Origin of the sequence: Myxococcus sp. AM009, from assembly GCF_013372605.1 — a bacterium.
GTDB lineage: Bacteria > Myxococcota > Myxococcia > Myxococcales > Myxococcaceae > Myxococcus > Myxococcus vastator.
Window position 1 is genome coordinate 1 of sequence record NZ_JABXEP010000017.1, and the last position, 57,671, is coordinate 57,671.

Annotated in this window: 30 protein-coding genes (1 of these 30 running past the window's edge); 13 read left to right on the forward strand and 17 right to left on the reverse strand. The window is 68.9% G+C overall.

The features are described 5' to 3' along the window. Positions 1-759: 759 nt before the first annotated feature. On the forward strand, positions 760-3,882 hold the full coding sequence (locus HV824_RS06670; RefSeq protein WP_176422905.1) for a metallophosphoesterase: 3,123 nt from the start codon (positions 760-762) through the stop codon (positions 3,880-3,882). Positions 3,883-3,970: 88 nt separating this feature from the next. On the opposite strand, the gene crtI is transcribed toward HV824_RS06670, so the two are convergent. Continuing rightward, on the reverse strand, positions 3,971-5,548 hold the full coding sequence (crtI, locus tag HV824_RS06675; RefSeq protein ID WP_306465560.1) for a phytoene desaturase family protein: 1,578 nt from the start codon (positions 5,546-5,548) through the stop codon (positions 3,971-3,973). 100 nt (positions 5,549-5,648) lie between these two features. On the opposite strand from crtI, the gene HV824_RS06680 reads away from it, so the two are divergent. Further along, the gene (locus HV824_RS06680; RefSeq protein WP_176422907.1) at positions 5,649-10,946 is read left to right on the forward strand and encodes an ATP-binding sensor histidine kinase; all 5,298 of its coding nucleotides are present in this window, start codon (positions 5,649-5,651) and stop codon (positions 10,944-10,946) included. 67 nt (positions 10,947-11,013) lie between these two features. Here HV824_RS06680 and clpX read toward each other — a convergent pair whose 3' ends face one another. The 3 genes from clpX to HV824_RS06695 all read right to left on the reverse strand — a co-directional run bounded on the left by clpX (position 11,014) and on the right by HV824_RS06695 (position 14,127). Then, a complete protein-coding gene (clpX, locus tag HV824_RS06685) occupies positions 11,014-12,291 on the reverse strand; it encodes an ATP-dependent Clp protease ATP-binding subunit ClpX (protein WP_176416202.1) in 1,278 nt (425 codons plus the stop codon). A 222-nt stretch (positions 12,292-12,513) separates the two neighbouring features. Further along, on the reverse strand, positions 12,514-13,170 hold the full coding sequence (locus HV824_RS06690; RefSeq protein WP_176416201.1) for a hypothetical protein: 657 nt from the start codon (positions 13,168-13,170) through the stop codon (positions 12,514-12,516). 27 nt (positions 13,171-13,197) lie between these two features. Beyond that, positions 13,198-14,127, reverse strand: a complete 930-nt coding sequence (locus HV824_RS06695; protein WP_176416200.1) for an AgmX/PglI C-terminal domain-containing protein — start codon at positions 14,125-14,127, stop codon at positions 13,198-13,200. Positions 14,128-14,171: 44 nt separating this feature from the next. Between HV824_RS06695 and HV824_RS06700 the strand changes: the two genes are divergently transcribed. Beyond that, a complete protein-coding gene (locus HV824_RS06700; protein ID WP_176422908.1) occupies positions 14,172-15,017 on the forward strand; it encodes a tRNA pseudouridine(38-40) synthase TruA in 846 nt (281 codons plus the stop codon). Between the two features lie 27 nt (positions 15,018-15,044). On the opposite strand, the gene HV824_RS06705 is transcribed toward HV824_RS06700, so the two are convergent. From HV824_RS06705 to HV824_RS06715, 3 genes are all read right to left on the reverse strand, one after another. After that, a complete protein-coding gene (locus HV824_RS06705) occupies positions 15,045-15,209 on the reverse strand; it encodes a ribbon-helix-helix domain-containing protein (RefSeq protein ID WP_176416198.1) in 165 nt (54 codons plus the stop codon). A gap of 59 nt (positions 15,210-15,268) precedes the next feature. Beyond that, positions 15,269-15,823 carry a hypothetical protein gene (locus HV824_RS06710; RefSeq protein WP_176416197.1) on the reverse strand — a complete coding sequence of 185 codons (555 nt, stop codon included), beginning with the start codon at positions 15,821-15,823 and terminating at the stop codon, positions 15,269-15,271. A 113-nt stretch (positions 15,824-15,936) separates the two neighbouring features. After that, on the reverse strand, positions 15,937-16,428 hold the full coding sequence (locus tag HV824_RS06715) for a DUF1772 domain-containing protein (RefSeq protein ID WP_176422909.1): 492 nt from the start codon (positions 16,426-16,428) through the stop codon (positions 15,937-15,939). Between the two features lie 78 nt (positions 16,429-16,506). Between HV824_RS06715 and HV824_RS06720 the strand changes: the two genes are divergently transcribed. Together HV824_RS06720 and HV824_RS06725 are read left to right on the forward strand one after the other, a co-directional pair. Then, positions 16,507-17,295, forward strand: coding sequence for an AraC family transcriptional regulator (locus HV824_RS06720; protein ID WP_176422910.1), 789 nt, complete (start codon positions 16,507-16,509; stop codon positions 17,293-17,295). 146 nt (positions 17,296-17,441) lie between these two features. Further along, on the forward strand, positions 17,442-19,232 hold the full coding sequence (locus HV824_RS06725; protein ID WP_368738026.1) for a hypothetical protein: 1,791 nt from the start codon (positions 17,442-17,444) through the stop codon (positions 19,230-19,232). A gap of 42 nt (positions 19,233-19,274) precedes the next feature. On the opposite strand, the gene larE is transcribed toward HV824_RS06725, so the two are convergent. From larE to HV824_RS06760, 7 genes are all read right to left on the reverse strand, one after another. Further along, on the reverse strand, positions 19,275-20,171 hold the full coding sequence (gene larE / locus HV824_RS06730; protein ID WP_176416193.1) for an ATP-dependent sacrificial sulfur transferase LarE: 897 nt from the start codon (positions 20,169-20,171) through the stop codon (positions 19,275-19,277). 100 nt (positions 20,172-20,271) lie between these two features. Beyond that, a complete protein-coding gene (gene cysC, locus HV824_RS06735) occupies positions 20,272-21,039 on the reverse strand; it encodes an adenylyl-sulfate kinase (protein ID WP_176422912.1) in 768 nt (255 codons plus the stop codon). A 192-nt stretch (positions 21,040-21,231) separates the two neighbouring features. After that, a complete protein-coding gene (locus HV824_RS06740) occupies positions 21,232-21,645 on the reverse strand; it encodes a M67 family metallopeptidase (protein ID WP_176416191.1) in 414 nt (137 codons plus the stop codon). Continuing rightward, complete coding sequence (locus HV824_RS06745) at positions 21,642-22,283, reverse strand: ThiF family adenylyltransferase (protein ID WP_176416190.1); 642 nt, start codon at positions 22,281-22,283, stop codon at positions 21,642-21,644. Before HV824_RS06745 ends, HV824_RS06740 begins: the two co-directional genes overlap by 4 nt. A gap of 5 nt (positions 22,284-22,288) precedes the next feature. Further along, positions 22,289-22,561, reverse strand: coding sequence for a ubiquitin-like small modifier protein 1 (locus HV824_RS06750; RefSeq protein ID WP_176416189.1), 273 nt, complete (start codon positions 22,559-22,561; stop codon positions 22,289-22,291). Between the two features lie 7 nt (positions 22,562-22,568). Next, a complete protein-coding gene (locus tag HV824_RS06755) occupies positions 22,569-22,808 on the reverse strand; it encodes a sulfurtransferase TusA family protein (protein ID WP_176416188.1) in 240 nt (79 codons plus the stop codon). Beyond that, complete coding sequence (locus tag HV824_RS06760; protein WP_176416187.1) at positions 22,796-23,563, reverse strand: HesA/MoeB/ThiF family protein; 768 nt, start codon at positions 23,561-23,563, stop codon at positions 22,796-22,798. The genes HV824_RS06755 and HV824_RS06760 overlap by 13 nt, the downstream gene beginning before the upstream one ends. 122 nt (positions 23,564-23,685) lie before the next feature. On the opposite strand from HV824_RS06760, the gene HV824_RS06765 reads away from it, so the two are divergent. The 3 genes from HV824_RS06765 to HV824_RS06775 all read left to right on the forward strand — a co-directional run bounded on the left by HV824_RS06765 (position 23,686) and on the right by HV824_RS06775 (position 26,202). Next, positions 23,686-24,072 carry a hypothetical protein gene (locus tag HV824_RS06765; protein ID WP_176422913.1) on the forward strand — a complete coding sequence of 129 codons (387 nt, stop codon included), beginning with the start codon at positions 23,686-23,688 and terminating at the stop codon, positions 24,070-24,072. Between the two features lie 109 nt (positions 24,073-24,181). Continuing rightward, positions 24,182-25,465 carry a sensor histidine kinase gene (locus HV824_RS06770; RefSeq protein WP_176416185.1) on the forward strand — a complete coding sequence of 428 codons (1,284 nt, stop codon included), beginning with the start codon at positions 24,182-24,184 and terminating at the stop codon, positions 25,463-25,465. After that, a complete protein-coding gene (locus HV824_RS06775; RefSeq protein ID WP_176416184.1) occupies positions 25,462-26,202 on the forward strand; it encodes a response regulator transcription factor in 741 nt (246 codons plus the stop codon). The genes HV824_RS06770 and HV824_RS06775 overlap by 4 nt, the downstream gene beginning before the upstream one ends. A 16-nt stretch (positions 26,203-26,218) precedes the next feature. Here HV824_RS06775 and HV824_RS06780 read toward each other — a convergent pair whose 3' ends face one another. Continuing rightward, positions 26,219-27,490, reverse strand: a complete 1,272-nt coding sequence (locus tag HV824_RS06780) for a cellulase family glycosylhydrolase (RefSeq protein ID WP_176416183.1) — start codon at positions 27,488-27,490, stop codon at positions 26,219-26,221. Positions 27,491-27,556: 66 nt separating this feature from the next. On the opposite strand from HV824_RS06780, the gene HV824_RS06785 reads away from it, so the two are divergent. Both HV824_RS06785 and HV824_RS06790 read left to right on the forward strand, forming a co-directional pair. Further along, positions 27,557-28,438, forward strand: coding sequence for an ABC transporter ATP-binding protein (locus tag HV824_RS06785; protein ID WP_176416182.1), 882 nt, complete (start codon positions 27,557-27,559; stop codon positions 28,436-28,438). A gap of 9 nt (positions 28,439-28,447) precedes the next feature. Then, entirely contained in the window at positions 28,448-32,050 is a 3,603-nt protein-coding gene (locus tag HV824_RS06790; RefSeq protein WP_176416181.1) for a M1 family aminopeptidase, read from the forward strand. Between the two features lie 4 nt (positions 32,051-32,054). Here the strand turns inward: HV824_RS06790 and HV824_RS06795 are convergent, their stop codons facing one another. Beyond that, positions 32,055-32,591, reverse strand: coding sequence for a DUF2378 family protein (locus HV824_RS06795; protein ID WP_176422914.1), 537 nt, complete (start codon positions 32,589-32,591; stop codon positions 32,055-32,057). Positions 32,592-32,672: 81 nt separating this feature from the next. Then, positions 32,673-33,551, reverse strand: coding sequence for a helix-turn-helix domain-containing protein (locus tag HV824_RS38040; RefSeq protein ID WP_368738027.1), 879 nt, complete (start codon positions 33,549-33,551; stop codon positions 32,673-32,675). Positions 33,552-33,814: 263 nt separating this feature from the next. Between HV824_RS38040 and HV824_RS06805 the strand changes: the two genes are divergently transcribed. The 3 genes in view from HV824_RS06805 to HV824_RS06815 are tightly spaced (each overlapping or abutting the next) and all read left to right on the forward strand, a layout consistent with a single transcriptional unit that may run on beyond the window. Further along, positions 33,815-40,273 carry a type I polyketide synthase gene (locus HV824_RS06805; protein WP_176422915.1) on the forward strand — a complete coding sequence of 2,153 codons (6,459 nt, stop codon included), beginning with the start codon at positions 33,815-33,817 and terminating at the stop codon, positions 40,271-40,273. Continuing rightward, positions 40,270-49,416 carry a non-ribosomal peptide synthetase gene (locus tag HV824_RS06810; protein ID WP_176422916.1) on the forward strand — a complete coding sequence of 3,049 codons (9,147 nt, stop codon included), beginning with the start codon at positions 40,270-40,272 and terminating at the stop codon, positions 49,414-49,416. Before HV824_RS06805 ends, HV824_RS06810 begins: the two co-directional genes overlap by 4 nt. Next, positions 49,413-57,671, forward strand: partial view of a non-ribosomal peptide synthetase gene (locus HV824_RS06815; RefSeq protein ID WP_176422917.1) — the 5' portion only. Its footprint extends 5,172 nt past the window's final position; 8,259 of the gene's 13,431 nt are visible here — the first part of the coding sequence; it begins with the start codon at positions 49,413-49,415; the stop codon falls past the right edge of the window. The genes HV824_RS06810 and HV824_RS06815 overlap by 4 nt, the downstream gene beginning before the upstream one ends.

Here is a 57,671-nt window from a genome sequence, read left to right on the forward strand (position 1 = left end):
TTCATGAGCCTCATCCACACCGTCGAGCTATGCGAGGGCAACCCCTTCGACTACCTGGTGGCGCTGCTCCGCCACCCGGAGGCGGTGGCGCAAGCCCCGGGCGAGTGGATGCCCTGGAACTACCAGCAGGCGCTGGCCGCAGCGGATGCACCGCCGTCCGGGAACTGACTCACCCAGCCCCTGTCGCGAATGCCGGGCCGTCCATGCCCAGAATTCCGCGCGTCCGGGTGACCCTCAACGCAGGCACCAGCGCTCCACGCCTGCCCCCAGTCTACTGGCCCCCTGCGGCACGCTCACGCACGCTCGCCGAAGGGACACGGTTCTCCGGTCGAGTCAGGGCTGCCCGAAGAGCACCGCCGGGGGCGGCCAAGGCATTGACGCGACTGGGGAACCGGAGTTCCGAGGCCATCAACCAGACGGTTCACCCGAGCATCAACCAACGTGCGCGGCAACACCACGCCCGGGAAATCGGCTTCCAGGCGTTCCAGGCGCAGAAATCGGCCAAGTAGTTTCTGAGCAAGCCCTAAAGTTGCCACGGAGCACCACAGCCACATTAACAAAGACCGCTCTCGCGAAGCCTCCGGAGTCAGCCACGACCCGCTCGAACCACCTACCACAACAACATCAGCACAACGCCGCAAGGGGCTTGTTTCCGCACCATCACATGAAGTTACAGTTCGCAAGCACCGAACAGCACGGCTCCCAGAATTCACCCATCCAAACATCCCATCACCGCCGACAGCCCCAAAGATACAAACTATGAAAATCGGAATCCTGCACCTAAGCGATATTCATTTTCGTTCCGGCCGAACCAACCCAATCGAACAAAGAGCGCGAAAAATCGCAAACAGCACATCCATTGCCTACGAAACAATTTCATTTCTTGTCATTGCCGTGACCGGCGACATAGCCTACGCAGGAAAGCAGAGCGAATACGAGATGGCCGAATCATTTCTCAACCAACTTCGCGCCGAACTCAAGAGCAGATTCAAATCAATCGAAATTGAAATCACACTCACGCCAGGAAACCACGACTGCAATTTCGACACCCCATCAACAGCGATCCGCGACATCTTAATCAAAGACACTCTTGGAAAAGAGACCATCCTTCCTCAGCAAGAGGTCATTGATTCTCAATTGAGCGTTCAAGAGGATTTTCGAAAATTCCACAACAAAATCACAACGAAAAAGCTCTCCACCACAATATCCGACCTCGCATTCACAACAACCTTCACCGTCGCCGAAACAAAGATAATGCTCCGTAGTTGCAACTCGACCTGGCTTTCGCAAAAGAAAGAAAAACAAGGAGACCTGCTATTCCCGCCCCACATACTCAACATCCCCAGACAACGCCCCGCTCTAATTTGCACATTAATTCACCACCCCTTTAGTTGGTTCCGGGCCGACAACTCCAGGGAGATTCGCCAAAAGCTCGAAGGCACTTCTGACCTCATCTTAACGGGCCACGAACACGAGACAGGGCAGTACGCCGTCACCCGCGACACTGGGGGCTCATCTGATTACATCGAAGGCGGCGTCCTTCAAGATCACGAACTCAAATCCAGCTCATTCAATTACATCATCATCGATCTCACATCGCGCACGCGCAAGGTATTCCATTTCGAAATCGATGACGAAAACTATCGCGCACGCAATACCGCCGACACATGGACACAACTCGCAAGTGGGCTGCCCCCCCCTGCCCCTGGCTTCTCTGCAACAAAAGATTTCGCCGACTTCCTGCGGGACCCGGGCGCAAACTTCACACATCCATACAAGGAAAAAATAACACTCAACGACATCTTCATTTCCCCTAACATGCGTGAATACAAACCAGTAAACTCAAAGCAAGACATAGTACTACACACGCGAACGCTGACCGAGATCGCAGAAACAGCCCTGAGCGGATCAAACATCTTGATCTTCGGCTCCGAAAAGGCTGGACGGACAGCCCTGGCTAAAACAGTCTATCAGCAACTCTATGCCAAGGGAGCCATCCCCGTCTACTACAGTGGCACGCAAATATCGCCACAGACAACCAAGAACACAAGAACCCTCATCGAAAACGCATTGTCGGAGCAGTACACCTTTGCCAGTTTTGAATCATTCGCCTCGCAGGACAAACAAAAAAGAATCGCCATCGTCGATGACTTCCACCAAATCAACCTCAACAAGAAAGGCCGTCGCGATCTTATTGAAGCACTTAAAAATACCCATGGATCAGTCATAGTAACAGGAAATGATTCGATTCGACTAGAAGATGCGACTCATGCCGACGACTCCCCTAGTTTCCTAGTCGACTTTAGACACTACGAAATTCTTGAGTTCGGATTTCTCCTCCGCTCGCGGCTCATTGAGAAATGGTTTCAACTGAGCAGAGAAAGCGAAGTGTCAGAGGAGACCATTGCCAATCAAGTCCGGCGCGCCGAATCCATAATATCCACGGTGCTTGGACAAAGCCTCATTCCAGCATACCCCCTCTTCCTTCTTGTGCTCCTACAGCAGATCGAGGCAGAAACGCCACTAGCAACAACATCGGCCTCGTATGGCTATTTTTACGAAGTCTTAATTACACGCTCTCTTTCCGAGACAAACAGAAGCATCGATCTTGATACAAAATACACATACTTAGCAGATCTCGCATTCCACATGCACTCCACAAACGAACGGCTACTCACCTACGGAGAAGCCCAGCGACTACACAGTGACTACTGTAATCGCTATCGCCTGAACATTCCATTTGAGGGTATGGTCAGTGCGCTAATCGACTCAGGCGTCCTTCATCAAAGAGGAAGCGAAATAGAGTTCAAGTACAAATACGCTTACTACTACTTCATTGCACGCCATCTCCGAAACAATCCAGCCAAAATCAGAGTGGAATTGACTTCGCTAGTAGATCGCATCCATAAGGAAGAGGAAGCAAACGTCCTGATATTTCTCAGTTACCTGTCGCGCGACCCACAGATCATTGATGCAGTGCTCACACATTCGCGTTCAATTTTTCAGAGTGCCCAACCGTTCAAATTTGGTGGCAACTCAGGCTTCCTGCGCAATCTAAATGCAGTTTCCATTTCTCTTGCACTTCCAGATCGTTCCGAACGCGCCAACCGCGAGGAGTTCTATAGCGAAATCGACAAGATGCAAGACCAACTACAGCCTGCAGACCCCAGCATAGCGGCAGAAGACACCACCCGAACAGAGACAACATCAGAAGACAAGGAGGGGTTGGATATTTTAATCGGACTCAACGTCGCATTCAAAACAATGCAGATACTTGGCCAAATTCTCAAAACATCCCCGGGCTCTCTGCAAGGGGAAATAAAGCATGAAATCGCAAAAGAATGCTATCTTTTAGGACTAAGGACATTAAAATCAATCTTCGACATATTGGAAACCAACATAGAGTCGACGATCTCCGAGTTCGCCGATTTCATTCAGTCGCAAGGCGAAAAAGAAACACCCTCAAACGAGCGTCGACCGTCCGCCTCTAGGGACGAAAAAAGCATCGAAAAGGCCAAGAGACTTGTCTATATGGTTTGTGAAACTTTCGCCCTTTCCATACTAAGGCGAATCTCTCGGTCTGTTGGACTCGATAAACTGGAGCGGACGTTCGATGACGTTCTCCAGGAATCAAATGAGCTCTCAATTGCACTAATCGATCTCTGTGTCCGCCTCGACCACTTCGACCACATACCTGAAAGGAAGATTGAGACTCTCCTCCGGGACACAAAGAGCGACATCTTCTCGAGAAATATGATTCGAGTCTCCGTCTACAATAGAATGTATATGTATCCACTTGACATGAGAATTAAACAAAGACTCTGTCAAAAGCTCGACATCGACTTCAGGGCGCTGTCTGTAAAGAAATCCCCTCTCAGATAGTACTTGGCATAAAGTCCACTCATCAGAACAAGCTCCTGCTGAGATATAACCAATGCATCACCGCGTTCCGTGTCTCGTGAAAAATCCGCTATTCCAGGGGAATCACGGTGTCGACGATCTTGGCGGAGCACAGCACCGCGGGGAGTCCCGCTCCCGGGTGCGTGCCCGCTCCAACCATGTAGAGGCGGTCCACGTCCTCACTCCGGGCCTGTGCCCGGAGGAACGTGGTCTGCATCAACGTGGGCGCGAAGCTGAACGCGGCCCCACGGAATGACCGCAGCTCGTCACGGAAGTACTCCGGCGTTGCCATTCGCGACGTCGCCAACGCCTCCCCCAGCCCCGGCAACACGGTCCGCGACAGGCGCTCCTCCAGCTCACGTCGGAATGCCTCCGCCCTTTGCTTCCACTCCGAGCCCGCCCCCAGGTGTGGCACCGGCGCCAGCACGTAGAAGGCATCATGCCCCGCCGGAGCCAGCGCCGCGTCCGTCGCCGTGGGCCTGTGCAGATACAGCAACGGGTCCGCCGACGGCGTCCCAGGCCCCTCCAGCCCTGAAAACATCCCCCGGAAGTCCTTGCCGAACAGCAGCGTGTGGTGCGCGACCTCCGGGTACTGACGCCGCGTCCCGAAGTACCAGAGGAACACGCTCATCGAGTACCGCGCCCGGTTGATGCGCTCATCCGTCCAATGCTTCCGGACATGCCCCGGCAGCAGGTACCGGTACGTCCACGCCGCGTCCGCGTTCGACACCACCACGTCCGCCGCCAGCCCCGAGCCGTCCCCGAGCCTCACCCCCGTCGCCTTCCGTCCTTCCAACGCAATCTCCGTCACCTCACTGCCGTAACGAACCTCGCCGCCCAGGGACTCCAGCAGGGCCACCAATCCACGGACCAGCGCCCCCGTGCCGCCCACCGGGAAGAACGCCCCCCAGCGCCGCTCCACGAATTGAATCGACGTGTACACCGCGCTCGCGGTCGCGAACGGACTGCCGCCAATCAGCAGCGGATGGAAGCTCAACGCCTGCTGGAGCCGCGCGTCCCGGATGTGCTTCGACACCAGCCCGAACATCGACCGGAACGCCTCGTCTCGCACCAGCGCGGGGGTGAACGGCGCCAGGCTCAGCACGTCCGGCACCGGCGTGCTCATCAGCGTGCCAATGCCCGCCTCGTACATCCGCTCCACGCGGGCGCACAGCGCCAGGAAGCCCGCCTCATCCCGCGGAGACAGCCGCCGCACGGACTCGCGCATCGCGTCGCGGTCCGTGTGGTAGTCGAACGTGGAGCCGTCCGGGAACCGCATCCGGTACAGCGGCGCCACGGGCCGCAGCTCCACGTGGTCCGCCATGCGTTGCCCCGCCAGCGCCCACAGCTCCTCCAGCAGGTGCGGACACGTAATCACCGTGGGGCCCGCATCGAACGTGAAGCCGTCCTGCTGGAAGGCGTTCGCTCGCCCGCCCGGTCCATCTCTCCGCTCCAGCACCGTGACGCGCCACCCACGGGCCGCCAGCCGGATGGCCGCGGCCAATCCACCGAAACCACTCCCAATGACGAGCGCGCGTCGTCCGCCGCTTCGTGCAGCCAGGCCAGCCATCCCAGAGGGTCTCAGCACGGTGACGCGATCCATCGCACACCCGCGAGGCCCGCTCCACTCCGGCCTGCGGCCAGACATCCGCGCCGACGGCACCCGCGCTCGGTTGCGAGCCCCCAGTGCCAGGGCTACCCTCCCTCGCCTCAACGGGGAGTGCGCTCCTGCGCGCACGGGTGAAGCAATGACGGATGTACCCGGCTACCGCATCAGCAGCAGAGACGTCACCACCGCGGGCGCCTTCCAGCTCTTGCGCGCGACACGCGAGGAAGACGGCGCCTCGGTCATCCTCAAGGTCCCCGACGCGGCGCGGAGCCCCTCCGCCACCACGCGGCTTCGCCACGAGTGGGAGCTGACGAACGCCCTGAACCTCGACGGCGTCCTCCAACCCCTGGCCTGGGCCGAGGCGCGAGACGGCGCCCCCGTGCTCGTCCTGGAGGGCTTTGGTGACGCGACGCTGGCCCAACGCCTGTCCCATGGCCGCGTGGAGCCACGCGCCGCATGCCGCATCGCGCTGTCGTTGGCGCGCGCCCTGGGCGCCATCCACGAGCAGGGCATCCTCCACCGGGACCTGAACCCCAGCAGCATCCTCGTGGGCTCGGATGGCGAGTCCGTGAAGCTCACCAGCTTCACCCTCGCCACGCGCAGGCCTCGCGCCGAGGTCGCGCCGCTCGCCCCCGAGCGCCTCGAAGGCACCCTCGAGTACCTCTCCCCCGAGGGCACCGGACGCACCCACCGCAGCGTCGACTCGCGGGCGGACTTCTATTCCATGGGCGTGGTGCTCTACGAGCTGCTCACCGGGCGCCGCCCCTTCGCGGACACGGACGCGCTGGGCCTCATCCACGCCCACGTCGCCCTGCCCCCGCCGCCGCCCGTCAGCGTCGAACCCGAGCTCCCCCAGCCCCTGTCCGACATCGCGCTCAAGCTGCTCGCCAAGTCCCCCGAGGACCGCTACCAGAGCGCCTACGGGCTCGTGGCGGACCTCCAGCGCTGCCTGAGCGCCCTGGAGGGCCCGGGCCCCGTCCCCGCCTTCATGCTGGGCGCCAAGGACGTCCCCGAGCGCTTCGCCGTCCCCGAGAAGCTCTACGGCCGCGAGCCCCAGCAGGCCGCCCTGCGCGACGCCTTCGAGCGCGCCGCCTCGGGCCGCTCCGCCTTCGTCCTCGTCTCCGGCGCGGCGGGCATGGGCAAGTCGGCCCTCACCGGGATGCTCAAGCGCCCCGTCGCGGAGCGCCAGGGCCACTTCGCCCGCGGCAAGTACGACCAGCTCATCCGCGACACGCCCTACAGCGGCATCTTCGAATCCTTCCGCGAAGTGGCCCGCGGACTCCTGGGCGGACAGGAGCAGGAGCTGGCGACCTGGCAACACCGCCTCCTCGAAGCCGTGGGCGGCATGGGCCGGCTCGTGGTGGACGCGGTGCCTCGCATGGCGCTGGTGCTCGGGGACCAGCCCCCCGTGCCCGAATTGGGGCCCGCGGAGTCGGAGCTGCGTTTCCAGCTCGTCCTGCGCAAGCTGGTGGCCGCGCTCTCCACCCGGGAGCATCCCCTGGTCCTCGTCCTGGACGACCTCCAGTGGGCGGACAGCGCCAGCCTCCAACTGCTGCGGCTGCTCCTGACGGACCGGGACATCGAGCACCTGCTCGTGGTCGCGGGCTGCCGCTCGGAGGCGCTGGGCCCCGACCACCCCCTGGAGTCCCTTGCCCGCGCGCTGCAGGACCACGGCACGCCGGTCCATCGCATCGACCTGGCGCCGTTGTCGCCCGAGGACATGACGAAGCTGGTCGCGGACGTGTTCCCTCCCGCCGAGGGCCAACCCGACGCGCAGCTCGACGACCTGGTGCTGTCGCTGACCGAAGGCAATCCGTTCCACGCGGTGCAGCTCCTGCGCACCTTCTACGAGCGCGGGCTGGTGCGCTTCGACGCGGACGGCGGTGGCTTCCGGTGGGATGCCAGCGCGCTGCGTGGACAGGACTTCAGTGACGGCGTGGTGGCCCTGCTCACCTCCCGCATCCGCGAGCTGAGCTCCGCCGCGCAGGCGCTGCTGCCCATGGCCGCGGCGCTGGGTCATACGTTCGACCTGCGCAGCCTGGCCATCGTCCTGGAGCGGACGGATGAGGCGGCCGAGAAGGGGCTCGTCGAAGTGCTCCAGGCGGGGCTGGTGACGCCCATCGACGACGCCGACCTCGACAGCGGGGGCACGTATCAGTTCACCCATGACCGCGTGCAGCAGGCCGCGCTGGAGCTGATTCCGGAGGACGTGCACCCGGAGATCCACGCCCGCATCGGCCGGCTGCTCCTGCGGCACACGCCCCCGGAGCGGCTCGACGAAGGGCTCCCCGAGCTCGTCAGCCACTTCCACCTGGCGCTGCCCGTGCTCCACGACGCGCAGGAGCGCCACCGCGTGGCGGAGCTGGACCTGCGCGCCGGCCGCAGCGCCAAGTCCCGAGGCGCCTGGTCCGCGGCCCTGCGCCTGCTGAGCACGGGCCTGTCCCTGCTGGGCGAGGACGGCTGGCGCAAGGACCGGCGGCTCACCTTCGACCTGCACGTCGACGCGGCCGAAGCGGCGTACCTCGCCGCGGACTTCGACCTGATGGAGCGGCTGGCGGCGGCGGCGCTGGCCCACGCGGTGGATGGCGCGGAGGAGGTCCGGGTGCAGGAGGTCCGCCTCCAATGCCTCGCGCACCGGGGCGAGCACTCGCGCGGCGTGGACCTGGGCCTGGAGGTGTTGCGCAAGCTGGGCCAGCCCCTGCCCGCGAACCCGAAGCAGCCGCACGTCCTGGCCGCGGTGGCGAAGACGAAGCTGCGCCTGGGCCTGCGCAAGCCCGAGGACCTGGCGGCCCTCCCCGAGTGCACCGACCCGCTCCTGCTCGCCACGCTGCGCCTGCTGGTGAAGCTGTCCTCGCTGGCCTTCATGGCCCGCCCGCTGCTCTTCCCGCTGGTGGTGCTCCGCGTGCTCCAGCTCACCATCCGCCACGGCGCCACCGGCGTGGCCGCGTTCGGCTACGTGGGCTATGGGCTGATGCTGAGCGTGCACCTGGGCAACCCCGAGGAGGGCTTCCGCTACGGCCGGCTGGCGCTGAAGACGCTGGACCGCTTCCAGGCGGAGAGCCTGCGGGCCATGGTGACCTTCGTCTTCAACCTCTTCATCCGGCACTGGAAGGAGCCGCTGTCCGCCTGCGTCGACGACTTCCTCGCCGCCGCGCAGAAGGGCCAGGAGACGGGCGACATCGAGTACTTCGGCTATGCGTCCAGCGCGGGCTGCGCCACCGCCCTCATCGCCCGGGACGGCCTGGCCGACGGTGGCCCGCGCATGGACCGGTTCCGGGACACGCTGGCCACGCACCGGCACAAGAACGTGCTCTTCACCGAGTACATGCGCCACACGCTTGACTCGCTCACGGGCGCGTTCACCGGCAACGTGGAGGCCCGCGAGGAGGAGCTGGTCGCGCCGTACCGGCAGCTCGACTACGGCAACGGAATCGCCACCTGTGACGTGCTGCGCACCCTGCGCCGGTGGCTCTGGGGCGACGCGCGCGGCGCGCTGGAGAGCGCCGCGGCGGTGGACACGCAAGTGGAGCTCATCGCCGGGCAGATCTACCTGCCCTGGTACAAGTTCTTCCAGGGCCTGGCGCTCATGGCCGTCCACCCCACGCTGGGGCCGCTGGACCGGCTTCGCTCGTCGCGGGCCATCGACGCCATCCGCAAGTCCATGCGCGGCTGGGCCCGCATCGCCCCGATGAACTATGGCGCCCGGGCGGAGCTGCTGGACGCGGAGCGGGCCCGCCTGGACGGCCAGGGGGACTCGGCCGCGGATGCGTATGACCGGGCCATCCGGCTGGCGCGGCAATACGGCCTGTCGCTCGACGAGGGCGTGGCCTGCGAGGCCGCAGCACGGTTCCACCTGACGCAGGCCCGCGAGCGCGTGGCCCGCACCTACCTGGAGGAAGCCCGCGCCGCCTACCTGCGCTGGGGCGCCCGCGCCGTCGCGGCACGGCTGGAGCGGGAGCACCCCCGGCTCCTGCCGTCCGCCCCGACGCCCACGCCCACGGATGCCCTCACGGAGACGTCACTGGCCGCGCTGGACCTGGCGTCCGTCATCAAGACGGCGCGCGCGCTGTCCGGCGAAATCGTCCTGGGCAAGCTGCTGCGCAAGCTGATGACGCTGGTCATCGAGAACGCGGGCGCGCGCCGGGGCCTGCTGCTGCTGAAGCGGACCGAGGGCCTGGTCATCGCGGCGGAGGGCTCCGTGGACGGCGATGGCGTGGTGCTCGAGGCGCCCATCCCCATGGAGGCCTCCGCGTCGCTGCCGACCTCCATCATCCACTACGTGGTGCGCACCGGAGAGACGGTGCTCCTCCACGACGCCTCGGCCGAAGAGCCCTTCTCCGAGGACCCCTACGTCCGCAGCGCCCAGCCCAAGTCCCTGCTGTGCAGCCCGCTGTTGAAGCAGGGCGCGCTCACGGGCGTGCTCTACCTGGAGAACGACGCCACGCGAGGCGCCTTCACCCCGGAGCGGCTGGAGGTCCTGCGCCTGCTGTCGTTCCAGGCGGCCATCTCCCTGGAGAACGCCGACCTCTACGCCAGCCTGGAGGAGTACAGCCGGACGCTGGAGCGCCGCGTGGAGGAGCGCACGGCCGAAATCCAGCACAAGAACGCCGAGCTGGCGGAGACGCTCACCCGGCTGCAGGAGATGCAGCGCCAGTTGGTGGCGCAGGAGAAGCTCGCGTCCCTGGGCGCGCTCACCGCGGGCATCGCCCATGAGCTCCAGAATCCGCTCAACTTCGTGAACAACTTCTCGAACCTGTCCTCACGGCTGGCCGGCGAGCTGGAGGAGTCGCTGAAGGGCATGGCGGACCGGCTCGACAGCGAGGCCCGCGAGGACGTGCTGGAGACGCTCCAGGACTTGAAGCAGAACGCCCAGCGCATCCACAGCCACGGCAAGCGCGCCTCGGACATCATCAAGACGATGCTCCGGCACTCGCGCAAGTCAGAGGGCACCCGCTCCAAGTCGGACCTCAACCTGCTGGTGCGCGACAGCGTGAACCTGGCCGTGCAGGGCCTGCGCAGCCGTCCGGGCGGGGCCAGCGTGAAGATGGAGACCACGTTGGACCCCACCGTGGGCATCGTGGAGCTGGTGGCCAGCGACATCAGCCGTCTGCTCACCAACATCCTCGACAACGCGTTCTACGCCGCGGCGCAACATCAGCAGCAGGCGGGCGCGGGCTTCACGCCCCAGGTGCACCTGAGCACCCACCGCGTCGGAGCCAAGGTGGAGCTGCGCATCCGCGACAACGGGCCGGGCATCCCCGAGGACCTCCGCGAGAAGCTCTTCCACCCCTTCTTCACCACCAAGCCCGCGGGCGTGGGGACGGGGCTGGGGCTGTCGCTGTGCCACGACATCGTCCAGGAGCACCAGGGCGACATCCGCGTGGAGAGCGCGCCCGGCGCCGGGGCCGAGTTCATCATCACCCTGCCCGCGCCCTGACAAAGCGAAGGCCCCACCTTCCGTGAGGGAAGCAGGGCCTCGGGACACCAGGAGAAGGCAGACGCCGCTAGGCCGTCTTCTTCTCCTTCTCCATGACGAGCTGGGGCGCCTCGTGCTTGGTGATGACCTGCTCGGTGATCTTGCACTCCTTGACGCCCTCGCGGAACGGCACGTCGTACATGATCTCCAGCATGGCATCCTCCAGGATGGCGCGAAGGCCGCGCGCTCCGGAGTGACGGCGCATCGCCTCGCGGGCGATGGCGCGCAGCGCCTCCTTCGTGAAGGTCAGCTTCACCTTCTCCATCTCGAAGAGCTTCTGGTACTGCTTCACCAGGGCGTTCTTCGGCTGGGCGAGGATGATGACCAGGTCCTCTTCCTTCAGGTCGTTCAGCGTGGCGATCATCGGCAGGCGGCCGATGAACTCCGGAATCATGCCGAAGCGCATCAGGTCTTCCGGCTCGGTCAGCGCCAGCAGCTCACCCACGCTGCGCTCCTCGCGGTGGGTGATCTTCGCGCCGAAGCCGAGGCCCTTCTCGCCCACGCGGCGCTTGATGACGCCGTCGATGCCGTGGAAGGCGCCGCCGCAGATGAACAGGATGTTCGTCGTGTCGACCTGGACGTACTCCTGCTGGTTGTACTTCTTCCCGCCGCGCGGCGTGACGTTGGCCCGGGTGCCTTCGATGATCTTCAGCAGGGCCTGCTGCACGCCCTCGCCGCCCACGTCGCGGGTGGCGCTGGGCATGTCACCCTTGCGGGCGATCTTGTCGATTTCGTCGATGTAGACGATGCCGCGCGAGGCCTTCTCCACGTCGTAGTCGGCGTTGTGGAGGAGGTTCTGGATGATGTTCTCCACGTCCTCGCCCACGTAGCCGGCCTCGGTGAGGCTGGTGGCGTCGGCGATGGTGAAGGGCACGTTGAGGAAGCGCGCCAGCGACTGGGCCAGCAGCGTCTTGCCACTCCCCGTGGGACCGATGAGCAGGATGTTGCTCTTGCTCAGCTCCACTTCCTCGCCGGTGGGGCCCTTGACGCCCGGACGCGGCCGAGAGGTCGGCTTCTTTTGATAGATGCGCTTGTAGTGGTTGTACACCGCCACCGCGAGGACCTTCTTCGCCTGGTCCTGTCCGATGACGTAGTCGTCGAGGAACGCCTTGATCTCCGCCGGCGTCGGCAAGCTGACCTGGGGCTTGCCCTCCTCGCGCTCGTTCTCGTCCGCGATGATGTCGTTACACAGCTTGATGCATTCGTCGCAGATGTAGACCGTCGGGCCCGCGATGAGCTTGCGGACCTCGCGCTGCGACTTGCCGCAGAACGAACAAGACAGGTTGACGTGGTGCTCCTTCTTCACTGCCGCCTCCGAGTTCGCCGGCTCCGGACACCCGGAGCCTCCTTCGCCGTCCACCGCTCCCCTACCCGCACGGCCTGCCCACGTCTCGAACAGCCGTCAGGCCCACCTTCACGCGGCCCTGAACCACTATAGGGCCCTCCCCTTCGGGCAGGAAGCCCGGCGGTACAGGCCCGTTGCCGAGCGTACAGCCCCGGCCACGGGTCAGCGTTCAGTAACAGCGGCTCAGGCGTCCGTCACGCCCGAGGCGATGTCCTCGAGGTCTTCGGCCAGGGCGGCTGCCCGCTCGGCGACGGCGTTCGGAATCCGACGGCTCCCCGACAGCTCGCTCGCGAGCTTGCGGGCCATTTGCGCCAGTTTCCGCACCTGGGCGCTCTCCGGAGGCGGCTCCGGCGGGGGACGGGGGAAGCGCTCGGCGAACTCCTTCTTCAGCTCGGCCGGGTTCTTCTCCGGGCTCCAGATGCTGTCGCGCAGGGACTTGTATTCAGTGGGCGACAACTGGCCCCGCTCTTCCGCGTCCGCGAGGACTTCGATGACCTCGAACGCGGGTGCGCGCTGGGGGAACTCCTGTGCGGTCAGCTCCTCCTCGGGCTCGTGCTTGGTCAGGAAGCTGAACGAGCGGGTGAGCTTCAAGGCGGTCTGCTTCTTGATGTGCAGTTCCTTGAGGCAATAGGACTCGAAGGAGGGGTAGCCCCACTCCTCGAATTTGGCCTCGTCCCGGACCTGGACCAGGAGCTTTCCCAGCTCGGCCCAGGTGGACTTGAAGCGCTTGGCGGCCGTCAGCACGGTGTGACGGAAGGTTCCCGGCGGGACGCTCAGCGCCTTCTTCGCAATTTCGGTCTCAGCAACGGATGCGGCGGACATGCCCACGGTATCGGGCATGCCCGGGGTGGCGGCAAGAAAGTGACCCTACCCCCGCTTGCCGATGGTGAACGACAGGCCCACCGTGGCCTGCTCGCCTTCGTAGGCGCGGAACGGCCACTTCTTCATCTCCGCCAGCATGCACTCGTAGAGTGGGCCCTTCTTGAACTGGTGGTTGTCCACCCACAGCTTGCTCACCCGGCCATCGTTCCCGATGACGAACTCCATGGGGACCTTGGCGTAGAGGCCCGGGGTGCGCGCCGCCTCTTCCTTGAAGCAGCGGAAGAGCGTGGACTTGTTGCTGGCCACCACCCGGTTGATGGCGGACTGGTCGAACTGCTGCGTCATCTCCATGCCCTCCGGGTCCGTGCTCACGCTGCCCCCGGGGCGAGGCTTCCGGTCCACCGGCGCCCGGGTGGTGGAGGCCATGGCCACCTTGCCAGGGCTGCTGCTGCCGGTGGCGGGTTTCACACCGGGCTCGCCCGTGCCCGGACGGCGGGCGACATGGCCGGGGTATTCGAAGAGCTCCTCCTCATCCACGCGGGCCTGGGCCACGCGGATGGTGATTTCGCCCATCTCGAAGTCGTCCGTCTGGACCTCGCCGCCGCCGAACCAGCCGTGGACCGCGGCATTGCGCGCCACCTGGACGCCGAAGATGCCCAGCACCACCACGCCCACCACGGCGGCGCCGCCGAGAATCTTCAGGCGCTTCGCGGACTTCGCGCGCTCCACCACGACGGCGGCGTCCACGCGGGCGCGCGCCTCCGCCCGGGCCACGTGCACGCGGAAGGCGTCCACCTCCGACATGGGGTGGAAGTCCCGCTCTCCGGCGGGCGCCACCAGGGTGTCCAGCGTCAGCTCACCCGAGGTGAGCTTCTCCACGATTTGGGTCCCACTGACAGGCCCCAGGACGAGGTCCCCGTGCTTGAAGAGCCAAAGTCCGTCCACGTCCGCCGCAAGGTCTTGTCCAGCCGCCATTTCGCGCGCGAGTATCCCGTGGTTCCCCACACCCAAGCAACGGCGTGCTCCCCTCCACCTCCAAGCGAATTCCCGTCGCACTGTGGATCTGGTATCGCGGCGGAAATTTCCGTGGCTTCCAGCGCCAACCCGAGGGCCCCACCGTCCAGTCAGCCCTGGAAGAGGCGCTGCGGTCCGTGGGGGTGCCGGCGACGTTGATGCCTTCAGGGCGGACGGATCGGGGCGTCCACGCCCGGATGCAGGTGGTGAGCGTCCGGCTGGAAGCGGGTGATTCGGCGGAGTCCCTGGAGAAACGGCTCCCGCCCCGGTTGCCGCCGGGGCTGGGCTTGTGTGGGGTACGCCGACCCACGTCGTTCCATGCGCAGTGGAGCGCCTGCGGCAAGGAGTACCGCTACCGGCTCCAACTGGGTGGGGCCGTGACGCCCGAATGGGCGCCCTATGCGCTGGACGTGTCCGCGGAGCCGCTGTTCCAGGCCACGGCGGTGGCGCCGGAGCGGCTGGGGGCGCTGCTGCGCTCGGCGGAGGGGACGCGGGACTTCATCGCGTTCCATGAGAAGTCCAGTCCACGCAAGCCTCGCACGCTGGAGTCCGCCACCCTGCATGCGCTGGGCGGTGGGCTCTACGAGGCTCGGCTGCGTGGGGACGGCTTCGCGCGCTACCAGATCCGCTATTTGATGGGGAGCGCGTTGAAGGTGGCCGCGGGGCTGCTGCCGGAAGAGGCGTGGCTCGCGGCGCTCGAGACGGGGCGGGCCATGGAGGGCTTCAAGGCGCCCGCGCACGGCCTGGTCCTCTGGGAGGTCCGCTACCCTCCCGGTGTGGACCCCTTCAGCGCCGGGGAGCGTCTCCTTCCCCCGGGGCTTCCGCTGGAGCCACCCTTCCACCTCGGGTGACGCGCGGTGGGGCCCGGACGGCCGTCTTCAGTCGACGAGCCGCTCTTCGTACTTCGCGAGCAGATCGGAGATCGCCTCACGGAGGTACTCGCTCTGACGGATGCGCGTGGTGCGCGACAGATCCTTGAGGGCGTCGAGCTTCTCGCGGTTGAGCCGGAAGACCACTGAAGTAAGGCGGGGATTCATTTCCATGTGCGCGACCTCCTACAGATGCACACACATTCTCACAGGTCGGTCTGATCGCAAGAAATTCACTTCGATCCGACCGGGAAGATCCACTGAACCCCGGTGAAGGCTTCGGCGTCTCCGCGCAGGCCCGCGCCAAACCCGAGCGAAAGCCCGAGTCCCCCGAACACCGCGAGCCGCTCGGAGAAGGTGTGTCGCATGCCCAACGCTACGCGAGGCCCCAGCCACGGCCCAGAAAACGGCCTGATCAGCAGGCCCAGATCATAGAAGGTCTGCCAGGACCCATCGCCGTAGAAGTTCCGGAAGCCTCCGGCCACCGAGAGATCCGGGCCGCGCAGGCTGCCGCGGATCACCACGAAGACCTCGTCCCCGTCGTAGCCCACGGTGCGGCTGGCCCCGAGGTCCAGGTGCGCGTCCCCGCCCTTCTCGGCGTCGGACTCTGAGCGATCAATGGACTCTGTATAGGAGGCGCCGGGGCCGAGGATCAGCGAGTAGGCGCGGCGATCCGCGTACGGCGCGTCCACGTATTCCGCGGCGCTGGCGGCTACGGGCAGGAGCACGGCGCAGGTGCTGATCAGGCGGAGAGCCGTTTGGGGGGATGGGGAGTGTTCGCGGGCCATGGCGCGGCTCTCGGTTCTAACAGGGTCCGGGCTTGGGATGCGTCCGTCCAGGGTCCCCTGCCCTGTCGTGGCGCGTCCGGGCGTGGGACATCACCCGGAACCGAATGGTGTGCCTACGCGCCGCCCTTCCACCGGAGCCATGACAGCGCCTGGAGCGCGGAGAGCCAGGCCCCCGCGCTGAGCGCATGGCGCAAGTGGTTCATCCGGGCCCAGGTCATCGCGGTCTCCACGGCGGCGGCGTTGTCGGGCGATTGCAGCAACCGCACCATCGTGGGGATGAAATACGAGAAGGTCAGGAGCCGGTCGGCCAGCGCCGCCAACGCGGCTCCGAGCCACCAGACGCGCAGCGGGCCGGTGGCCTGGGATGCGAAGTAGAGGCTCGCCAGGGTGAGCAGCGTCAGCGGCCCCGTGGTGACGAAGGCCCAGAAGCGAAGGCCCACGTCGTCCTGCCGCGCGGCGTCCGCGGACCAGTGTCCACCCAGGGTGTCGAGCCATCGGGGCAACGAGACGCGGTGCTCATAGAGGCCCGCGCCGAAGGCGATGCCCAGGACGATGACGAAGAGCCACAGGACGGTTGCCGCGATGGTGGGCTTCAGGTTGATCATGCCGCCAGGATGCGGTCCTGGGCATGCGAGCGTCTTTCGTGCCCTTGCGTCGTTTTTCGCCTTCCTGCGGAGTTCCCGATGAGCCCTCACCCCGCCCTGCTCGAACAGATTGGCTCGGACGTCGTGCAGTTCCAGGATGCATCCGCGCAGTTCGATGCCACCGTCGGGAAGGTCCTGGCGCTCGGGCGCGCGGATCTTGGGTGCCTGGCGCAGCTTCATTTCGGGGGCCCAACGCCCCTGGACGCCGTCGCCCGAGAAGCCGACGTGGCGCGGTTGGAACTGGCGGGCTACGTCCAGCGGGAAGCGGCCGGTGGTGGCCAGCGGCTGGTGCTCACCGCGCATGCTCGGGAGTGGATCGACACCCTCTGGGGGCCGCTGCAGGCGGACGGACACCAGCTCATGGCGGCGCTGCCGGAGGAGCACCTGCGGATCATCGCGGGGTTCCTGAAAGCGGCGCGGGCCATCCAGGACCGGCACGCGGCGCGGGTGGCCAGACTGCTCCAGGAGCCGGGGACCTCACGGGCGGCACGCCAGCGAGGCGGGCTCTCCCCCGCCGCGCTCCGCCGTGTGCAGCTCTACGCGGACGCGCACCTTGCTGAGCCCATCCGCGTGGGTGAGCTCGCCCAGCGCTCCGGGCTGAGCGTCTTTCATTTCACCCGCGCCTTCCGCCAGTCCACCGGCATGACGCCGCACGCGTGGGTGCAGCAACGCCGCGTGGAGCGGGCGCGCGACTTGTTGAGCAACTCGTCGCTGCCGTTGGGGGACATCGCGCTCGCGGTTGGCTTCAGCTCGCAGAGCCACTTCACCACGGTGTTCCGCCGGCTCACCGGACTGACTCCGGCCGTCATCCGCCGCGACCAGCGCTGAGGCAACCAGGTGCAAGGTGGGCCCCCGTTCGCACGCCCACATGGCACCGCCACACATACAGGATACACATTGACCTGATCGCTTGGAGGGATTGATCTCTCACTATGCATATGGGAACTCCATGGCTCGCAGGACTGATTCTCGTCGTGACGGCCTGCGCCACCCGTCCCGCGCTCGTCATTCCCTCTCCTTCCTCGCGCCCCGTCGTGCTGACGGATCCCGGTCCGCTCCTCACGCTGTTCCGCCTGGAGCCGGATGGGACCAGCGTTGAGTTCGGGCAGTTACCACCCGGGCCCGAAGGCTTCACCCCGCCTGACATGGGCAACTGGTACGCAGAACCATTGCGCCCCGTGCGTACCGAAGCGGAGGCTCGCGAGATCGCCGCCGTGTTGCGCGAGCATCGCGTGCCCGAATTGTCCTTTGGCGCTGTCGGCGTCCCAGCACCCGGGCTGCTCGCGGCCCTGCTCCAGGATTCCGGTGTCGTCGCGCTACAGTTGTCTGGCACGGACTTCGGAAATGCGCACCTTGCCTCGCTGGAACACGCGACTCAGCTTGAGGCCCTGCACCTCGATGCCACCCGGGTCACCAACGCGGGGCTGGCTCCTCTCAAACGAATGCGACAGCTGGCAGTGCTGCGGCTGAACGAAACGCCTGTCTCGGACGAAGGCCTTGCATCGCTGTCGGAGCACACCACCCTGCGTCGAGTGGGCCTCGCTGGAACAGCCGTCACATCCCAGGGACTTGGATTCCTCGCGAGGCAACCGGGGCTGGAGGAACTGGACCTCTCCGATACCGCGGTGGACGACACCGTCCTTGCGTTGCTTCCGGGCGCCCATTTGCACACGCTCAACCTCAGCGGCACGAAAGTCACGGACGCCGGGCTCCGCGGCCTCAACGACATGCCCTCCCTCAGGCGGCTGGGCCTTGCCCGCACCGCCGCCTCGGACACCAGCCTCGTGCACGTCGCGGAGCTGCGTGAACTGGAAGCCCTCCACCTGGGCAGCACGCAGGTGACGGACGCTGGGTTGCTCCACCTCGCGAACCTGCCCGCGCTTCGTGCGCTGGTTCTCAGCAAGGCGCGAATCCGAGGTGCGGGCCTTCGCCACCTCGCGGGCAGCTCTCGACTGGAGGCGCTCCACCTCGACGACACGCTCGTGGGCAACTCAGCGCTGCGCCATCTTCGAGGACTCAACGAATTGAGAGAGCTTGACCTCTCGCGCACGGCCGTAACGGGCACGGGACTTCAAGAGTTGAGCACCTTGGTGGCGCTCGAAGCGCTCTGGCTCACAGGCCTCGCGCTGACTGACGACTCCCTCATGGCACTCGCGCCCCTCAGCCAACTGACGAGGCTCGCGCTCAGCCACACGCCGATTGGGCTGGAGGCGCTGAACAACCTGGGGTCCCGCCCACGCTTGCGACATCTGGACTTGAGCAAGACAGGGTTCACTGACGAATGGGTGCCAGCCATACGGCAAGCCTTTCCCGGCCTCCATTCATTGAAAGCTGAACGCACGCTCCTGACAGACGTGGGGTTGGGCCAACTCGCCGGGCTGGCAGAGTTGGAGGCACTCCATGTCGCGGGAACGCTCGTCAATGGCTCCGGCCTCGCGAGCCTGCACACCCTGGCGCGGCTCACGACGCTCGACCTGGGCGCGACCTGGCTCGAAGTAAAGGGACAGCATGCGCTCCAGGGCTTCTCAAGGCTCGTCTGGCTGAGCCTCGCGGGCGGACACACCGGCGATGAGGCGCTCGGCCACCTCCCCCGCTCGCTCCGCACGCTCTACCTGACACGCACGAAGGTCACCGACGCCGGCCTGCCAGCGCTGCGCAAGCTGCCGCGTCTCAGGGAGCTCGACCTGAGAGGCACCGCGGTCTCCACGGAGGCCAGGGAGGCCCTGGCACGGGAGCGCGGCGTCCACCTCCTCACCGGGCTGTGAGCCGCTCCCCAAGCCGCATGACCACCGCCGACGAGACGCGGCTCAACTGACCACGGGCAGCGGGAACCCGTCCGGCTTGCCCGTGGCCCCCGGCCTCACCACCCCCGCCGCGTCGTTCATCCGGCCAGAGCGGAACGGCTCCAAATCCAGCGCCACGAACTTGAACCCCAGCGATAGGAACGCGGTGTTGATCCGCTGCCGCACGTCCGCCGCGAGGAAGCGCTCGTACTCCTCCGCCGCCACCTCCAGCCGCGCCACGTCCTGGTGGTACCGCACCCGGAACTGCCGGAAGCCCAGCTTGCGCAGCTCCGACTCCGCGGCGGCGATCTGCAGCAACCGGTCCCGCGTCACCGCCGTGCCATACGGAATCCGCGACGCCAGGCACGCCATCTGCGGCTTGTCCCACGTCGGCAGCCCGAGCGACTGGCTCCACGCGCGGATCTCCTCCTTCGTCAGCCCCGCCTGCGCCAGCGGTGACACCACCCGGTGCTCCTGCGCCGCCTTGTGGCCGGGCCGGTGGTCCTTGAAGTCGTCCGCGTTGAAGCCGTCCAGCACCACGGCCAGTCCCAGCGACTTCCGCTGCGCCTCGCAGATGTCATACAGCTCCGTCTTGCAGAAGTAGCAGCGGTTCGTCGGGTTGGCCGCGTACTCCGGATTCGCCAGCTCGTTGCTGCCCAGCACCACGTGCCGGGCGCCCAGCCGCTCCGCTAGCGCGCGCGCCTCGTCGGCCTCCTCCGGCGCCACGGACGCGGACAGCGCGGTGAGCGCGAGCGCCCGGTCGCCCAGCTCCTCCACCGCCACCTTCAGCACGAAGGTCGAATCCACGCCGCCAGAGAATGCCACCAGCGCGCTGCCATGGACCCGCAGCGCGGCGCGCATCGACTCCAGCTTGGGGCGCGAGGACTCACACAGGGACTGGATCCGCTCGGGGCTCAACATGAAGCTCTCCTAAAACCAAAGGGCCCCGGATTGCACGCGTCGTTGCGCGGCAACCTGGAGCCCTTCAGGAATGAAACCCAAGGCCCGGAAGCCCAGCCGCCTAGCGAGCCTTCCGCTTCGAGGCCTTCTTCGCCGCCGGCTTCGCCACCCGAGCCGCGCGCGTGGCCGGACGGGCCTTGGCGCCCTTGTCCGCCTTCGGCGCCTTCGCCGCGGGCTTGGACTCCTCGGCGCGGCGGGCCTTGGCGCCGCCCTTCTCCGCCTTCTCCGCCTTCTCACCCTTCGCCGGCAGCGGGTTGGCCTTCATCTTCTTGCCGGTGATGATCTTCAGCTCCTCGGTGGTCATGTAGCCGAGGTCCAGCAGCGACTGGAAGATCTTCGCCGCGCCGTCCTCCACCGACTCCACGTCGGAGTGGATGGTGACCTCCGGCGAGTTGGGCGGCTCGTACGGCTCGGTGATGCCGATGAAGTTGGGGATCTCCCCGTTGAGCGCCTTCTTGTAGCGGCCCGTGCTGTCGCGCTCGATGAGCTTCTCGGTCGGGCAGTCGACGTAGACCTCCACGTAGCGGCCAATGGTCCGGCGGTTCTCCTCGCGGCCCGGCTTGTAGGGGCTGACGCAGGGGACCAGCGCCGCCACGCCGTTGCGCGTCAGCAGGCTCGCCACGAAGCCCAGCCGCTTCACGACGGTCGTCCGGTCCTCCTTGCCATCCCCCAGCCCCGCCCAGAGCGCCTCGCCGAGTTCACCCTCGTCGAGGATCTCGACGTTGCGGCCCACCTGCCGCAAGCGCGCGGCGATGTAGGCGGCGGTGGTGCTCTTCCCGGTACCGGACATGCCGGTCAGCCAGAGGGTGAAACCAGTGTTGGAGGCCATATGGGTCGTCTACTCCCTGCGTCCGGAGCACTTCTTGCAAGCTCGTAGGGACGCCGCAGATCCAGAAGATGGACGCGGTTATAGACGAAAACCCGGCCACTTGACAATTCGCGCCCACCTTTCCGCAGGTGGGGGTGACGGGCATTCAAGTGCCTGCTCAGACAAGGCTTTTTCGATTCTGCAATGAACTTTTCAGGGCGTCCGTGACACGAAGTTTCCCGCACGCCACTCATACTCCGACACGTAGTGAACACAGCCGCGGTGTATGGATCCGATGAGATAGGAAACATCGGGGAGCAACGGACACCCGTCCGGAGCCGCCCGCAGCAGGTCCTCCTGGGAGAAGGTCGCCGGTGCATCCACATGCGAGTGGAACACGCACACCACTCGCTCTGACCGTGCATCCGCTTCGATGCAGACGGCCAGCCACTCCTCGGGCGCGAAGGCGTACGCCATCCGCGGGTTCCCGGCGGCGTTACGCAAGGGACGGATGCGCAGGGCCCCTGTCCCTTCCGCGCGGAGGATCACCCCACAGCCTTCGAGGGGATACGCGGCCTCCAGGTGCCGGCCGAGCTCGGTGAGGATGTGCCCGGGCCAGCGACTCACGGCGCGCCAGGCGCCTCACGGCCCACGCAGCGTGAGCACCTGCGCAGCGCCAGTTCCTCCACGGTGCCGGGCGCCACCAGCCACCGGCCTCCCAACGCGGGCCCCAGGCCCAGCCGCAGCCGCTGGAACACGAGCGCCCCCAGCGCCCCCACGGCCACGCCCAGCGCGCCATCCGGGGGCGAGCCCAGGTGCCGCACCGTCTCACCGAAGCACCAGAGGCACCCCTCCGCGCTTCGGAAGACGACGGCGGCCCGCATGCCATCACCGCCCAGGGCCACCCAGGGCGCTTCGCCACTCCACGCCGCGGGCAGCTCCGCCACCAGTCCGCCCCCCTGCCCCACCGAGGCCGCGTCCGGGTTCAGCGCGGGCACCTCGCGGGCCAGCGCCTCCGTCACGGGCAGGCCCACGTCGGAAGGCCCCATCAGGAAGCCCGGCGCCCAGGGCCCCAGCGTCAGCGAGCCCGCGCCCGTCACCGGCGTGCCACCTCCCGCCAGGTACGCCGCCGCCGTCAGCCCCGACGCGCCAATGCCATCCAACCGCGCCGAGCCCGCGAGCAGCGACGCCTGGCCACGCCCGCCCACCTCGCGCAGGAGGATCTGCCGGGAGTAGCGCAGGATCTGCTCTTCACGCAGCGCCACGGCCTTCAGCCTCCCGCCATGGCGGGGATGAGGATGATGCGGTCAGCGTCCTTCACCGGCGTGTCCAGCCCGCTCAGCGCGCGGATGTCCTCGTCGTTGAGGAACACATTCACGTAGCGCCGCACCGCGCCGCGCTCGTCAAACACCCGGCCGCCAATGCCCGGGTGGCGCGCGTCCAGGTTGTTCAGCACCTCGCGCACGGTGGCGCCGGGGGCGACGACTTCCGCCTGGTTGCCGGTGAAACCCCGCATGGGGGTGGGAATACGAAGGGTCGCCATGGCTCACTCACCTGCCCTGTTTGCGGAGCACCAGCCGGTGCGTCCCGTCCGGGAGCGCGTCCAGGGACACGACCTCGTGGCCCTCGTCGCGCGCGTTGCGAGGCACGTTCTTCAGCGGCTCGGTGCCCCGAAGCAGCACCTCCAGCAACGTGCCCGACTCCAGTGATTCCAACTTCAGCTTCGTCCGCACGTAGGTCATCGGACAGACCTCGCGGGTGATGTCCAGCGTCGCCGTCATGTCGCGCACGCCTCCGGAGACTCCGGGTACGCCGGGATGGCCGTGACGCGGCAGCCCTCGCAGTCCGGTGCCCGCGTCACGCGCGTCCTCCGCCCCAGCAGCGACACCGCATCCAGCACATGCAGCGTGGCCTCGCCCTGCCCACCCCGCGCGGCGCCCGACAGCAGCTCCAGCGCCAGCAGGGCCTGCACCGCGCCCACCAGCCCCGCCAGCGAGCCGAGCACCCCCGCCTGGGCACACGTGGGCACGGCGTCCGGCGGAGGCGGCGCTTCATAGAGGCAGCGCAGGCACGGCCCACCCGGGTCCACGCGCATCGCCTGTCCCTGCATGCGCAGCACCCCGCCATAGACGAGCGGCACGCCCGTCAGCACCGCCACGTCCGACAGGAAGAACTTGGTGGCCACGCCATCCGTGGCGTCGATGACGGCGTCGTGCGCACGGAAGAGCCCCTCCGCGTTGGTAGCGTCCACGCGCTCGGTCATGGCCTCCGTGCTCAGGCCAGGGAAGGCCCGCGCCAGGCCCGCCGTCGCGGACTCCGCCTTGTTCCGGCCCACGTCCTCGCCCCGGTGCCAGAGCTGGCGCGGCAGGTTCGTCACGTCCACGCGGTCCGGATCCGCCAGCGTCAGGTGCCCGACACCGGCCTGGGCCAGCGCCAGTGACGCCGGACACCCGAGCCCGCCAGCCCCCACCAGCAGGACGCGCGCGCGCTCCAGCCGGGACGCATGGGGAACTCGGGGATGGTGGTCTGTACCGTGGCCATGCATCGGATGACTGCTCCACGCGGTCGGAAACGAATATGGTGTGACCGCCTGCGTACCACCCTGCAGAAGGACGCAGGTGCCTCTCCACCGTCCCGCGTCCGCGCGGCCCCCACCTGCCAGGACATATGAAAAACCTGACCGGCGTGCTCGTCTTTTCCGCTGTCCTCCTCCTGGCGCCTGCCTGCACCCGCAAGACGGGCGAGGCCCCGGGGCCCTCCGACGCCTCCGCCGCGACGGACGAAGCCGCGCGCACCGGCGCCAGCAAGGGGGCCCTGGGAGCGGAGGACGCAGGCACGGGCGGAACGGCGCGCGCGGCCCGGGAGGCCTGCGTGGACGCGTGGCTCCAGAAGCAGGGGCTGGACGCCTACGGCAACCCGCAGGGCACCATGTACGCGGGAGGCACGCCGCTCTTCGACGAGCGGACGGGCGAGCGGACGGACCGGCTGGAGTTCATTTTCAAGAGCAAGCCCGAGGCGCGCCAGGCGTGCGCGGGTGACGCCTCCGCGGAGTAACGCGGTGCTTCCGCCGGGCGCGGGGCCTGCTCCCTCGCCCTCCAGAAGGCGGGGCGGGCCACCTCTGGGATTCCCGCCCCCCCGGTTGCTCCCGTAGAGTGCCGGACGAATGGATTCCCAACTCGCATTGAGCGAGGAGACGCCTGCCAACGACCTGCGCGCCCGGGTGCGCAAGGTCCTGGAGCGCCGCAAGCTGACGGACAGCGTGTCGGCCGAGCAGGCGACCGCCTCGTGGGAGCAGGACCGCTTCGTGGCCCGGGCCCGCGCGCTCTTCTACGCGCGGATGATGTTCCTCACGCTGGGCCTGCTCATCCTCGCGGTGCCGGCCTGGAGCGGCTACTTCGGCCTCACCGGGCCCTTCGCCTTCGTGGGCTACTTCGCGATGCTGCTCTACAGCGTCGCCAACCTCCTGGTCATCGACCACCCGAAGGCCGGCCGCTGGGTGACGTACATCACCCTCTGCCTGGACGTGGCCATCAGCGTGGTGCTCATCGTCAAGCCGCACGTCGGCGGCGGACTCCAGAGCCCGCTGCTGGCCACGCAGCTGCTCTTCACCACGCTCTTCGCCATCCTCTACCCCAAGCCGCTGGCGATCCTCCCGCCGCTGCTGGCGCTGCCCATCACCACCCGGCTGGACCTGCTCCTCAACCGCTCCGTGACGGCGGTGGAGCTGCTGACGCTGCTCTGGTACCTGGCGCTCAACTTCATCATCGTCTACGTGCTCGTGTACCTGAACGAGCGCGAGGCCGCCGCGCACCGCGAGGTCGTGTCGCTCCAGGGAGACCTCAAGGAGCTGGCCGTGGTGGAGGAGCGCAACCGGCTGGCGCGGGAGATCCACGACGGCCTGGGCGCGTCCCTGTCGTCGATGATCATCCAATCCGAGTACATCCTGAACCTGGCGCGCGAGGAGGGCCTGCGCGAGGAGATCCGCGAGCTGAAGCTCACCGCGGAGGAGTCCATCGAGGAGCTGCGGCGCAGCCTGCGGATGATGCGCGAGGACTTCGAGCTGGCGCAGGGCCTGGAGGACTACGCGAAGACGTTCCGCGAGCGCACCGGCCTGGACATCCGCTTCGAGCGCACCGGCCTGCAGCGCAAGCTGAACCCGGACGCGCAGTTGGCGCTGTTCCGCATCCTCCAGGAGTCGCTGTCCAACGCGGTGAAGCACGCGGAGGCCAAGGGCGTCCAGGTGCGGCTCGACTTCAGCGAGGACCGCGTCAACCTCGTCGTGCGCGACGACGGCAAGGGCTTTGACCCATCCCGGACGCCGCGCGGCCACTACGGCCTGTTGAACATGCGTGAGCGCGCCATGAAGCTCGGTGGCCAGCTCATCGTGGACTCGTCACCCGGCGCTGGCGCCCAGGTGGCATTCTCCCTCCCCTGTCGTCCGTCATGACCGGAGCTCCCGTGGACGCCCCGCAGCCTCCCGATTCGCCGCCCATCCGCGTCTTCGTGGTCGAGGATCAGACGAAGATCCTCAAGAACCAGCTCCGCCTCTTCGAAAGCCACCCGGAGATGGACATCATCGGCACCGCGCTCTCCGGTGAAGCCGCGCTGGAGGAGGTGCCCAGGCTGATGCCGGACGTGCTGCTGCTGGACCTGGGCCTGCCCCGCATGAGCGGCATCGACGTGACGCGCGAGGTGAAGGCGCGCTTCCCGCAGATTGAAATCCTCATCTTCACCATCTTCGACGAGGAGGACAAAGTGCTGGAGGCCGTGAAGGCGGGCGCCTCCGGCTACCTGCTCAAGGGCGCCCCGGTGGACAAGATCATCGAGGCCATCAAGGAGGTCCGCGCGGGCGGCACCGTCATCCAGCCCAACCTGGCCCGCCGGCTGCTCCGTCACTTCCGCGTGGAGCCCGACGCCAGCCCCGTCCCCTCGCCGCCCTCCACGCCGGCGCCGTCCGCCTACGACGCGGCCCAGGAGCCGCTGCTCAAGCCGCTGTCGGACCGCGAGCGCGAAATCCTCCAGCTCATCGCCAAGGGCGTGTCCAACAGCGAGGCGGCGCGCCTGCTCGACCTCAGCAAGGCCACCATCCGCACGCACCTGGAGCACATCTACCGGAAGCTGGAGGTCACCAACCGCGTGGAGGCCGTCACCGAGGGCATCCGCAAGGGCCTCATCTCCGTCTGAGCCGGCACACCCACGCTCAGCGCCTCGTGGAGACCGCCGCGCCCGGACGCTCCGCGGCGGCGGCCTCCATGACCAGGTCCGCGTACCGGTTGACCGGGTCGCCCGGCAGCGTGCCGTCCCGATAGTAGAAGGTGTAGCCGTCCCAGGCGTCCGGCCGGGCGTCGTTGGCGAACATCCACAGCGCCCCCGCGCCCACGCCTTCCTTCCGCATGCACTCCAGCCAGCCGCGATAGAGCGCGCGCCGCTGTGACACGTCGAACGCGCCTTCGTTGCGCAGCCCCAGCTCGCCCACGAACAAGGGCTTGCCCAGGCTCCGGGCGATGGCGGCGTGCTCACGAATCCACCGGGCGCCGGCCTCGGCTGTGTCGATGCCACCCAGGCCCCAAGACTCCGGATAGAAGTGCACTGACGCGAAGTCGATGTACGGGGACGCCGTGTTGCGCGTGAAGCTGGCCCCCGGCGTGCGGAGCACCGGCGAGCCGGACCGGGACCAGAAGCCGGCGTCGTACCCCTCGGGAGACGGCTCGAAGCCCTCCTCCCCCGTGCCCACCAGGTGACCGGGCGCGTGCGTTTTCACCTCCCGCGCCACGTCATCAATCCACGCGCGCAGCCGCGCCCCTTCCTTGTCCAGTCCCCGCCCTCGCGGCTCGTTGAGCAGCTCCCAGGCCAGGACAGCCGGGTGGTCGCCATAGCGGATGCCGTCCACCGTGTTCACCCGGTTGAGCAGCCGCGCCACGTGCGCCTTGAAGTGCGCCACCACCGCCGGGTCGGTGAAGAAGCGCGCGTCCCCCTCCACGGGCCGGGGGAGCCCCGCCCACTCCACATACCGGCGCGCCCCTCCATACGCATCCCAGTAGTTCCCCAGCGTCAGCACCAGGCGGACGCCATGGAAGCGGGCGCGGGCGAGCACCCAGTCCAGGCCGACCAGGGCCACCTCGTCGTACTCCAGCGGCGCCACCTGGATGGCGGTGTCCCCCACCTTCGACAGCGCGTCGTTGTGTCCGTTGGTGCGCAGCGCCCGCACGCCCAGCGCGGCGGCCTTGGCCAGCACCTCTTCCAGCACCGGGGACTCGGTCGCCCCCCGCCGCGCGTCCCGGGTGGCCTCTTCCTGCAGGAAGTAGGCATTGAGGACCATGGCGCCGGACGGCAGCCGGTCCAGGTGCTGCGCCGGGCCGCCCGAGCAGCTCGCGGCCACCGCCTCCAGCATGACCGGGTCCCCCTCTCCGCAGGCCCCCAGCAGGAAGGCGACGGCCGCGGTGGCGGTGGAGGTCCGGGGAGGGAGGGGCATGCCTGCATGGTAACGACGCCACGCGCTCCACGCATCGGTCCCGAGGACTGGGTTAGGTTCGCCACCATGGAGCTCAGACTGGAAGGCGTGTCGAAGACGTACCCCAACGGCACCCGTGCGCTGCAGGGTGTCAACCTCACCATTCCGCGCGGAATGTTCGGGCTGCTCGGGCCCAACGGCGCCGGCAAGTCCACGCTGATGCGCAGCATCGCCACGCTGCAGGACGTGGATGCGGGCACCATGAGCTTCGACGGCATCGACCTGCGCCGGGACAAGGACCGGCTGCGGGAGGTGCTGGGCTACCTGCCGCAGGACTTCGGCGTGTATCCCAAGGTGACGGCCTGGGACATGCTGGACCACCTGGCGCAGCTCAAGGGCCTGGCCCAGCGCGGACCGCGCCATGACACGGTGAAGGCGCTCCTGCAGAAGACGAACCTCTGGGAGCACCGCGACCGGCGGCTCGGTGGCTTCTCCGGCGGCATGAAGCAGCGCTTCGGCATCGCCCAGGCGCTGCTCGGCAACCCCAGGCTGCTCATCGTGGACGAGCCCACCGCCGGGCTCGACCCCGCCGAGCGCTTCCGCTTCCACAACCTGCTGGCGGAGATCAGCACCGACGTGGTGGTGCTGCTGTCCACGCACATCGTCTCCGACGTGGCGGACCTCTGTCAGAACATGGCCATCCTCGCCCAGGGGAACGTCGTGGCCAGCGGCCACCCGCTGAAGCTGGTGGAGGCCCTGCGCCAGCGCGTGTGGAAGCGCTTCGTCACCCACCAGGAGGAGCTGGACGCGCTCATGAAGGACCTGGAGGTCATCGCCGTGCGGCGCGTGGCCGGACAGCGCCTGGTCCACGTCTACGCGGAGGCTCCGCCGGAGGGCTTCGAGCCGGCCGCCCCCGACCTGGAGGACGTCTACTTCCACGCGCTATCCCGGGCGTCCAAGCAGTCCTGAGGGCCCGCCATGTTCACCGCCCTCCTGACCTTCGAATTGCGGCGCCGGATGAAGATGATCTCCACCTGGGTCTACGCCCTGGTGCTGGCCGCCGCCGCCGCGCTGATGACGCTGGCGATTGGCGCCGTGTTCAAGGGCTTCTCCGTGGCGTCGGGCCCGGAGCTGGTCCGCGTCAACAGCCCCCACACGATCTTCAACTTCACCACCAGCCTGGCCTACTTCGGCCTCTTCATGGTGGCCGCCGTCTTCGGCCAGGCCGCCTACCAGGACTTCGGCCACAACACCTGGATGCTCATCTTCACGAAGAACGTGAAGAAGGGCCCGTACCTGCTCGGCCGGTTCCTGGGCGCGTACCTCTTCAGCGCGGCGCTGATGCTGGCCATCATCCCCGGGTTGCTGGTGGGCGCCGCGGGCGTGTGGCTGGTGGACTCCGAGCGGCTCACCTCGTTCCAGCTCACCTCGTACCTCTGGCCCTACGTCATCGGCGTGTGGCCCACGCTCTTCTTCGCTGGCGCCGTCTTCTTCTCGCTGGCCGCGCTGACGCGGCGCATGGCCCCCGTGTACGTGGGCGTCGTGGTGCTGGTGATGGGGTACCTGGTGCTCAGCGCCGCCATGTCCGACGTGCAGCACCAGGACCTGGCGTCCCTGCTGGACCCGTTCGGCTTCCTCACCTTCGAGAACGCGACCCGCTACTGGACCGCGGCCGAGCGCAACCGGGACCGCATCCCCTTCACCGGGCTGCTGCTCGCCAACCGGCTGCTGTGGAGCGCGGTGGGCGCCGCGATATTGGGGCTGGCCGTCCTGCGCTTCCGCACCACCGTGGAGGAGCAGCGGGGACGCGGCGCGCTCAAGGAGGCGGACGCCTCCGCCCCGGTCACCCTCCCCGCCACCGGGGCGGCGCCCACGACGGGCAGCTGGCTGCGCACGGCCGTCGCCACGTCCTGGCTGGCCTACCGCGACATCCTCCGCTCCCCGGTGTTCTGGTCCTTCGTCGTGGCGGGGCTCGCCATGGGCACCATGGGCATCGCCCTCTCGAAGCAGATGTTCGGCACCGCCACCTGGCCGGTGACGTGGCAGGTGCTGGAGACGGCCACGCGCACCTTCCAGCCCTTCCTGCTCATCACCATCACCTTCTATGCGGGTGAGCTGGTGTGGAAGGAGCGCGACGCGGGGCTGGCCGACATCGTGGACGCCACGCGCGTGCCGTCCTGGGTCACCTATGGCGCGAAGCTGGGGGCGCTGCTGCTGGTGGCCTTCTCCCTCAAGGTCGTGGCGCTGCTGTCCGCGCTGCTCTCCCAGGTGCTCCGCGGCTACTTCGACGTCGAGTGGAACCTCTACGCCACGCAGCTCTTCCTGCTGGACTTCCCGCATGACGCGCTGTTGTGCGTGCTGGCCTTCTTCGCGCAGGTGCTCATCCACCAGAAGTACCTGGCGTACCTGGTGATGGTGCTCTACTTCGTCCTCCAGGCCGCGCTGGGCCTGATGGGCGTGGAAGACGCCCTGGTCCGCTACGGCTCCGAGCCCACGCTCCGCTACTCCGACCTGAACCGCTTCGGCGGCAGCATCCCCGCGCTCGTGTGGCACCGCGTCTACTGGTACGGGCTGGCGGCGCTGCTCGTGGCGGCGGGTTACCTGCTCACCGTCCGGGGCCGGGAGGCGCGCTGGAAGCAGCGCTGGGCGGCGGCCAAGGCGCGGCGCACGGGCGCGTGGACCGTGGCCGCGGCGCTGTCGCTCTGCGTCTTCGTCGGGGCGGGCGCGTTCATCTACTACAACACCCACGTCCTCAACCCGTACGTCACTCGGAAGGACCGGGAGCGGCAGCAGGCCCGCTACGAAAAGGACTACGCGTCCTTCGCCGCCCTGCCCCACCCGCGCATCACCGCCGCGCAGGTCACCTTCCACATCCACCCGGAAGCGCTGCGCCTGGAGGCGCTGGGCAGCTACCGCATCCGCAACAAGACGGACGTGCCCATCTCCAAGGTGATGCTCACCCTGCCGGACGACGCCCGGGTGCGCGGCCTGTCCCTGGCCGGCGTGACGAAGCCCGCGGTGCATGACGCCGAGCTCGGCATCTTCGTCTACGAGCTCCCCACGCCGCTGGCGCCCGGCGCCGACTCCGCCATCGTGTTCGACCTGGAGTTCGGCACGAAGGGCTTCAAGCACGGCGGGGCGCGCACGGACATCGTGGGCAACGGCACCTTCTTCAACAACATGAACCTGCCGGTGCTGGGCTACCAGAAGGACGCGGAGCTGGAGGACGACCGGGACCGCAAGGACTACGACTTGCCGCCTCGCGAGCGCCTGCCGGACCGCGACGACCCGAAGGCGAAGCAGGACAACTACATCCGTCAGGACTCGGACTTCATCGCCTTCGAGGCCACGGTGAGCACGGCGAAGGACCAGCTTGCCATTGCCCCGGGTTACCTGGAGAAGGAGTGGACCGAGGGCGACCGCCGCTTCTTCCGCTACCGGATGGACAAGCCCATCCTCAACTTCTTCTCCGTCCTGTCCGCGCGCTACGAGGTGATGCGCGACACGTGGCGCGACGTGAAGCTGGAGATCTACCACCACCCCACGCACACCTTCGCGCTGGACCGGATGATGCGCGGCATGAAGGACACGCTGGCGTACTGCAGCGAGAACTTCGGACCGTATCAGCACCGGCAGGCCCGCATCCTGGAGTTCCCCCGCTACGCGAGCTTCGCCCAGGCCTTCCCCAATACGATTCCGTATTCGGAGGCGCTGGGCTTCATCGCCCGCGTGGAGGACGGACGCGCCGACGACGTGGACTACCCGTACTACGTCACCGCGCATGAGATCGCCCACCAGTGGTGGGCGCACCAGGTGGTGGGCGCGCGCGCGCAGGGCGCCACGATGACGTCGGAGACGATGTCGCAGTACGCCGCGCTGATGGTGATGAAGCACCGCTTCGGGCCGAAGAAGATGAAGCGCTTCCTCAAGTTCGAGCTGGACCGCTACCTCGCTGGCCGCGCGTTCGAGTCGAAGAAGGAGGTGCCGCTGGCCCGGGTGGAACAGCAGGCGTACATCCACTACCAGAAGGGCAGCCTCGTCATGTACGCGCTGCAGGACTTCATCGGAGAGGAGCGGGTGAACCGCGCCCTGCGCCGCTATGTGGAGAAGGTCCGCTTCCAGGGCCCGCCGTACACCGGCTCCACGGAGCTGCTGGGCTTCCTCCGGGAAGAGACGCCGCCGGAGTACCAGTACCTCATCGAGGACCTGTTCGAGACCATCACCCTCTACGACAACCGCGCCGTCTCCGCGCGGGCGCGGCAGAATGACCAGGGCACCTGGGATGTCACCCTCAAGGTGCTGGCGAAGAAGTTCCGCGCCGACGAGCAGGGGGAACAGACGGAGGTGGACTTCAACGACTGGATGGACGTGGGCGCGCTCGACGAGCGCGGCGAGGCCATCTTCCTGGAGAAGCGCCGGGTGACGAAGGGCGAATCGGAGCTCACCTTCACCGTCCCCGTGAAGCCCGTCCAGGTGGGCATTGATCCGCTCAACGTGCTCATCGACCGTACGTCCACCGACAACGTGACGGAGCCCACCGTAGTGTCCGCGGTGGCGCTGGGGGGCCCGTCCTCACCCTGACGGGTCAGCTCCAGCGGATGCGCAGGTCGAAGCCGTCGGGCGGCTCGTAGCGCTCCACGTTCACCTGGGGCTCGGTGGCGCCGGCCTGCCGCAGCGCACCTTCACAGGTGCCCGCGGCGGCCTCCGCCGGGAAGGGGTAGCTCCGGAAGCGGACGCGCCAGTCCGCCGGGCCCAGTGACTCCACCTGGATGTCCACCGGGGAGAAGACGGAGCTGAAGCTCAGCGACACGCGCTTCATGGCGCGCTCGGGCCCGGCCACCTTGAGGGCCATGCCCACCACCTTGCCCACCAGGGTGTCGAAGTAGCTGCGCACCAGCTCCCGCCCCAGCGTCCGGTAGGCCGCCTTGCGGTCCAGGCCCGCGTAGCGGTGACGCACCGCCGCCTCCTGACACCCCGCGAACACGGCCGCGGGATAGGTGGCCCGGGGCTTGTCCATGTCGAAGCCCGCGGCCAGGAACTCCGCCTGGAGCTTCGCGTCGGGCCGGGCCAGGCGGACCAGGGATTCAAACAACGTTGATTGAACAGTGACTTCGGATGGCATCGGTGGCGCGGCACCCTAGGGGAGTCAAGGGGCTCGGGGAAGCGGAGGCACTGGCGGTGTTTGACTCGCCAACGTCCGGGCTCAGTCGCCGCGGAGGCCGCCGTGGTCCGGAAGCTGGAGCCGGACGTACTCCCGAGGCGTCAGCCCGGTGAACTGACGGAAGTCGCGGTTGAAGTGCGCCTGGTCGTAGTAGCCGTGCGCCAGCGCCAGCTCGGCCCAGGTGCCCGTCACGCCGCCCGCCTTCAGCCGCTGGATGACCTGGTCGAAGCGAAGCAGCCGGGCCAGCAGCTTGGGCGGCATCCCCAACTCCTCGTTGAAGCGGGTGATGAGGTGCTTCTGGCTGTAGCCCAGCTCGCCGGCCAGCCCGCCAATCTCCACCCCACCCCCGCTCGCGACCAGCCGCTCCCAGGCCCAAGGGACACATGCCGCGATGGCGCGCGCTTCGTGGATGCGCTTCAGCAGGAACTGGTCGAGCAACGCGAAGCGGGCCGCCCAGCCTGGCGACTCCTGGAGCTGCTCCGCCAGCAGCGAGGCCTGGGCGCCCAGGACGTCGCGCAGCCCCACCACCCGCCGCGCCAGGACGCGCAGGGGCATCCCGAAGAACAGCCGCGCCCCCATGGGCGTGAAATTGACCTGGAGGCCGCGCATCGCGCCCGGCGTCTCAGTGAGTGAGAATGAGTCATCCAACCCGGCGACGAAGCCATCCGTGTGGCGCGCGGCGACACAGGCGTCTCGCGGGTCGAGAATCCGGAGCCACGGCCCGAAGTCGATGATGAGCACCACCTGCGGAGACGGCAGCTCGCGGCGGCGCATGGGGACCGGCGTCCGCTCGTCGTAGCCCCAATAGGACCCCGCCACCATCCCACGGAGCCGGGCGTCCGGCGCGCCCTCCACCATCTCCCAGCGGCCGAATTCCGATTCATGCCGGAAGACGCGAACCGAAGAAGGGGCAAGGGACACGACGAAGCCTCACAGGTGTCAGACAGGGCTGAGAGGATGTCCCTGGGCGCCAATGCCAGAGGGGGAGCCCCACACGACATCCGTATCAAGAATGGGGTGAAGAAACCCGGCGTCGACCGTTTTCTCACGGATCTGAAACGTCGTGTCTCAGAGGGCACGCGGCTGTGACACAAACTGTAACCCATTCATACACAATCACTCTCAAGAGTTGAGAATATAACCTTGACTTTACGGGTAATCCGTTACTGGTGTAGGTTTTGAACATGAGCGCAGCGTCCAATATTGAACAAGACCCCATCGCAATCATTGGCATCGGCTGCCGCTTTCCAGGGGGCGCCAGGTCACCACGCCACCTCTGGGAGCTGCTCACGCAGGGCCGCTGCGCCATCGTGGAAGTCCCGAAGGAGCGCTGGGACCACCGCCGGTACTACGACCCGGACCCGGACAAGCCCGGCAAGACGTACGTGCGGGCGGGCGGCTTCCTGCAGGAGGCCATCGACACGTTCGACGCGGCCTTCTTCTCCATTTCGCCCCGTGAGGCGGCGACGCTCGATCCACAGCAGCGGCTGCTCGCGGAGGTGGCGTGGGAGAGCCTGGAGGACGCGGGCCTTCCGGCGGACAAGCTCGCGGGCAGCCCCACGGGGGTCTACGTCGGCGGGTTCATGCTCGACAGCATGCTCACGCACATGGGACCGATGAACCGCGATCTCATCGGACCGCACACGGCGGTGGGCTCCACGATGACGGTGCTCTCCAACCGCCTGTCGTACATGTTCGACTTCCAGGGGCCGAGCATCTCCCTGGACACGGCGTGCTCTTCGTCCATGGTCGCCGTCCACCTGGCGTGCCAGGACCTGCGGAGCGGCACCACGTCGCTGGCGCTGGCGGGTGGCGTCAACGTCATGTTCCGGCCCGAAATCTTCGTGGCCATGAGCAAGGGCAAGTTCCTGTCGGCGGACGGGCACTCCAAGAGCTTCGATACGCGCGCGGACGGCTACGGCCGCGGCGAGGGCGCCGGCATCGTGGTGCTCAAGCGGCTCTCCGACGCGGTCCGGGACCAGGACCGCGTCTACGCCGTCATTCGAGGGACGGGCGTCAACCAGGACGGCCACAGCGAGTCCATGACGGCGCCGAGCTCCCGCGCGCAGGAAGCGCTGATTCGCCGCGTCTGCGCCAGCGCCGCGCTGGACCCCACTGAGCTCCATGCCTTCGAAGCCCATGGCACGGGCACCGCCGTGGGAGACCCGGCGGAGCTGGGGGGCCTGGGCGCCGTCTCCAAGCGCGAGGACGGCCAGGGCCCCTGGGTCGGCTCGCTCAAGGCCAACATCGGGCACCTGGAGGCCGCGGCCGGCGTCGCCGGGCTCATCAAGGCGAGCCTGTGCCTGCAGCACCGGCAGCTGCCCCCGCAGGCCAACCTGCGCGACCTCAACCCCGCCATCCCCTTCGACACGCTGGGCATCCGCATCCCGCGCGCGCTCGAAACGCTCGCGCCCCGGAAGGACGAGCCGCTGCGGATGGGCGTCAACTCCTTCGGCTATGGCGGCACCAACGCCCACTGCGTCATCGAGCAGGCCCCGCCCGCCGAGTCGCGGGCCCGCGCCGACGGCCCCCCGGCGCCGCTGCTGCTGCCCCTCTCCGCCCGCGGCCCCGAGGCCCTGCGCGCCCTGGCCCAGTCCTACGCGGAGCTGCTCGCCGCTCCGTCGTCTGCCTCGCTGTCGGACATTTGCTTCTCCGCGGCCACGCGCCGCGGCCACCATGAGCACCGGCTGGCGCTGCTGGCCACGGAGGACGTGGCCGACCTGACGGCGCGGCTGACGTCCTTCGCGTCGGGCAACCCCGCCGAGCTGGGCGCTTCCGGCCGGACGCTCCAGGCCGCGGATGCCCGGCCCGTCTTCGTGTTCACCGGCATGGGGCCCCAGTGGTGGGCCATGGGCCGGGAGCTCTACGCGCAGGACGCGCTGTTCCGCGCCACCCTGGACCGCTGCGACGCCCTCTTCCAGCGGCTGGCGGGTTGGTCGCTGCTGGAGCAGATGCTCGCGGACGAGCAGTCCTCCAACATGGCGCGGACGGACATCGCGCAGCCCGCGAACACGTTCCTCCAGCTTGGCTTGCTGGAGATGTGGCGGCGCGCGGGAGTCACCCCCGCGGCGGTGATTGGCCACAGCGCGGGTGAGGTCGCGTCAGCCTATGCCGCCGGCCGCTTCACGCTGGAGCAGGCCATGCTCGTCATCTACGAGCGCAGCCGCATCCAGGCCAAGGCCGCGGGTCAGGGCAAGATGGCCGCCGTGGGGCTCTCCGAGGAAGGCGCGCGCGCCGCCATCCGGGGGCGTGAGGACCTGGTGTCCATCGCCGCCATCAACGGCCCCAACGCGGTGACCCTGTCGGGTGACGCGAAGGCCATCGAGGAGATCGCCGCGGAGCTGGAGGCGCGCGGCGTGTTCCAGCGCATCCTGAAGGTCGAGGTGCCGTACCACAGCCCCGCCATGGAGGGCCTGAAGCCGGAGCTGCGCCGCTGCCTGGCTTCGCTCCAGCCTTCCGCCGGGCACCTGCCCACCTACTCCACCGTCACGGGCGGGCGCGTCGAGGGCATCGCCTACGACGCGGAGTACTGGTGCGACAACATCCGCGAGCCCACGCTCTTCGCGAAGGCCGCGGGGCAGATGCTGAAGGACGGCTACCGGCTCTTCATCGAGCTGGGGCCCCACCCCGTGCTGCTGGCGTCCATCAAGGAGTGCTGCGCGGAGGCCCGCGTCGAGGGCCGCGTCCTCACCTCCCTCCGGCGGCAGGAGCCCGAGCACAAGACGTTCACCAAGGCTCTGGCGGAGCTCTACGTCGCGGGCATCCCCATCGACTGGAGCGGCCTCTACCCGCGAGGCTCGCGCTACACCTCGCTCCCCACCTACCCCTGGCAGCGTGAGAAGCACTGGCACGAGTCAGAGGAGGCCCTCACGGACCGCCGGGGCTCGGACGAGCATTCGCTGCTCGGTCCCCGCGTCTCCGCGCCGCTGCCCTCCTGGGAGCGCGGGCTGAACGCGCGCTTCCTGCCGTGCCTCCAGGACCACCGCGTCCGGGGCTCGCTCGTCGTCCCTGGCGCCACCTACGTCGAGCTGGCGCTCGCCGTTCGTCACGCCATGGGCCTCTCCGCGCCGCATGCACTGGAAGAGGTGCGGTTCGAGAACGCGCTCGTCGTCACGGGCCATGACGAGCCCGTCGTCCGGACCACGTACGACGAGGCGGCTCAGACGGTGACCATCTACAGCCGGCCGCGCGACAACCGCACGGCGTGGACCCGCCACGCCACCGCGCGCATCCGCCGGAACGTCGACACGCCACCGGAGACGCAGGCCCGCGTGAGCGAGCTCGGCATCCACGCCGAGGCGCCGCTCGACACCGAGGCGCTGTACCGGATGCTGGCGACGCGCGGGCTCGAGTACGGCCCCAGCCTGCGCGGCATCCGCACGCTGCGCCGCAACGAGCAGGAGCTGCTGGCCGAGATTGTCCTCCCCGACGCGGAGGTGGCCCGCGTCACCGCCGATTCGCGGATGCTGCTCGACCCCGTGTGGTTGGACCCGTGCCTCCAGGCCATGGTGTCCTGGCTCCCCGAGGACGACGCGCGGCTCTACCTGCCCATGGGCTGCCGGAGCATCCAGCTCTCCGCCCCGCCCGCGCCCCACGCGCCGCTGTGGTGCCATGCCCGGATTCGCGCGCGCACCGCCCACGCGCTGGAGTGCGACATCACGCTGCTGGACGGCGAGGGCCGCGTGGCCGCGAGGCTGACGGGCGTCGAGTGCGCCGCGCTCGCGGACCGCGAGGAGTCCGTGCCCAGGCCGGCGTTCTACGACTGGATGTACACGCACGCCTTCGAGGCCACCGCCGAGGAGCTGCCCGCGAAGAGCCAGGGCACCTGGCTCGTCTTCGCCGACCAGGGCGGAATCGGTGCCGAGCTGACGCGTGAGCTCGAGCGGACCGGCATCCAGGACCTGGTCCTGGTGACGCGCGGCGAGACGTTCGTCCGCGAGTCGAACCACCGCTTCCAGATTCGTCCCGGAAACGCGGAGGACGTCCGTGCCGTCGTGGAGGCCGTGGGCCGTGTCCGCATCCAGCACGTTGCCTACCTCGCCGGCCTGGACGCGCAGCCGGGGGTTGAGTCGAACGACGTCCAGGCGCTGCTCGACGTGGTGCTGGCCCTGGCGCCGGGCGATGGCGCGTCGCTGCGAATCGTCACCCGCGACGCACAGCGCGCGGCCCCGGGCGACGCGCCAAGCGCGCTGTCCGCCACGCCGCTGATTGGCTTCGCGCGCGTCGTCCCCGCGGAGTTCCCGCACCTGCGGACCCGCTCCATCGACCTGCCGAAGGGCGCCTCGGCGTCGCAGTCGGAGCTGATCGAACGGCTCGCGAGCGAGCTGCTCGCGGAGACGCAGGAGGAGGAGGTCGCGCTGCGCGACTCCCGCCGCTTCGTCCGCCGCCTCAGCGCGAAGCCCCTGCCGGAGTGGGAGGCCCAGACGAAGGGGACGCCCGCGCCGGCTGGGGTGGAGCAGGTGTTCGAGATCACCCTCGACGGCGCCGAGCGCCGGCCTCGACGTGCCACGCGCAAGCAGCCCGCGCGCGGAGAGGTCGAAATCAAGGTCACCCACGTGACGCTGACCCGCGCCGCGGCCGTGCAGGGCCGGCGCGCGTCCGACACGCACTGGCCGCTGGAGGTGGGCGGTGTCGTCGTGGCGGTGGGCGAGGCCACGCAGGGCTTCACGGCCGGCCAGGTGGTGCAGGCGCTGGTCGCGCAAGAAGCGCCCGTTGTCGGGACGCACGTGGTGCTGCGCCTGGACCGGGACTTCGTCAGCGCCGGCGCGTCTCAGGGCCGGCTGCTGCCCTTCCTCGGCGCGGAGTACGCGCTCCATGTGCATGGTCACCTCCAGCCCTCCGAGCGGCTCCTCGTCATCGGGGACGCTGGTGGCGTGGGGACCGCCGTGGTCGAACTCGGCCGCGCGGCGGGAGCCCGGACGGCCATCATCCTGGACGCCGGCACGCACCAGGTGCCGGACGGTGTCCGCGTCTTCGACCGGCGCTCCCCTTCCCTCCCGGAAGACCTCCTGAAGTGGACGGACGGCGCAGGCGTGGACCTGCTGGTGAACGCGTCCTGCGACGCGGAGCCCACCCTCACCAGTGTGCTCGGGGCCTTCGGGCGCTTCGTCGACGCGGGCCCACTCGCTCCAGCGGAGGGCCTGTTCGCCACCGCCTGGCCTCGTGGCGCGGCCTGCGCACGCGTGGACGTCGCGGCCATGCTGCGCCAGCGCCCCCAGGACGCCGCCGCGCGGCTCCAGTCCGTCCTCGGCCGGTACCCGACGCTGCCGGCGCTGCCGTCCGAGGCCTGGCCCGTCGCCCGCGCGGGAGAGGCACCGGCCTGGCTGGCGGAGCATTCGCGAGACCAGGGCCTGGCCCGGCTCACGCTGACGTTCACCGACGGTGAGCCGCTCGCGCTCGCTCCGGCGGCGGACGAGCCGCTCTTCGAGGCGAACGCCACGTACCTCGTCACCGGAGGCTTCGGCGGGTTCGGCCTCGCGCTCGCCCGCTGGATGGTCGCGGAGGGTGCGCGCCACCTGGTGCTCACCGGCCGCAAGGGCGCCTCCACGCCGGAAGCCAGGGCGCTGGTCCAGGAGCTGGAGGCGGCTGGCGCGCGCGTCACCGCGGCCGCCGCGGACGTCAGCAGCATGGACGACATGCGGGCGCTGCTTGCGCGCATCGACGCCACGCACCCGCCGCTCAAGGGCGTGCTGCACACGGCGGCCGTGCTGGACGACGCGCCGATGCCCGACCTGAACCTCGAGCGCATCCAGCGCGTCATGGCGCCCAAGGCGGGCGGCGCGTGGATTCTTCACGAGCTGACGCAGGACCGGCCGCTGGACCTCTTCGTCCTGTTCTCGTCCGTCGCCGCGCTGATTGGCAACCCGCGGCAGGGCAACTACGTCGCGGCGAACAGCTTCCTCGACGCGCTCGCGGAGCACCGGACCGCGCGGGGGCTTGCGGCCATCAGCATCCAATGGGGCGTGCTGGGTGAGTTCGGCATGGCCCAGGACGAAGCGGTGCGGACGTACCTCGAATCGCTCGGCCTCAACCCGATGGCGCCCGCCGCCGTGTTGACCGCGCTCAAGCGGGTGCTGCGCCTGCGCACGCCGCAGCTGGGCCTCTTCGACGTGCAGTGGTCCAAGCTGGGCCGCGCCGCCCCGCACCTGGGCAAGTCCGCCAGGACGTCACACCTGCTGGGCAGTGCCCAGGGTGGCGCCCAGAGCGAGGCGGAGCAGCTCCGCGGCCACCTGTCGGGCCTGGCCCCGGATGAGCGGCAGCCGGAGCTGCAGAAGTTCCTCATCGAGCGGCTCGCCACCATCCTCCAGATTCCCATGGAGCGGGTGGAACCACAGAAGCCGTTGTCGCTGCTGGGCGTGGACTCGCTCCTGTCGATGCAGGTCCAGCGGACCATCCGCGAGGCGCTCGGCATCGAGGTTCCCGCGCTGGAGCTGCTGCGCGCGGGGAGCCTGGTGGAGGTCGCCGCCAACCTGTCGTCGAAGTTCGACGGGCCCGGTGCCGCCGCCGCGGCGCCCCCGCCGGAACCGGTGACGGAGGAAGCCGAAATCGAGCAGCAGGTGAACAGCATGTCGGAGAGCGAGCTGGACACGATCCTCCAGGCGATGCTCGCCGCGCAGACGGCGCAGGAGAGGGAGACGGCATGAGCACCCCGGCTGACGACATGAAGGGCCTCTCGCTCGAGGCGAAGCGCAAGCTGCTCGCCGAGCTCATGGCGAAGTCCGGGAAGGCGGCTCCCCGCCTCTCCCCGCTCGCGTCCGGACAGAAGGCGCTGTGGCTCCTGCACCAGCAGGACCCGGAGAGCGCGGCCTACAACACGCCCTTCGCGCTGCGCATCCGCTCGCGAATCGACGTGGCCTCGCTCAAGCGCGCGTTCGGAATGCTGGCTGAGCGCCACGCGTCCCTGCGCACCACGTTCTCGTCCACCGCGGAAGGCCAGCTCGTCCAGACGTGCCACCCGGCGCTCGAGCCGAGCTTCACCCATGTAGACGCGCAAGGCTGGAGCCCCGAGCAGCTCCAGGCCGAGGTGGCCCGCGCCTACCGTCAGCCGTTCTCCCTGGAGCGGGGCCCGCTGCTCCGTTGCAACCTCTTCTCCCTGGGTGCCGAGGACCACGTCCTCCTGATGACCGTCCACCACATCGTCTACGACGGGTGGTCCGCGGGCATCCTCCAGCAGGAGTTCAACCAGCTCTATCAGGCCATCGCGCGCGGCGAGCAGCCGTCCCTGCCGCCCGTCTCGGGCAGCTACGCCGCCTTCGTCGCGCAGCAGGCGGAGACGGTGTCGGGTGCCGCGGGGCGCGCCCATTGGGACTACTGGCAGAGGAAGCTCGCCGGTGAGCTTCCCATCCTGGCGCTGCCCGCCGACCGGAGCCGGGCCGCGATCGCCGCGAACCGGAGCGGCGCGAGCCCCTTCCGCCTCTCCGCGGAGCTGACGGCCCGCATCAAGGCGCTCGCGCAGAGCGCCGAGGCCACGCCCTTCGTCGTGCTCGTGTCCGCCTATGCCGCCCTGCTGGGGCGCCTGGCGCGGCAGGAGGACATCTTGATTGGCTCGCCCACGGCGGGCCGGCCCGGCTCGGCCTTCCACGACGTGGTGGGCTACTTCGCCAACGCGGTGGCGCTGCGCGCGGACCTCTCCGGTGCGCCCTCCACCCGGACGTTGCTGGGCCGGATGCGCACCGTCGTCCATGAGGCGCTCGCCCACCAGGACCTCCCCTTCGCGTCGCTCGTGGAGCGGCTGGGCATCGAGCGCCGTCCGGGCGTGTCTCCCCTCTTCCAAGCGTCCATCGTCCACCACGCGTCGCGCGAGGGCGGCGGCGGCATGGCGCTGTGGGCCTCGCCTGACGAGGACGCCCGCGTCTATTGGGGCAACCTGGAGCTGGAGCCCTTCCCCATCAGCGATCAGGAATCGCAGTTCGACCTCACGTTGGAGCTGTGGGAGACGCGGGGCGCCTTCTCCGGCGTGCTGCGCTTCAACCGCGCCCTCTTCAACGACGACACCGTCGCCCTGTGGCGCGGCTACTTCGAGAAGCTGGTCGAGGAGATGGTCCGCGCGCCGGACGCGCCAGTCGCCCGGCTGTCCCTGGCGGTCAAGGCCCCGGCCCCCGTACACGAGGCTCGCGTTGAAAGCGCCCCGGCCGTCACCGCCGCGCGGACGCTCGCGGGTTGGTTCGAGGCCCAGGCCGAGCGCAGCCCGAACGCCACCGCGCTGACGTTCGGCGAGACGCACCTCAGCTACGCCGAGCTCAACGCCCGGGCGAACGTCCTGGCGCACGCGCTGCGCGACCACGGCGTGGGCCCCGAGTCCCTGGTGGGCATCTGCGTCGATCGCGGCGCGGAGCTGGTCGTCTCCATTCTTGGCGTGCTCAAGGCCGGCGGCGCCTATGTGCCGCTGGACCCCGCCAGCCCGAAGGACCGGCTCGCGTTGATTCTGGAGGACGCGGAGGTCGCAGCGCTGGTGACCGAGTCCAGCCGCACCGGTGACCTCCCCACGCAGCGTGTGTCCACCGTCTTCGTGGACGCGCTCGACTGGCAGGGCGGCCGGCGTGCGCCGAACCCCGAGCCGGCCATCACGCCGGAGAGCGCCGCCTACGTCATCTACACGTCCGGCTCGACGGGGCGCCCCAAGGGCGTCATCGTCACCCACGCCAACGCCACCCGCTTGTTCACCACGTCGGAGCCGCTCTATGGCTTCGGGCCGGATGACGTCTGGACGCTGTTCCACTCCGCGGCGTTCGACTTCTCCGTCTGGGAGCTGTGGGGGCCGCTGCTGTACGGCGGGCGCCTGGTCGTCGTGCCCCACTGGATGACGCGCGCGCCCGAGGCCTTCGGTGAGCTGATTGCGCGTGAAGGCGTGACGGTCCTCAACCAGACGCCGTCCGCGTTCCGTGCGCTGACGCGCGCGCCGTCCATCGCGGATGGCAAGGGCGGCCGAAGCCTCAAGTGGATCATCTTCGGCGGCGAGGCGCTGGACGCTGCGACCGTCCGCCCATGGTTCGACCGGTATGGCGACGCCGACACGCAGCTCATCAACATGTACGGCATCACCGAGACCACGGTGCATGTCACGTACTACCGGGTGACCGAGGCCGACCTCACCTCCGCCGCGAGCCCCATCGGGCGCCCGCTCCCGGACCTCGAGCTGCACCTGCTCGACGAGCACGGTCAGCCCGTGCCGGCTGGCGTCCCGGGAGAGATGTACGTCGGCGGCGCTGGCGTCGCGCGCGGCTACCTGAAGCGTCCCGAGCTCACCGCGCAGCGCTTCATCGAAGACCCGTCCTCGCCGGGCAAGCGGCTCTACCGCTCGGGCGACCTCGCCATCCGCCTCCCGGATGGCGGCTTCACGTACCTTGGGCGCATCGACGACCAGGTGAAGATTCGCGGGTTCCGCATCGAGCTGGGTGAAATCCAGTCGGTGCTCGCCACGCACCCGGCGGTCGCAGATGCCTACGTCACCACGCATGAGCGCAGCGCGGACGACCGGCGCATCGCCGCCTACGTCGTGCCCAGGGAGAACGCCGCTCAGACGCTCCTGTCCTCGGATGCGGACGGCGGCGTCGGTGACACGCACGTGGGCGAGTGGAAGGCGCTCTACGACGACCTCTATGCGCGCTCGGCCAGCGAGCCGCAGCTGGACCCCCGCTTCAACATCGCGGGCTGGGACAGCAGCTACACTGGCGCGCCGCTCAGCGCGGAGGCGATGAAGGAGTGGGTCGACCACACGGTCCACCAGCTTCTCGTGCGGGCGCCCCGCCGCGTGTTCGAGATTGGCTGCGGCACGGGGCTGCTCCTCACGCGGATCGCGCCGTCCACGGAGGCGTACTGGGCCACCGACGTCTCGGGGGTCGTCGTCGACATGCTCCGGGGCGTCACGGCGAAGTCGGCCGGGCTGGAGCACGCGAAGCTCTTCCACTGCGCGGCGGACCAACTGGACAGCATCGACTTCGGCGACATGCGCTTCGACGCGGTGATGCTGAACTCGGTGGTCCAGTACTTCCCGAGCGCGGAGTACCTCGCCCAGGCCCTGGAGAAGGCCGCACAGCGGCTGGACACGGGCGGCGTCATCTTCGTCGGTGACGTGCGGAACTTCCGCCTGCTCGAGGCGTTCCACGCGTCCATCGTCCTGGCGCAGGCGTCTGGCACGCTCGAACCGCAGGTGCTCAAGGACCGCGTGGCGCAGCGCATGGCGGCGGAAGAGGAGCTGGTGCTCGCCCCGGACTTCTTCTGGGCCCTGAAGCAGCGCATCCCCCGCCTCACCCACGTGGAGATTCGCCCGAAGCGGGGCGCGTGCCTGAACGAGCTGACGCGCTTCCGCTACGACGTGCTCATCCACCTGGACACCCCGCCGAGCGCCGCAGCCGACGTGGCCTGGGGCCCGGGCAACGTGAGCCTGCCCGAGCTCCGCGCCCGGCTGGCCCAGGACGGCACGCGACGCGTCGGCCTGCGCGGCATCCGGAACGCGCGCGTCGAGGCTTCCTTGGACGCGCTGGCGAGCGTGACGGATGGAGCGTCCGCGCGGCCCGGTTCCTTCGAGAAGCTCCGCCGGCGTGTGCTGGACCGCGATGCCACGACGCCCGCGAGCGACCCGGAGCCTGGCATCGACCCCGAGTCACTCCACCAGCTCGCGGAGGCCCTGTCCCTCGACGTCGCCCTGGACTGGTCGCGCGGCGGCGTGGACGGTTCCTTCGACGCGGTCTTCACCCCGGCCGCGAAGGCGACGCGGGGGCCCGTGGCCCTCTTCGGAAGCGCACCGGAAGTCGTCGCGGGGGCGCGCCGCGCCAATGACCCGCTCCGGAGCCGGGTGGACCGCCGCCTGGAGAGCGAGCTGCGCAAGCGGACGCAAGCACATCTCCCCGAGTACATGGTGCCCGCGAGCATCATGGTCGTCGACCGGATTCCGCTGACCGAAAACGGCAAGGTCGACCGGCGAGCCCTGCCCCTCCCGTCCGTCTCACAGGGACTGGAGACGGCCTATGTCGAGCCGCGCGACGGCGAGGAGGAGATCCTGGCCAGCATCTTCGCCGAGCTGCTCGGCGCGGAGCGTGTGGGCGTACATGACAGCTTCTTCGACCTCGGCGGCCATTCGCTGCTGGCCACGCAGGTCGTGTCCCGCATTCGCGCCGTGCTGGGGGTGGAGGTTCCCCTGCGCACGTTCTTCGCGGGTCCCACCGTCGCGGGGCTCGTGGCGGCCGTCCAACAGCAGCGCCAGCGTCCCGGAGCGGCCGCGGTCGACTTCACCGGACCCATGGAGCGCCCGGAGCGCATCCCGCTGTCCTCCTCCCAGGAGCGGCTGTGGATCGTGGACCGCATCGAGGAGACGCGGGCTCCCATCTACGTCATCCCGCTGGTGCTCCGGCTCCGCGGACCCCTCCACCACGAGGCCCTGCGGCAGAGCCTGGACGCCATCGTCCAGCGGCACGAGGTGCTCCGCACCTGCTTCCCGGCGGAGGGCGCGCAGCCCTTCCAGGCCATCTCCACGAACGTCACGGTCGAGCTTCCGCCTGCTGAGGAGCTGGTCCGCCCGGCCGGAGCCTCGGAGGCGGAGCTGCTCAAGCTCATCCAGGTCCAGGCGGGCCTGGAGGTCTCCCGGCCGTTCGACCTCGAGCGAGGTCCGCTGCTCCGGATGCGCCTCTTCCGCATCTCGGAGGTGGAACATGTGCTGGTCCTGACCATGCACCACGTCGTCTCCGACGGCTGGTCCGTGGGCATCCTCGCGCGTGAGCTCGCGGCCGGTTACAACGCGCTGCGCTCGCAGCGTGAGCTGGCCTTGCCGCCGCTCCAGGTCCAGTACGCGGACTTCGCGCTGTGGCAGCGGCAGCTCCTGCGGGACGGTGCGCTCGCGGAGTCCATTGAGGCGCACAAGCAGCGCCTGGCGGGGGCGCCCACGTCGCTCAACCTCCCCAGCGACCGGCCCCGGCCGGAGACGCCGACGTACCGCGGCGGCGTGGTCCGCTTCGACGTGGACCGCTCCCTCACGGCGCGCCTGAAGGAGCTGAGCCGCCGGGAAGGCGCCACGCTGTACATGACGCTGCTGACGGCCTTCACCGCCTACCTGTCGCGGCTGAGCGGCCAGAAGGACCTCATCATCGGCTCGCCGGTGGCGAACCGGAATCGCGCGGCGACGGAGCCGCTGATTGGCTTCTTCGTCAACACGCTCGCGCTCCGGATGGACCTGGCCGGCGACCCCAGCTTCCTGGAGTTGCTGGCGCGCGTCCGGCGCACGGCCCTGGACGCCTACGCAGACCAGGACGTGCCCTTCGAGAAGCTGGTGGAGGTGGTCGCGCCCGAGCGCAGCCTCAGCCGGCAGCCCCTGGTCCAGGTGATGTTCGCGCTCCAGAACGCGCCGTTCTCACCGCCCGCGCTGGACGGGCTCGACGTGCAGCTGCTCGACCTGGACAGCGTCACCGCCAAGTTCGACCTGACGCTGTCCATGCAGGAGTCCGCGGATGGCCTCGCCGGCCTGCTCGAGTTCAGCGCGGACCTGTTCGACCGTGAGCGCATCGAGCGGATGGCCGAGCACCTCGTCGTCATGCTCCGCGAAGCGGTGCAGGCGCCGGAGCGCCGAGTGCCCGAGTTCGCGCTGCTGGGTGCGAGCGAAGCCAGCCTGGTGGCGAAGTGGGAACACGGCCCCAGCGCCCCTCCCGCGCCCGGCTCGGTGGTGGAGCTGTTCCAGGCGCAGGTCGCGCGAGCACCGGAGGCCATTGCCCTGGAGCATCGCGACGTCCGCCTGAGCTACGGCGAGCTCGACCGGCGCGCCACGCGCCTCGCCCGGCACCTCGTTTCGCTGGGCTTCGGCCGGGAGAAGCGGGCCGCCATCTGCCTGCCGAAGTCGGTGGACTTCATCACCTGCATCCTGGGCGTGTGGAAGGCCGGCGGCGCATACGTGCCGCTCGACCCGGAGTACCCCCAGGCGCGCCTGGGCCACATGCTGGAAGACTCGGGCGCGGAGGTGCTGCTCACGGAGCGCGCCCTGGGCGAGCGGCCGGGCTTCCGGGGCCAGACGCTGTGGATGGACGAGCCCCTGCCGGAGCACGCCGCGCCGTCCACCCTGCCGTTCCCCGACGCGAGTTCGGCCGCCTACGTCATCTACACCTCGGGTTCCACCGGGAAGCCGAAGGGCGCGGTGCTGGAGCACCGGGGCGTGGCGAACCTCGCCGTGGCCTCGGTCCCGCGCTTCGGGCTCGGACCGGACAGCCGGCTGCTCCAGGCGGCGTCGCTGTCCTTCGACGTGTCCGTCTGGGACATCGTGATGGCGTTCGCCAGCGGCGCCCGGCTGGTGCTGCCCACCGATGAGACCGCGCGCGTGGGCGAGGCCCTGGCCACGGTGCTCACGGAGAAGCACATCACCCAGGTGGTGCTGTCACCCTCCGCGCTCGCGACGCTGCCGGACGGGGCCTATCCCGACCTCCGCGTGCTCGTCACGGCCGGAGAAGCGCTCCCCTCGGAGCTGGTGAAGAAGTGGGTGACGGGCACCCGGCGCTTCGTCAACGCATATGGCCCGACGGAGACAACCGTCATCGCGACGGTCGCCGAGCTCAAGCAGGGCGACACGGGCGTTCCGCCCATCGGCCGGCCCCTGCCGGGGCTCGTGGCGCGCATCCTTGATGCCGACAAACGGCGGGTCCCCATCGGCGTTCCGGGCGAGCTGTACGTGGGCGGCGTGGCGCTCGCGCGTGGGTACCACGGGCTCGACGAGCTCACCCGAACGCGCTTCATCCCGGACCCCTACTCCGACGCGCCGAATGCCCGCCTCTACCGCACCGGCGACCTCACGCGCTGGGGCGCCGACGGCAGCATCGACTTCCTGGGCCGCATCGACGACCAGGTGAAGCTGCGCGGCTACCGCATCGAGCTGGGTGAGGTGGAGGCCGTCGTCGACAGTCACCCCGCGGTTCAGCGGTCGGTCATCGTGGTCCACCAGGGGCAGCTCGCGGCCTACGCCGTGGGCCGTCCGGGCGCGTCGCTGACGATTCAGTCCCTGCGCGACCACGCCATGGGCCAGCTTCCGAACTACATGGTGCCGGCGCACTTCGTCGTGCTGGAGTCCTTCCCGCTGACGCCCAGCGGGAAGGTGGACCGCAAGAAGCTGCCGGACCCCGTGCAGGCCCAGGCACCCGCCGCCTTCGCCGATGCGCGGACGCGGGAGGAGCAGGTCCTGTCCGGCATCTGGGCCACCGTCTTGAAGAAGGAGTCCGTGGGCATCCACGACAACTTCTTCGCGCTGGGCGGTGACTCCATCCTCGGGCTGCAGATCATCTCCCGCGCCACCCAGCAGGGCCTCCGGCTGCGTCCGCGCCAGCTGTTCGAGCACCAGACCATCGCCGAGCTGGCGCGCGTGGCCTCCAGCACCCAGGTGGTCAACGCCGAGCAGGGGCGCGTGACGGGCAGCGCGCCCCTCACCCCCATCCAGCGCTGGTTCTTCGACCAGGACCGCGCCGGGCCGCAGCACTTCAACATGGCGGTGATGCTCGACGTGGAGCCAGGAATCGACCTGGCCGCGCTTCGCGGCGCGCTCGATGCGGTGGAGCGCCACCACGACGCGCTCCGCTTCCGCTACCGCAAGGTCGGTGACGGCTGGACGCAGTTCCATGCGGAGGAGGAAGCGCAGACCGGCATTCCCCTGGACACGCTGGACGTGGAAGGGAGCGAGCACGTGGAAGAGGCGCTCGCCGATCTCCACGAGTCCCTGGACCTGGAGCAGGGCCCGCTCATGCGCGCCGCCCTGCTGCGGCTGGGCGGGGACTCCGCGCGGCTCGCGCTGGTGGCCCACCACCTCGTCGTGGATGCCGTGTCGTGGGGCATCATCATCGAGGACCTGTTGACGGCGTACAGCCAGCTGTCGAATGGCCAGGAGGTCGGCCTCCCGCCGAAGACGACGTCCTTCCAGCACTGGGCGAAGCGGCTCGAAGCGTATGCGGCGACGCAGAACGCCCGGGCCGAGCTCGACGCGTGGCTCGCCACGGCGCAGCGGGACGACTCGCAGGACCTGCCGTTGAACGACCCACACGCCCCGGACACGGTCAGCGACGCGGGCACGCTCGTGTCGTGGCTGGAAGCGGAGGAGACCCAGCTGCTGCTGAGCGAGGTCCCGACGGCGTATGACGTCAAGGTCAACGAGGCCCTGATTGCCGCGCTCGCCCGGACGCTCACGGGCTGGTCCGGCAACAGCACCGTCCGAATCGACCTGGAAGGCCACGGACGCGAGTTCCTGTTCGAGGACGTGGACCTGAGCCGCACGGTGGGCTGGTTCACCGCGCTCTTCCCGCTCCGCCTGCACGTGGGCGCCCGGGAAGGGGTGCGTGAGACGCTGGCCCGCGCGAAGGACGCGCTGCGCCGGACGCCTCGTGGCGGCCTTGGCTACGGCGTGCTCCGTGCGCTGTCGCCGGATGCTTCGATTCGTTCGAGGCTCGGCGCGATTCCGAACGCAGGCATCGTCTTCAACTACCTGGGACAGATGGGCGCCGTGCCGACGCAAGGCGTGGTGCGAGGCCGCGCCAGGGAGGGCCTGGGCCAGCTACACGCGCCGAGCGCCGCCCGGCCCCACCGCATCGAGCTCAACGCCGTGGTCGAAGCGGGCCAGCGGCTCCGCCTCGACTGGACCTTCGGCGCCAAGGTCTTCCACAAGGAGACCATTGAGCGGCTGAACGCGGAGTTCCACGCCAACGTGCGATCGATGATTCGCGAGCGCGCGGAGCCCGCCGCTGCGGTCCGGGTGGCGTCCGACTTCCCGGCGGCGCGTCTGAGCGCCAAAGACTTGAAGCGCGTGCTCACGCTGACCAAGAAGCCGCGATGAGCCAGGTGGATGGTGAGGGGCAGGACAGCGCCATGACGTCAGAAGAGTCGATTGAAGACATCTACGAGCTCGCCCCCATGCAGCACGGCATGCTCTTCCACGCGCTGATGGAGCCCGGCGCGGGCATGTACGTGGAGCAACTGAGCTGCGAGGTCCGGGGGGACCTGCCCATCGACCGCTGGAAGGAGGCCTGGCAGCACGTCCTCGCCCGGCACCCAATCCTGCGCTCGGGCTTCCTCTGGGAGGGGCTGGAGAAGCCGCTCCAGGTCGTCGCGGTGGAGGCCGAGGTCCCCTGGCGCGTCGAGGACATCCGACACGTGCCAGCGGACGCGCGGCAGCGGTGGGTTGACGACTTCCTGCGCGAGGACCGGCTCCAGGGTTTCGACCTGGGCACCCCGCCCCTGATTCGCTGTGCCCTCATCCGGCTCGACGACGCGCGCCACCTGTTCGTGTGGACGTACCACCACCTGCTGCTGGACGGCTGGTGCTTCTCCATCGTCCTCCGCGAGGTGCTCGGCGCTTTCGAGGAGGGCGTCGCGTCGCTGCCGCCAGCCGCGCGCCCCTACCGCGACTACATCGCCTGGCTCCAGGAGCAGGACCCCGCCCGCGCGGAGTCCTTCTGGCGCGAAAGGCTGCGGGGCTTCAAGCAACCCACGCCCCTGCCGTTCACCGAGCGGCAGGACGTCAGCGGACCCGCGGGCGATACGCAGCCGGAGGTCACCCGGCTGCTGTCGCCAGGGTTGACCGCGCGGCTCACGGGCTTCGCGAAGGGCCACCGGCTGACGCTCAACACGCTCGTTCAAGGCGCGTGGGCGCTCGTGCTGGCGAGGGCGACAGGCACGGACGACGTCATCTTCGGCGTGACGGTCTCCGGACGCCCCGCCGACCTGGCTGGTTCTGAGTCCATCGTCGGGCTCTTCATCAACACCCTGCCCCTGCGAGCGCGGCTGGACGGCACGGCGCCCGTCGCCGCCTTCCTGGCGGGTCTTCAGGCCCAACAGGGCGCGGTCGAGCCGTATAGCTACTCCTCGCTGGCGGACATCCAGCACTGGTCGGACGCGCCGAAGGACCGGCCGCTCTTCGAGAGCATCCTGGTGTTCGAGAACTATCCGCTCGACGCCTCGACGCTCCTGCCTCGCAGCGGCCTCACCATCAGCTCCGTCAACACGCACGACCGCATCAGCTACCCGCTGGCGCTGGTCGCCATCCCGGGTGAGTCGCTGGAGCTGCGCGTCATGTACGCGGCGGACGCGTTCTCCCGGCCCATGGCCGAGCGCATCACGCGGTTGCTGGAAGCCGCGCTCGAAGCGCTGCCGGGCGCAAAGACGGTCGGCGATATCGACCTGATGGAAGAGGCCACCCAGCGCGTGCTGGCGGAGTGGGGGCAGAACCCCCGTGCGTTCGACGTCACCGCCCCTGTGACGACGCTGCTGGAGCGGGCCGCGCCCGACGCGACGGCCGTGGTGGGCCCCGACGGACAGTCCCTCAGCTACCGCGAGCTCGACCGTCGCGCCGAGCGCGTGGCGCGGCACCTGCGCCAACTGGGCGCCGGACGGGAGCGCATCGTCGGCGTGTGCATTGGCAGGTCCGTGGAGTTGGTGGTGGCCCTGCTGGGCGTGCTCAAGGCGGGAGCGGCCTACCTGCCCCTGGACCCCAACTACCCCGCCGAGCGGCTCGCCTACATCGTGGGCGATGCGGCCCCGGTCGCCATCCTCAACACGGGCGCGGACCCCGTTGAGGACACGCGCGTTCCCCGGCTCGACGTCTCCCGAGTCCTGATGGAGACAGTCACGCCCGACGCCCCCGCGAAGGAGCCGGCGCGCCTGGATGACCTGGCCTACGTCATCTACACCTCGGGTTCTACCGGCGCGCCCAAGGGCGTCCTGGTCACACATCGGAACCTGATGAACCTGGTCTCCTGGCACACGGAGGCCTTCGGGCTCACGGCGAAGGACCGGACGACTCAGGTCGCCAGCACCGCGTTTGACGCCGCCGTCTGGGAAATCTGGCCGACGCTCGCGGCGGGCGCCACGCTGCACCTCGTCCCGCCCGAGCTCTCCAGCGCGCCCGCCGACCTGGCGAACTGGCTGGTGGCTCAGCAGATCTCCATCAGCTTCCTCCCGACGGTGGTCGCCGAGGCCGTGCTGGCCTTGTCGTGGCCCTCGCCGTGCGCGCTGCGCTTCGTGCTCACGGGTGGCGACCGGCTCCACGCCACACCGCCCGCGGGGCTCCCCTTCCAGCTCGTCAACAATTACGGCCCGACCGAGACGACGGTGGTGGCGACGTCCGGAACCGTCGCTCCGGATGGCGGACAAGGGCTGCCCTCCATTGGGCGGCCGGTGGCCAATGCCCGCATCTACATCCTCGACCGCCAGCGGCGTCCCGTCCTTCCGGGCGTCGTCGGAGAGCTGTACATCGGCGGCGCGGGCGTCACCCGGGGCTACCTGAACCGGCCGGACCTGAACGCGGAGCGCTTCGTCGCCGACCCGTTCGCGGGCGTGCCTGAAGCGCGCATGTACGCGAGCGGCGACTTCGCCCGGTTCCTTCCGGGCGGAACCATCGCGTTCCACGGCCGCGCGGACCGTCAGGTCCAGATTCGCGGCGTGCGGGTGGAGCCTGGCGAAATCGAGGCCGCGCTGGCGGCCCACCCCGGGGTCACCGCCGCGGCCGTGGTGAGCGAGGCGCAGCGGCAGAACGGCGACGTTCGCCTGATTGCGTTCGCGGCCAGCGACCGTGTGCCCCAGCCCGACGCGGCCGAGCTCACGCACCATCTGGCGTCGAAGCTCCCCGCCGCCATGCTTCCCAGCCGAGTCATCGTCATCGACCGGCTTCCGCTCACGCCCAACGGGAAGGTCGACGCCGCGGCGCTCGAAGCGCGTGCGCTGGAGGCCCAGCCGCAAGTGGCCTCGGCCGCGCCCCGCACGCCCCATGAGGAGATTCTCGCCGGCATCTGGAGCGCGGTGCTCGGCCAGGAGCGAGTGGGCATCCACGATGACTTCTTCGACCTTGGGGGCCATTCGCTGAAGGCGACCCAGGTCATCGCGCGCACCCGCGAGGCCTTCGGCGTCGACATTCCCGTCCGAGCCATCTTCGAGCGCCGGACCATCGCGCAGCTCGCGGAGACGCTCTCGGGACAGGGCGCGGCGCTCGAGCCCATCTCGCGTGTGGAGCTGTCGGAAGACACGCCCGTCGCGCCGGGCCAGGAGAGCCTGTGGTTCATCGACGCGCTCGGAGGGGACCGCGCGGCGTACAACGTCCCGCTGGTGCTCCGGCTCCAGGGGACGCTCGACAGCAGCGCGCTCGCGAGGACGCTCCAGCTCCTGGTTGAACGCCACGAGGCGCTCCGGAGCACCTTCCATGACCGTGGAGGCATGCCCGTCCTGCGAGTCCAGGCGACCGCCGCCTCCGTGCTCGTGAGCGAGGACATCGCCCCCGACCTCCTCGACGCACGCATCGCCGAGGAGGTCGCCGCGCCCTTCTCGCTCACGGAGGGCCCGCTCTTCCGGGCGCGTCATTTCCAGCTCGCGCCCGACAGCCACGTCCTGGTCCTCAACCAGCACCACATCATCGCCGACGCCTGGTCCGTCGGGGTCCTGCTGCGCGAGCTCTGCGTCGTGTATGCCGCGCTCGTGAGCGGCACGGAGCCGGCCCTGCCCGCGTTGCCCGTTCGCTACGCGGACTGGGCCGCCTGGCAGCGGCGGCGGCTGGAGTCCGGACGGATGGACGAGAGCGTTGCCTTCTGGCGTGAAGCCTTGAAGGACGCCCCGCCTGTCCTCCCGCTCCCCACCGACCGGCCGCGCCCCGAACGGCAGCGGTTCCATGGGAAGACCCATGCCTTCGTGCTCGAAGCGCCGCTGGGCCAGCGGCTCGAGGCGATCTCCCGGAGCGCGGGGGCCTCGCTGTTCATGACCCTCCTTGGCGCCTTCGCCGCGTACCTCGGGCGCATCAGTGGCCAGGAGGACGTGGTGATTGGCTCGCCTGTCGCCAACCGCGACCGGCACGAGACGGAGGGAGTGGTCGGGTACTTCCTCAACACGCTCGCGCTCCGCGTCGACCTGTCGGGAGACCCGACGTTCTCCGAGCTGCTGCTGCGCGTCCGCAAGATGGCGCTCGATGCCTATGCGCATCAGGACGTGCCCTTCGAGAAGCTGGTGGCCGCGCTCGAGCTGCCGCGTGGACTGGCGCACAACCCGCTGTTCCAGGTGATGTTCGTCCTCCAAGGGCAGAGCGGTGGCGAGCTCCAGCTCCCCGGTGTGCGCGCCGAGCTTCAAGCGCCGCAGAGCGCGACGTCGAAGTTCGACCTCACCTTCTTCGTGGAGCCGCGCGAGGGCGCGCTCGCCTGCAGCATCGAGTACGACACGGACCTCTTCGACGGTGACCGGATCGACCGGATGGCCGCGCACCTCGGCCGGCTGCTTCAGGCCATCGCCGAGGAGCCCGAGCTCCACACCTCCGAGCTCCCGCTCCTATCCAACGAGGAGCGGCGCCTGTACGCCGACCTCAACCGCACCGAGCGCAGGTACACCGGTCGCACCCTCCCCGAGCTGTTCGAGCGGCAGGCCCAGAAGACGCCGGACGTGGTCGCGCTGGAGCACCGGGGCGAGACACGGACCTACCGGCAGCTCCAGGAGGCCGCGGAAGCCCTGGCCGACCGGTTGGGCGCACTGGGCGTGGGCCCGGGGGTCCGGGTCTCCATCTGTCTGGACCGCTCCGTGAATGCGCAGGTCGCCCTCCTCGCGGTCCTCAAGGCCGGCGGCGCCTATGTGCCGCTCGACCCGACGTACCCGCCTGAGCGCCTTCGCTACATGCTGGAGGACGCCAGGCCGCGCGTGCTCCTCACGGAGAAGAAGTACAGCGGGCTGCTCCCGTCCCAGGGCCTGACGCAGGTCCTGCTGGATGACACGGCGGCGCCTGCCGCGAAGACGCCGCGGCCCCGGGTGGAGCCGCAGCAACTGGCCTACGTCCTCTACACGTCGGGCTCGACGGGCAAGCCCAAGGGCGTGGCCATGCCGCACCGGGCCCTGGTCAACCTCATCGAGTGGCAGACCGAACAGGCCCGCCCTCTGCGCACGCTCCAGTTCGCGCCGCTCAACTTCGACGTGTCGTTCCAGGAGACCTTCTCCACCTGGTGCTCGGGTGGCACGTTGGTCCTCATCGACGAAGGCACGCGACGCGACCCGGACGCCCTGGCCGAGTTCCTCGAAGCGGCGCGCGTCCAGCGCCTCTTCCTGCCGGCCGTGGCGCTCCACCATCTGGCACAGGCCGCGCTGCGCACCGAGCACCGCGTGCCGGGACTCGCGGAGGTCATCACCGCGGGAGACCAGCTCCGCATCACCGACCCCATCCGCCGCTGGTTCCAGGAAGGTGGCAAGCGCCTTCACAACCACTACGGCCCCACCGAGTCGCATGTGGTGACGGCGCACGAGCTGGAGGGCGACCCGCGGCACTGGCCCGGGCTGCCGTCCATCGGGCGCCCCATCGCCAACGCCGCGGTCCACGTGCTCGACGCGAACCAGCGTCCCGTTCCGGTGGGTGTCCCCGGAGAGCTCTATCTGGCGGGCACGTGCCTCGCGGACGGATACCTGTCCCAGCCGGACCTCAGCGCAGAGCGGTTCGTCGACCTGCCGCTGTCTCCCCCTGTGCGGGCGTACCGGACGGGCGACCTCGGCCGGTTGACGGTGGAGGGGACGCTCGAGTTCCTCGGCCGCGCGGACGACCAGGTGAAGATTCGCGGCTTCCGCGTGGAGCCCGGCGAGATTGAGCGCGCCCTGTGTGCCCACCCCGACGTCCGCGACGCGGCGGTCATCGTCGACGGTGAGGCCTCGCGCGAGAAGCGGCTGGTGGCCTACGTCGTCCCGGAGTCGGTGCCACTGGCCGAGCTGCCCGACTTCCTCGCCAGGGACCTGCCCGAGTACATGGTCCCCGCGCTGTTCGTGCCGCTGCCCGAGCTGCCCCGCACGCCCAGTGGCAAGGTCGCGCGCCGTGCGCTCCCCGCGCCCGTCGCGCTGGCGCAGGCCGAGACCACCTCCGAGCCGCCCCGCACGCCCACCGAAGCGACCGTTGCGCGGGCCTTCGAGCAGGTCCTGGGCCGCGGTGCTGTCGGACGCGACCAGGACTTCTTCCAGTTGGGTGGCCACTCGCTGCTCGCGATGCAGGTCGTCGCGCGGATTCGCGGCGACGTGGACGCCGCGTTCCGCGTCACCGACCTCTTCGAGAATCCCACCATCGCCTCCTTGAGCCGGGTGCTCGATGCTCGCCGGGGAAGCCAGACGCTGACGCTGGCCCGGATTGAGCGAGCGCCCGAGGGCGCCGCCATTCCGCTGTCATTCTCCCAGGAGCGGCTCTGGTTCCTGGATCAGCTCTACCCCGGCACCGCGGCCTACAACCTGCCCATGGCGCTGCGGCTGACGGGCACGTTGGACGTCAGCGCCTTCCAGGAGAGCCTGTCCGACATCGTCCGGCGGCACCCGGTGCTCGGGATGCGCTTCGTCGAACGGGATGGCGGCGTGTGGCAGGAGCCGCGAGCGAACCAGGACGTTCCTTTCGAGCAGGTCACCCTGGGAGAGACGTCCCCCGAGGCGCTTCGCCTGCTCATCGAGGAGGAGGCCGCGCGGCCGTTCGACCTGACGAATGGCCCGCTGTTTCGCGCGAAGCTGTTCCGGCTCGACGAGGCGGCACACGTCGTCGTCGCGGTGATGCATCACACCGTCGGTGATGGCTGGTCCATCAGCGTGCTCGTGCGAGAGCTCTCCCAGCGCTATGCCGGGCGTGTCTCCGGCCAGCCGGTGACGCTGCCCGAGCTCCCCGTCGACTACCTGGACTTCGCATACCAGCAGCGGCGGCACCTCCAAGGCGAGGTGCTGGAGCAGCGGCTCGAGCACTGGCGGAAGAGGCTCCATGGCGCGCCGTCGGCGCTGGACCTGCCCATGGACCGGCCTCGGCCACCTCGGACGAGCATGCGCGGCGCCACCGAGCGCATCACCCTGGGCAAGGGGCTGAGCGATGCCATCGAGGCCCTGAGCCTGCGCACGGGAGGGACCAGCTTCATGGTCCTCATGGGAGGCTTCGCGGCCTACCTGGCGCGCATCACCGGGCAGGAGGACATCGTCATCGGCACGCCCGTGGCCAACCGGGACCACGCGGAGCTGGAGTCCCTGATTGGGTTCTTCGTTGGGACGCTGCCGCTGCGCATCGACCTGTCCGCCAACCCGACCTTCGAGGCGCTCATCGCGCGCGTCCGGGCCTCCGCGCTGGAGGCCTACGCGTACCAGGACGTACCCCTGGAGAAGATTGTCGAGGCCCTTGGGGTCGAGCGGAACCTGAGCCACGCCCCGCTGTTCCAGGTGATGTTGATGCTGCAGAACACCCCGGAGGGCCACCTGAGCCTTCCGGGGCTGGCGCTGGAGCCCATCGACCTGGAGATTCAGAGCGCGAAGTTCGACCTCACGCTGAGCTTCGAGCCCACGCAAGAGGGCCTGGCCGGCGTCATCGAGTACAGCACGGACCTCTTCGACGCGGACCGCATCGAGCGGATGGTCGCGCACCTCCAGGTGCTCTTCGCGGACGCGGTGGCGCATCCGGAGAAGCGGCTGTCGGAGCTCGCGCTGCTCCCCGAGCAGGAGCGCGGCGTCGTCGCCGCGTTCACCCAGGGACGCGTGGTGGCGCCCACGCGGCACGTCCCGGCCCACCGACTCGTGGAGGAGCACGCGGGGCGGACGCCGGAGGCCATCGCGCTCGAGCTGGGTCAGGAGACGCTCACGTATGGCGAGCTGAACCGCCGGGCCAACCGCGCCGCGCACCAGCTCATCGCGATGGGCGCCGGCCCGGAGAAGCTGGTGGCCCTGGCCGTGCCCCGGTCGTTCGAGATGATCATCGGCCTGCTCGCCATCTGGAAGGCGGGGGCGGCCTACGTCCCGCTCGACCTCGCGTACCCGAAGGAGCGGCTGGACGGCATCCTGGAGGACTCGGGCGCCGCGCTCCTGGTGAGCACCCATGCGGCGGAGCAGCGGTGGCGAGCGCCGCGGGCGCGGACGCTCTGGCTGGACGCGCCCGCGGACGCCGCGCCCACCGGCAACCCCGACAGTGGCGTTCGCATGGAGAACGCCGCCTACGTCATCTACACCTCGGGCTCCACGGGCAGGCCCAAGGGCGTGATTCTGGAGCACCGGGGCCTGGCGAACGTCATCGAGATGCAGCGGCACGAGCTGGGCGCCGACGCGAGCTGCGTCATGCTCCAGTTCTCCTCCATCTCCTTC

Bases quoted from the DNA above. Each gene is read 5' to 3' on its own strand.
- HV824_RS06670 (WP_176422905.1), top strand. From the start codon at position 760: ATGAAAATCGGAATCCTGCACCTAAGCGATATTCATTTTCGTTCCGGC.
- crtI (WP_306465560.1), bottom strand. From the start codon at position 5,548: ATGTCTGGCCGCAGGCCGGAGTGGAGCGGGCCTCGCGGGTGTGCGATG.
- HV824_RS06680 (WP_176422907.1), top strand. From the start codon at position 5,649: ATGACGGATGTACCCGGCTACCGCATCAGCAGCAGAGACGTCACCACC.
- HV824_RS06690 (WP_176416201.1), bottom strand. From the start codon at position 13,170: ATGCCCGATACCGTGGGCATGTCCGCCGCATCCGTTGCTGAGACCGAA.
- HV824_RS06695 (WP_176416200.1), bottom strand. From the start codon at position 14,127: ATGGCGGCTGGACAAGACCTTGCGGCGGACGTGGACGGACTTTGGCTC.
- HV824_RS06705 (WP_176416198.1), bottom strand. From the start codon at position 15,209: ATGGAAATGAATCCCCGCCTTACTTCAGTGGTCTTCCGGCTCAACCGC.
- HV824_RS06710 (WP_176416197.1), bottom strand. From the start codon at position 15,823: ATGGCCCGCGAACACTCCCCATCCCCCCAAACGGCTCTCCGCCTGATC.
- HV824_RS06715 (WP_176422909.1), bottom strand. From the start codon at position 16,428: ATGATCAACCTGAAGCCCACCATCGCGGCAACCGTCCTGTGGCTCTTC.
- HV824_RS06720 (WP_176422910.1), top strand. From the start codon at position 16,507: ATGAGCCCTCACCCCGCCCTGCTCGAACAGATTGGCTCGGACGTCGTG.
- larE (WP_176416193.1), bottom strand. From the start codon at position 20,171: ATGTTGAGCCCCGAGCGGATCCAGTCCCTGTGTGAGTCCTCGCGCCCC.
- cysC (WP_176422912.1), bottom strand. From the start codon at position 21,039: ATGGCCTCCAACACTGGTTTCACCCTCTGGCTGACCGGCATGTCCGGT.
- HV824_RS06750 (WP_176416189.1), bottom strand. From the start codon at position 22,561: ATGGCGACCCTTCGTATTCCCACCCCCATGCGGGGTTTCACCGGCAAC.
- HV824_RS06760 (WP_176416187.1), bottom strand. From the start codon at position 23,563: ATGCATGGCCACGGTACAGACCACCATCCCCGAGTTCCCCATGCGTCC.
- HV824_RS06765 (WP_176422913.1), top strand. From the start codon at position 23,686: ATGAAAAACCTGACCGGCGTGCTCGTCTTTTCCGCTGTCCTCCTCCTG.
- HV824_RS06770 (WP_176416185.1), top strand. From the start codon at position 24,182: ATGGATTCCCAACTCGCATTGAGCGAGGAGACGCCTGCCAACGACCTG.
- HV824_RS06775 (WP_176416184.1), top strand. From the start codon at position 25,462: ATGACCGGAGCTCCCGTGGACGCCCCGCAGCCTCCCGATTCGCCGCCC.
- HV824_RS06780 (WP_176416183.1), bottom strand. From the start codon at position 27,490: ATGCCCCTCCCTCCCCGGACCTCCACCGCCACCGCGGCCGTCGCCTTC.
- HV824_RS06785 (WP_176416182.1), top strand. From the start codon at position 27,557: ATGGAGCTCAGACTGGAAGGCGTGTCGAAGACGTACCCCAACGGCACC.
- HV824_RS06790 (WP_176416181.1), top strand. From the start codon at position 28,448: ATGTTCACCGCCCTCCTGACCTTCGAATTGCGGCGCCGGATGAAGATG.
- HV824_RS06795 (WP_176422914.1), bottom strand. From the start codon at position 32,591: ATGCCATCCGAAGTCACTGTTCAATCAACGTTGTTTGAATCCCTGGTC.
- HV824_RS06805 (WP_176422915.1), top strand. From the start codon at position 33,815: ATGAGCGCAGCGTCCAATATTGAACAAGACCCCATCGCAATCATTGGC.
- HV824_RS06810 (WP_176422916.1), top strand. From the start codon at position 40,270: ATGAGCACCCCGGCTGACGACATGAAGGGCCTCTCGCTCGAGGCGAAG.